The organism is Pseudomonas mandelii, assembly GCF_006438925.1.
In the GTDB taxonomy this organism is placed as follows: domain Bacteria; phylum Pseudomonadota; class Gammaproteobacteria; order Pseudomonadales; family Pseudomonadaceae; genus Aquipseudomonas; species Aquipseudomonas mandelii_C.
Genome location: NZ_RCZA01000008.1, coordinates 284,633 through 342,303, shown reverse-complemented (window position 1 = coordinate 342,303; position 57,671 = coordinate 284,633). Strand labels below are relative to the sequence as shown.

47 protein-coding genes (2 of these 47 running past the window's edge) are annotated in these 57,671 nt (G+C 60.6%); 29 read left to right on the top strand and 18 right to left on the bottom strand.

From position 1 onward, the window contains the following. From EAH74_RS20475 to EAH74_RS20405, 15 genes are all read left to right on the top strand, one after another. Window positions 1-47 carry the final stretch of an acyl-CoA synthetase family protein gene (locus tag EAH74_RS20475; protein WP_140680707.1) on the top strand. 1,636 nt of this gene lie to the left of the window's left edge, so only the last 47 of its 1,683 coding nucleotides appear in the window; the start codon falls outside the window, past its left edge; it ends in the stop codon at window positions 45-47. A gap of 131 nt (window positions 48-178) precedes the next feature. Next, window positions 179-913, top strand: a complete 735-nt coding sequence (locus tag EAH74_RS20470; RefSeq protein ID WP_140680705.1) for a glycosyltransferase family 2 protein — start codon at window positions 179-181, stop codon at window positions 911-913. Continuing rightward, on the top strand, window positions 910-1,857 hold the full coding sequence (locus tag EAH74_RS20465) for a glycosyl transferase (protein ID WP_140680703.1): 948 nt from the start codon (window positions 910-912) through the stop codon (window positions 1,855-1,857). Before EAH74_RS20470 ends, EAH74_RS20465 begins: the two co-directional genes overlap by 4 nt. Beyond that, window positions 1,838-3,382 carry an HAL/PAL/TAL family ammonia-lyase gene (locus tag EAH74_RS20460; protein ID WP_140680701.1) on the top strand — a complete coding sequence of 515 codons (1,545 nt, stop codon included), beginning with the start codon at window positions 1,838-1,840 and terminating at the stop codon, window positions 3,380-3,382. The genes EAH74_RS20465 and EAH74_RS20460 overlap by 20 nt, the downstream gene beginning before the upstream one ends. Further along, window positions 3,375-3,800 carry an acyl-CoA thioesterase gene (locus EAH74_RS20455; RefSeq protein WP_056741216.1) on the top strand — a complete coding sequence of 142 codons (426 nt, stop codon included), beginning with the start codon at window positions 3,375-3,377 and terminating at the stop codon, window positions 3,798-3,800. The genes EAH74_RS20460 and EAH74_RS20455 overlap by 8 nt, the downstream gene beginning before the upstream one ends. Before the next feature lie 173 nt (window positions 3,801-3,973). Beyond that, on the top strand, window positions 3,974-4,549 hold the full coding sequence (locus EAH74_RS20450; protein WP_240050537.1) for an outer membrane lipoprotein carrier protein LolA: 576 nt from the start codon (window positions 3,974-3,976) through the stop codon (window positions 4,547-4,549). After that, entirely contained in the window at window positions 4,533-6,872 is a 2,340-nt protein-coding gene (locus EAH74_RS20445) for an MMPL family transporter (protein WP_140680699.1), read from the top strand. Before EAH74_RS20450 ends, EAH74_RS20445 begins: the two co-directional genes overlap by 17 nt. Further along, window positions 6,869-8,029 (top strand): sodium:proton antiporter, encoded by a 1,161-nt coding sequence (locus EAH74_RS20440; RefSeq protein ID WP_140680697.1) that lies wholly within the window; start codon window positions 6,869-6,871, stop codon window positions 8,027-8,029. Before EAH74_RS20445 ends, EAH74_RS20440 begins: the two co-directional genes overlap by 4 nt. After that, the gene (locus EAH74_RS20435) at window positions 8,016-9,263 is read left to right on the top strand and encodes an NAD(P)/FAD-dependent oxidoreductase (protein WP_140680695.1); all 1,248 of its coding nucleotides are present in this window, start codon (window positions 8,016-8,018) and stop codon (window positions 9,261-9,263) included. Before EAH74_RS20440 ends, EAH74_RS20435 begins: the two co-directional genes overlap by 14 nt. Then, window positions 9,260-9,985, top strand: a complete 726-nt coding sequence (locus EAH74_RS20430; protein WP_140680693.1) for a class I SAM-dependent methyltransferase — start codon at window positions 9,260-9,262, stop codon at window positions 9,983-9,985. Before EAH74_RS20435 ends, EAH74_RS20430 begins: the two co-directional genes overlap by 4 nt. After that, window positions 9,985-10,590, top strand: a complete 606-nt coding sequence (locus EAH74_RS20425; protein WP_170206631.1) for a hypothetical protein — start codon at window positions 9,985-9,987, stop codon at window positions 10,588-10,590. Before EAH74_RS20430 ends, EAH74_RS20425 begins: the two co-directional genes overlap by 1 nt. Then, window positions 10,587-11,783, top strand: coding sequence for a beta-ketoacyl-[acyl-carrier-protein] synthase family protein (locus tag EAH74_RS20420; RefSeq protein WP_140680691.1), 1,197 nt, complete (start codon window positions 10,587-10,589; stop codon window positions 11,781-11,783). Before EAH74_RS20425 ends, EAH74_RS20420 begins: the two co-directional genes overlap by 4 nt. Then, window positions 11,780-12,241, top strand: a complete 462-nt coding sequence (locus EAH74_RS20415; RefSeq protein WP_140680689.1) for a hotdog family protein — start codon at window positions 11,780-11,782, stop codon at window positions 12,239-12,241. The genes EAH74_RS20420 and EAH74_RS20415 overlap by 4 nt, the downstream gene beginning before the upstream one ends. Continuing rightward, the gene (fabG, locus tag EAH74_RS20410; RefSeq protein ID WP_140680687.1) at window positions 12,238-12,966 is read left to right on the top strand and encodes a 3-oxoacyl-ACP reductase FabG; all 729 of its coding nucleotides are present in this window, start codon (window positions 12,238-12,240) and stop codon (window positions 12,964-12,966) included. The genes EAH74_RS20415 and fabG overlap by 4 nt, the downstream gene beginning before the upstream one ends. Next, window positions 12,966-14,192, top strand: a complete 1,227-nt coding sequence (locus EAH74_RS20405; protein ID WP_123366929.1) for a beta-ketoacyl-ACP synthase — start codon at window positions 12,966-12,968, stop codon at window positions 14,190-14,192. The genes fabG and EAH74_RS20405 overlap by 1 nt, the downstream gene beginning before the upstream one ends. A 121-nt stretch (window positions 14,193-14,313) precedes the next feature. Here the strand turns inward: EAH74_RS20405 and EAH74_RS20400 are convergent, their stop codons facing one another. After that, on the bottom strand, window positions 14,314-14,580 hold the full coding sequence (locus EAH74_RS20400) for a DUF6124 family protein (RefSeq protein WP_140680685.1): 267 nt from the start codon (window positions 14,578-14,580) through the stop codon (window positions 14,314-14,316). A 507-nt stretch (window positions 14,581-15,087) separates the two neighbouring features. Continuing rightward, a complete protein-coding gene (locus tag EAH74_RS20395) occupies window positions 15,088-15,990 on the bottom strand; it encodes a LysR family transcriptional regulator (RefSeq protein ID WP_140680683.1) in 903 nt (300 codons plus the stop codon). Between the two features lie 166 nt (window positions 15,991-16,156). On the opposite strand from EAH74_RS20395, the gene EAH74_RS20390 reads away from it, so the two are divergent. After that, complete coding sequence (locus tag EAH74_RS20390; protein ID WP_430539791.1) at window positions 16,157-17,383, top strand: MFS transporter; 1,227 nt, start codon at window positions 16,157-16,159, stop codon at window positions 17,381-17,383. Window positions 17,384-17,533: 150 nt separating this feature from the next. Here EAH74_RS20390 and hemE read toward each other — a convergent pair whose 3' ends face one another. Then, complete coding sequence (gene hemE, locus EAH74_RS20380; RefSeq protein ID WP_140680677.1) at window positions 17,534-18,601, bottom strand: uroporphyrinogen decarboxylase; 1,068 nt, start codon at window positions 18,599-18,601, stop codon at window positions 17,534-17,536. A gap of 258 nt (window positions 18,602-18,859) precedes the next feature. On the opposite strand from hemE, the gene EAH74_RS20375 reads away from it, so the two are divergent. Together EAH74_RS20375 and EAH74_RS20370 are read left to right on the top strand one after the other, a co-directional pair. Further along, window positions 18,860-20,014 carry an efflux RND transporter periplasmic adaptor subunit gene (locus EAH74_RS20375; protein ID WP_140680675.1) on the top strand — a complete coding sequence of 385 codons (1,155 nt, stop codon included), beginning with the start codon at window positions 18,860-18,862 and terminating at the stop codon, window positions 20,012-20,014. Between the two features lie 15 nt (window positions 20,015-20,029). Beyond that, on the top strand, window positions 20,030-23,119 hold the full coding sequence (locus tag EAH74_RS20370) for an efflux RND transporter permease subunit (RefSeq protein ID WP_140680673.1): 3,090 nt from the start codon (window positions 20,030-20,032) through the stop codon (window positions 23,117-23,119). Window positions 23,120-23,201: 82 nt separating this feature from the next. On the opposite strand, the gene EAH74_RS20365 is transcribed toward EAH74_RS20370, so the two are convergent. The 10 genes from EAH74_RS20365 to EAH74_RS20315 form a co-directional block, all read right to left on the bottom strand. Further along, window positions 23,202-24,620: an FAD-dependent oxidoreductase gene (locus EAH74_RS20365; RefSeq protein ID WP_008149580.1), complete on the bottom strand. Its 1,419-nt coding sequence runs from the start codon at window positions 24,618-24,620 to the stop codon at window positions 23,202-23,204. Between the two features lie 33 nt (window positions 24,621-24,653). Beyond that, a complete protein-coding gene (gene gltB / locus EAH74_RS20360; RefSeq protein ID WP_140680671.1) occupies window positions 24,654-29,099 on the bottom strand; it encodes a glutamate synthase large subunit in 4,446 nt (1,481 codons plus the stop codon). A 508-nt stretch (window positions 29,100-29,607) separates the two neighbouring features. Next, window positions 29,608-31,206, bottom strand: a complete 1,599-nt coding sequence (locus tag EAH74_RS20350) for an AAA family ATPase (protein ID WP_140680669.1) — start codon at window positions 31,204-31,206, stop codon at window positions 29,608-29,610. 10 nt (window positions 31,207-31,216) lie between these two features. Next, window positions 31,217-32,317: a 3-dehydroquinate synthase gene (gene aroB / locus EAH74_RS20345; protein ID WP_140680667.1), complete on the bottom strand. Its 1,101-nt coding sequence runs from the start codon at window positions 32,315-32,317 to the stop codon at window positions 31,217-31,219. Between the two features lie 151 nt (window positions 32,318-32,468). Next, on the bottom strand, window positions 32,469-32,987 hold the full coding sequence (gene aroK, locus EAH74_RS20340; protein ID WP_010464421.1) for a shikimate kinase AroK: 519 nt from the start codon (window positions 32,985-32,987) through the stop codon (window positions 32,469-32,471). A 4-nt stretch (window positions 32,988-32,991) separates the two neighbouring features. Continuing rightward, a complete protein-coding gene (pilQ, locus tag EAH74_RS20335; RefSeq protein ID WP_140680665.1) occupies window positions 32,992-35,082 on the bottom strand; it encodes a type IV pilus secretin PilQ in 2,091 nt (696 codons plus the stop codon). 13 nt (window positions 35,083-35,095) lie between these two features. Then, window positions 35,096-35,623, bottom strand: coding sequence for a pilus assembly protein PilP (locus tag EAH74_RS20330; protein WP_134101035.1), 528 nt, complete (start codon window positions 35,621-35,623; stop codon window positions 35,096-35,098). Further along, window positions 35,620-36,243 (bottom strand): type 4a pilus biogenesis protein PilO, encoded by a 624-nt coding sequence (pilO, locus tag EAH74_RS20325; RefSeq protein WP_123366941.1) that lies wholly within the window; start codon window positions 36,241-36,243, stop codon window positions 35,620-35,622. The genes EAH74_RS20330 and pilO overlap by 4 nt, the downstream gene beginning before the upstream one ends. After that, window positions 36,240-36,806, bottom strand: coding sequence for a PilN domain-containing protein (locus tag EAH74_RS20320; RefSeq protein ID WP_140680663.1), 567 nt, complete (start codon window positions 36,804-36,806; stop codon window positions 36,240-36,242). Before EAH74_RS20320 ends, pilO begins: the two co-directional genes overlap by 4 nt. Next, window positions 36,806-37,870: a pilus assembly protein PilM gene (locus EAH74_RS20315; RefSeq protein WP_140680661.1), complete on the bottom strand. Its 1,065-nt coding sequence runs from the start codon at window positions 37,868-37,870 to the stop codon at window positions 36,806-36,808. The genes EAH74_RS20320 and EAH74_RS20315 overlap by 1 nt, the downstream gene beginning before the upstream one ends. Window positions 37,871-38,088: 218 nt before the next feature. Here EAH74_RS20315 and EAH74_RS20310 point away from each other — a divergent pair, with 218 nt between their 5' ends. Further along, entirely contained in the window at window positions 38,089-40,530 is a 2,442-nt protein-coding gene (locus EAH74_RS20310; protein ID WP_430539790.1) for a penicillin-binding protein 1A, read from the top strand. A 267-nt stretch (window positions 40,531-40,797) separates the two neighbouring features. Here EAH74_RS20310 and EAH74_RS20305 read toward each other — a convergent pair whose 3' ends face one another. The 3 genes from EAH74_RS20305 to rpmE form a co-directional block, all read right to left on the bottom strand. Next, window positions 40,798-42,066 (bottom strand): malic enzyme-like NAD(P)-binding protein, encoded by a 1,269-nt coding sequence (locus EAH74_RS20305; protein ID WP_123366945.1) that lies wholly within the window; start codon window positions 42,064-42,066, stop codon window positions 40,798-40,800. 183 nt (window positions 42,067-42,249) lie between these two features. Beyond that, on the bottom strand, window positions 42,250-43,050 hold the full coding sequence (locus EAH74_RS20300) for a thermonuclease family protein (RefSeq protein ID WP_140680657.1): 801 nt from the start codon (window positions 43,048-43,050) through the stop codon (window positions 42,250-42,252). Window positions 43,051-43,064: 14 nt separating this feature from the next. Beyond that, window positions 43,065-43,295 carry a 50S ribosomal protein L31 gene (gene rpmE, locus EAH74_RS20295; RefSeq protein WP_008080648.1) on the bottom strand — a complete coding sequence of 77 codons (231 nt, stop codon included), beginning with the start codon at window positions 43,293-43,295 and terminating at the stop codon, window positions 43,065-43,067. A gap of 286 nt (window positions 43,296-43,581) precedes the next feature. Here rpmE and EAH74_RS20290 point away from each other — a divergent pair, with 286 nt between their 5' ends. From EAH74_RS20290 to EAH74_RS20245, 10 genes are all read left to right on the top strand, one after another. Beyond that, on the top strand, window positions 43,582-45,801 hold the full coding sequence (locus tag EAH74_RS20290; protein ID WP_140680655.1) for a primosomal protein N': 2,220 nt from the start codon (window positions 43,582-43,584) through the stop codon (window positions 45,799-45,801). 235 nt (window positions 45,802-46,036) lie between these two features. Next, window positions 46,037-47,773 (top strand): arginine--tRNA ligase, encoded by a 1,737-nt coding sequence (argS, locus tag EAH74_RS20285; protein WP_140680653.1) that lies wholly within the window; start codon window positions 46,037-46,039, stop codon window positions 47,771-47,773. A gap of 1 nt (window position 47,774) precedes the next feature. Next, on the top strand, window positions 47,775-48,479 hold the full coding sequence (locus EAH74_RS20280) for an SPOR domain-containing protein (protein ID WP_033055354.1): 705 nt from the start codon (window positions 47,775-47,777) through the stop codon (window positions 48,477-48,479). 253 nt (window positions 48,480-48,732) lie between these two features. After that, window positions 48,733-49,263, top strand: coding sequence for an ATP-dependent protease subunit HslV (gene hslV / locus EAH74_RS20275; RefSeq protein WP_007899242.1), 531 nt, complete (start codon window positions 48,733-48,735; stop codon window positions 49,261-49,263). Between the two features lie 55 nt (window positions 49,264-49,318). Then, window positions 49,319-50,665 (top strand): ATP-dependent protease ATPase subunit HslU, encoded by a 1,347-nt coding sequence (gene hslU, locus EAH74_RS20270; protein WP_140680651.1) that lies wholly within the window; start codon window positions 49,319-49,321, stop codon window positions 50,663-50,665. 129 nt (window positions 50,666-50,794) lie between these two features. Then, window positions 50,795-51,172, top strand: a complete 378-nt coding sequence (locus EAH74_RS20265; protein WP_008149540.1) for a gamma-butyrobetaine hydroxylase-like domain-containing protein — start codon at window positions 50,795-50,797, stop codon at window positions 51,170-51,172. Window positions 51,173-51,430: 258 nt separating this feature from the next. Continuing rightward, window positions 51,431-53,110 carry a class II poly(R)-hydroxyalkanoic acid synthase gene (gene phaC / locus EAH74_RS20260; protein WP_140680649.1) on the top strand — a complete coding sequence of 560 codons (1,680 nt, stop codon included), beginning with the start codon at window positions 51,431-51,433 and terminating at the stop codon, window positions 53,108-53,110. A 156-nt stretch (window positions 53,111-53,266) separates the two neighbouring features. Next, window positions 53,267-54,121, top strand: coding sequence for a poly(3-hydroxyalkanoate) depolymerase (phaZ, locus tag EAH74_RS20255; protein WP_140680647.1), 855 nt, complete (start codon window positions 53,267-53,269; stop codon window positions 54,119-54,121). A gap of 128 nt (window positions 54,122-54,249) precedes the next feature. Continuing rightward, a complete protein-coding gene (gene phaC, locus EAH74_RS20250) occupies window positions 54,250-55,932 on the top strand; it encodes a class II poly(R)-hydroxyalkanoic acid synthase (RefSeq protein ID WP_140680645.1) in 1,683 nt (560 codons plus the stop codon). A gap of 59 nt (window positions 55,933-55,991) precedes the next feature. After that, entirely contained in the window at window positions 55,992-56,612 is a 621-nt protein-coding gene (locus EAH74_RS20245) for a TetR/AcrR family transcriptional regulator (protein ID WP_140680643.1), read from the top strand. Between the two features lie 113 nt (window positions 56,613-56,725). Here the strand turns inward: EAH74_RS20245 and EAH74_RS20240 are convergent, their stop codons facing one another. Next, entirely contained in the window at window positions 56,726-57,556 is an 831-nt protein-coding gene (locus EAH74_RS20240) for a phasin family protein (protein WP_140680641.1), read from the bottom strand. Window positions 57,557-57,566: 10 nt separating this feature from the next. After that, window positions 57,567-57,671, bottom strand: the 3' end of a protein-coding gene (locus tag EAH74_RS20235; protein ID WP_140680639.1) for a phasin family protein. 318 nt of this gene lie beyond the right edge of the window; 105 of the gene's 423 nt are visible here — the last part of the coding sequence; the start codon falls outside the window, past its right edge; the stop codon is at window positions 57,567-57,569.

Here is a 57,671-nt window from a genome sequence, read left to right as displayed (position 1 = left end):
CCTGCTCCAGTGGGCGGATCTTGCTGGAGGCCTCAAGCGATGCATAACTATGGTGAGTGCTGCGCACTCAATCGCGAGCAAGCCCGCTCCCACACTGGATCTGCGCCCTACACGAATCCCCTGTGGGAGCGAGCCTGCTCGCGATGCAGGCGCCTCGGTGCTTCAGGCGAAACCCAACATGCATAACCCCTGCGCCGTCATCCCGGTCTACAACCACGAAACCGCCATCACCACGGTGGTTGATGCGGTGCTCGCCAGTGGCCTGCCGTGCATTCTCGTGGACGATGCCAGCAGCCCGCCCTGTGCAAAGGTGCTTGATCAACTGGCCCAGCGCGACAAGGTGTTCCTGATCCGACTCGCCGCCAACCAGGGCAAGGGTGGCGCGGTCATGACCGGTTTTCGCGAAGCCTCGCGCCTGGGTTTCAGCCATGCCTTGCAGGTGGACGCCGACGGTCAGCATGATTTGCAAGACGTCCGGACCTTCATCGAACTATCACGCGCCCATCCTGAAGCGGTAATCTGCGGCTATCCGCGATACGACGCCAGCGTGCCGAAAGGTCGCTTGTACGCCCGTTACCTGACTCACGTCATGGTCTGGATCAACACCCTGTCCTTGCAGATTCGCGACTCCATGTGCGGCTTCCGCGTCTATCCGTTACCACCGACCCTGGCGCTGATCGATTCGGCGAAGATCGGCAAGCGCATGGACTTCGACTCGGACATTCTCGTACGCCTGGCCTGGCGCAATCTGCCCATGCAATGGCTGCAAACCAGAGTCCATTACCCGCTGGATGGCGTCTCGCATTTCCGCCTGTTCCACGACAACGTGCTGATTTCGAGCATGCACACGCGGTTGTTCTTCGGCATGTTGCTGCGTGCTCCGGTCATCCTCTGGCGACGGTGGCGGACATGAGCACTGAAACGGACAAAAAACACTGGGCCGACCGCGAGGAGCGCGGCAGCTTCTGGCTGATGAAATTCACCGCACTCTGCGCCAAATTGCTCGGCCGTCGGCTGCTGAGCCCGCTGCTGTATGGCATCGTTCTGTACTTTTTCCTGTTCGGTCGCAGCGCCCGTCGTAGCGCCTGGCAATACCAGCAGCGGCTCGCCGACTGGAGTGGTCGCAACGAATTGCGCCCGACCCATTGGCGGGTGTTCGGCCAGTTCATGGCCTTCGCCGACTCCATGCTCGACAAACTCGACGTGTGGAACGGCAAGTTGAGCATCGAGCAGATCGAAATCATCGACCCGGCCTTGCTGCGCAATCAACTGCGCGGCACCCGCGGGCAGATGCTGGTAGGCGCGCATTTAGGCAATCTCGAGGTCTGCCGTGCGCTGGCCGAGATTGGCGAAAAAGTCACGATGAACGTGCTGGTGCACACCAAGCATGCTGAGCAATTCAACCGCTTGCTGGGTGAAGCAGGCGCGACCAATCTGCGGCTGATTCAGGTCAGCGAGCTGGACCCGCTGATCATGCTGCAACTCCATGAACGCCTTGAACGCGGCGAGTGGCTGGCGATTGCCGGCGACCGCGTGCCGCTGCATGGCGGGCGCAGCGTGACGGTGGATTTCCTTGGCCATCAAGCCGCATTCCCTCAAGGACCGTGGTTGCTGGCCGGTCTGCTGAAATGCCCGATCAACCTGATGCTGTGCCTGAAGAAGCCGACGGGCGACTATCGACTGACCCTCGAACCGTTCGCCGAGGCCGTGGTGTGGAAGCGCAGCGACCGCGAACAGGTCATTCATCAGTGGGCCTCCCGCTATGCCGAACGCTTGGGTCACTATTGCCTTGAAGCGCCCCAACAATGGTTCAACTTTTACCCTTTCTGGAAGACCGATGACGACGCCAACGCTTGAGCCGGTAACCTTCGGCGAACTCCCTTTGCGCATCGAAGACGTGCTGGCCCTGGCCAACCGTCAGGTGCCGACGCAGTTGCAAAGCGACCCTGCGTACCGCGAGCGGATCGCCAAGGGTGCGCGATTCCTTGACTCCCTGCTGGACAAGGAAGGCGTGATCTACGGCGTGACCACCGGTTACGGCGACTCTTGCGTGGTCGCGGTGCCGCTGCATCACGTCGAGGCATTGCCCCGTCATCTGTACACGTTCCACGGCTGCGGGTTGGGCAAACTGCTTGATGCGCAGGCCACTCGCGCGGTGCTGGCGGCACGTTTGCAGTCGCTGTGTCACGGCGTTTCCGGGGTGCGCGTGGAGTTGTTGGAACGCCTGCAAGCCTTCCTCGAACACGACATTCTGCCGCTGATTCCGGAAGAAGGTTCGGTGGGTGCCAGCGGTGATCTGACGCCGTTGTCCTATGTCGCCGCGACCTTGTCCGGCGAGCGCGAAGTGATGTTCCGGGGTGAACGCTGGCAAGCGGCCGACGTACACCGCGAACTGGGTTGGGAGCCGCTGGTATTACGCCCCAAAGAAGCCCTCGCCTTGATGAACGGCACCGCCGTCATGACCGGCCTCGCGTGCCTGGCCTACGCCCGCGCCGATTACCTGCTGCAACTGGCCACCCGCATCACCGCGTTGAACGTGGTCGCGCTGCAAGGCAACCCCGAGCACTTCGACGAGCGCCTGTTCGCCACCAAACCGCATCCGGGGCAGATGCAAGTCGCCGCGTGGCTGCGCAAGGATTTGGCGATCGACGCGCCGACCGCGCCACTGCATCGCCTGCAAGACCGTTATTCCCTGCGTTGTGCACCCCATGTCCTCGGCGTATTGGCCGACAGCCTGAACTGGCTGCGCTCGTTCATCGAGATCGAGCTCAACAGCGCCAACGACAACCCGATTATCGATGCCGAAGCCGAGCGCGTGCTGCACGGCGGGCACTTCTACGGCGGCCACATCGCGTTCGCCATGGACAGCCTGAAAAACCTGGTGGCCAACGTCGCCGACCTGCTCGATCGTCAACTCGCCCTGCTGGTGGACGAGCGTTACAACCATGGCCTGCCGAGCAACCTGTCCGGCGCCACCGCTGATCGCGCGATGCTCAATCACGGCTTCAAAGCCGTGCAGATCGGCACCAGTGCATGGACCGCCGAAGCGCTGAAAAACACCATGCCGGCCAGCGTCTTCTCGCGCTCCACTGAGTGCCACAACCAGGACAAAGTGAGCATGGGCACCATCGCCGCCCGCGATGCGATTCGTGTGCTGGAGCTGACCGAACAGGTCGCTGCCGCCACTCTGTTGGCCGCCAACCAGGGCGTCTGGCTGCGCAGCAAGGCCGAGGACGCGCGCCCGCTGCCGCCAGCCCTGGCCGCCATGCACGAAGAACTGGCCAAGGACTTCCCGCCGGTCATCGAAGACCGCGCGCTGGAAGGTGAACTGCGCCTGTGTCTGCACCGCATCGCCGAGCAACACTGGAGGCTGCATGCGTAGCAAGGGAGTGCTTCACACCGATACGGAAATCCTCGTGCCGTTCTTTGATGTCGACACCATGAACGTCGTCTGGCACGGCCATTACATCAAATACCTGGAAGTCGCCCGCTGCGCACTGCTGGACAAGATCGGCCACAACTACACGGCCATGGTCGAGTCGGGTTACGCGTGGCCGGTGATCGATCTGCAATTGCGTTATGTGCGCGGCGCCGTGTTCGGCCAAAAGCTCAACGTACGCGCCAATCTGGTGGAATGGGAGAACCGTCTGAAGATCAGCTACCTGATCAGCGATCTGCAAACCGGCGAACGCTTGACCCGCGCCAGTTCCGTGCAGGTCGCCGTCGACATGAGCAGCCGCGAGATGCAGTTGGCCTCACCCAAGGTCTTCACCGACGCTGTTGAAAGGATGCTCGCATGAACCCGCTGAAAACCCTCTGTAGCAGCTGGCGAAGTCTGCGTCGGCCGGTCCGCGCTCGGGCGCAGCAGTCGCCATCCGATTTCCCTGATGCACCGCACGCTCAGGTTTTACGACGGCTTCGCCGCCGGACGCAGCCTCGCGGGCTCGGCAGCTGCTACGGGATCGTGGCGGGCATGATTTTGATGTTTGGTTTCGCATCGCTGGCGCAGGCTTTTGATTTGCAGCAGTTGAGCGATCAACTGGCCAAGCCTGACGTGATCCACGGCAACTTCATCCAGGAAAAACACCTGCGCGCCCTGCCCCAGCCGCTGACCAGCAAGGGCACTTTCATCCTCGCTAAAAACCACGGTCTGCTGTGGCTGCTGAAAACCCCGCTGCAACAGGATTACCGCATCAGCGACAAAGGCATTGCCCGGCGTGACGCCAACGGTTGGCAAATGCTGCCGAGCAAGAGTGCCGGCGCCGAGCAGAACCGTTTGTTCCTCGCCGTGCTGCAAGGCGACAGCAGCGGGCTGCAACGGGATTTCGAGCTTTCACTGAGCGGCGACGCACAGAACTGGAAGCTGACGCTGACCCCGCGCTCCATGCTGCTCAAGCAGGTGTTCACTCAGATCAACATTGACGGCGGCGAACTGGTGCACAGCATCGAACTGCTGGAAACCCAGGGTGACAGCACCCTCTTGCGCATGCAGGACAGCACCAGCGCCCAACCGTTGAGCGACGCGGAGCAACATGACTTTGCCGAGTGAACGGAGTCTTCCACGGCTGTTTCTAATCCTGCTGCTGGCGGTGCTCGCGCTCGCCGGTTGGCAATGGCGTGACGGCGCACCGCTGTCGGCCAACCTGATGGAACTGGTACCGGGCACGGCGCCAGATGCGCTGGAACTGCGCGCCGAACAACGCATGCAAGAACCGCTGAACCGCGAAATGCTGGTGCTGGTCGGCCACACCGATCGCCAGCAAGCGGTTGCCATGGCGCAAAAACTGGGTGAGCAATGGCAAGCCAGCGGCTTGTTCGAGAAGGTCCAGTGGAACCTGCAAGCCGACTTGCCGGCGCTGCGCACGCAACTGCTGCAAGGCCGACTGGCAATGCTCTCAGCGGCTGACCGACAGCAACTGATCGAGCATCCCGACGCCTTTATCCAGCAGCGAGTACAAGCACTGTTCGACCCCTTCACCGGTTTCAGTCTTGTGTCGAGCCAGGATGACTGGCTGGGCCTGACCGGGCGCATCCAGAACAGCCAGCCGCAGCACGGTTCGGTGCAATTGGACATCGGCAGCGGTGCGCTGGTCGCCGATGCCGACGGCAAGAGTTGGGTGCTGCTGCGCTCGCGCACCACGGGCAACGCCTTCGACATGAACCTGCCACTGCAAGTGGCCGACCTGCTCCAGCACAGCCGTGAAGAAGCCGCCCAGGCAAACGTTCAATTGCTTGCCGCCAGCGGCTTGCTCTATGCGGCCAGTGGGCAAAAGCAAGCCACCCGGGAAATGACCTGGGTCGGTGGCGGCGCCACGGCGGGTATTCTGTTGCTGTTGCTGCTGGCCTTCCGGCGCTGGCGGGTTTTGCTGGCCTTCGTCCCGGTGCTGGTGGGCATGCTCTTCGGTGCGGTGGCTTGTGTGGCGCTGTTCGGCCATATGCATGTGATGACGTTGGTGCTCGGCTCCAGCCTGATCGGCGTGGCGGTCGATTACCCGCTGCATTACCTGTCCAAGAGCTGGAGCCTGAAGCCCTGGCACAGTTGGCCGGCCCTGCGCCTGACGTTGCCGGGCCTGACGCTGAGCCTGATCACCAGTTGCATCGGTTACCTGGCCCTGGCCTGGACACCGTTCCCGGCGCTGACCCAGATTGCCGTGTTCTCTGCCGCCGGTCTGCTCGGCGCTTATTTGTCCGCGGTGTGCCTGCTGCCGGCACTGCTCAAGGGTACAGACCTGCGTCCAGCGCAGTGGCCGCTGCGGGTGGCCGAGTATTTGCTGGGGCGCCGTGAAGCGTTGCTCAAACTCGCGAGTACGCCGGTGCTGCTGGCGCTGCTGATTGCCTTTTGTGTGGGCGGCCTGTTGCAGCTCGACACCAAAAACGACATTCGCCAGTGGGTCGGTGCACCGCAGCAACTGACTGACGAAGCACAAACCATTGCGCGCATCACTGGCTATCAGCCGACCAGCCAGTTCTTCCTGGTGCGCGCGGCCAATCAGCAGCAACTGCTGGAACGCCAAACCGCGCTGAGCGAGCGGCTGGATCAGTTGGTCAGCCTGGAAAAACTCCAGGGTTATCTGTCGCTCAATCAATTGGTCAGTCAACCCACCGAACAGCGGAAAGTGCGTGAAGCGCTGAACAAATTGCCGCAGTTCTGGCAACCACTGCTCGATGTCGGCGTGCCGGCCGAGGCGCTGCAAGCAGAGCTCACGAAGTTGCAGGCACTGCCCACCGAAGACATCGACGCTGCGCTGGTCGGTCCGTTGGCCGAGCCCTATCGCACGCTGTGGCTGGGACCGACCGATGACGGCGTAGCAGCGATGGTCAGTCTGCAAGGCCTGAACAATCCCTCTCTGCTGCGAGTCCAGGCGCTGGATTTACCGGGTGTGGAACTGGTGGACCGCCTCGGTGAGTTGAACAAGGTGTTCGCGGACACCCAGATCAGTGCCGCAGAGTTGAAACTCGCTTCCTGTGTGCTGATCGTGCTGGTGCTGATCCTGCCGTTCGGCTTCGGCGGCGCGCTGCGAATCGTCGCCCTGCCGCTGCTGGCCGCGCTGTGCAGCCTGGCCAGTCTCGGCTGGATGGGGCAACCGCTGACGCTGTTCAGCCTGTTCGGCCTGCTGCTGGTGACGGCCATCAGTGTCGATTACGCGATCCTCATGCGTGAACAGGTCGGCGGCGCTGCCGTGAGCCTGCTGGGCACCTTGCTGGCGGCGCTGACCACCTGGCTGTCGTTCGGTTTGCTGGCCGTGTCCAGCACACCGGCGGTGAGCAATTTCGGTCTGTCGGTGAGCCTCGGCCTGGCGTTCAGCTTTATCCTTGCACCTTGGGCCGGACGCCAGGTTCACGCCGCCCCGGTCACGGAGTCGGCAACATGATGATCGCCGTGTTCTGGGTCATGGCCCTGGCGCTGTTCGCCGTGGCCACCCGTGTCGGTCGTCACTTCGGCGTGATCCCGATTGTCAGCCAGTTGCTGCTGGCCACCTTCGGCCTGCCGCTGCTGATGTACTTCTGGATCGAACCCCAATGGCAATTGAGCGGCGCCGCACTGGTCGCGCCGGGCTGGCTGAAAAACGTCTACAGCCTGAGCTTTGCCTTGTTGCTGGGGCACATTCTCAGTGACGTGATTGACCTGCGACTCGACCGTCAGAGCCTGAAAATCGCCCTGCCGAGTTTCTGTATTCCGTTTGCCTGCGGTCTTGCGACAGCGGTGTGGCTGCTACCGCCGCAACCCTGGATCAGTTCATTGGCGGTCGGCCTGCTGTTCGCCATCACGGCGATTCCGGTGTTGTATCTGTACCTGCGGCACATCAAATACCCGCCTGCCGCTACCCGGCGACTGGTGCAGACCGCGATCCTCATCGACCTCACCTGTTGGACCCTGTTCGCCATCGCCCAGGGCAGCCTTCACCTGAGCAGCCTCTTGCTGCCGCTGGCCGGCGCCTGCCTGCCGTTGCTGCTGCGTCTGCTCCGCTTGCGCCAACCGTTGCTGCACAGCGGTTGCTTCTTCGCACTGCTGGTCGTGGCGGAACACTTCAAACTCAATGCGCTGATTTTCGGCATCGGTTACCTGCTGTGGATGGCCGCACTCAAAGTGCCGCTGGTGCTGCCGTTGCCGGTGATCTGGATGAGTCACTTGCAGACGTATATCGCGATCCCGCTGATCCTCACGTTCGGCATCGTGCAAATCAACGTCCACGCGGCCATGGCCAGCCTCGGCTGGGTGCAACTGGCCGCACTGCTGCTGTTCCCGATTGCCAGTAAACTGCTGGGCAACTGGCTGGGCCTCGGCTGGGCCGGCGCCTCGTTTGAAGGCGCCAGTCGCTGGCGGGAAAGCGTCTTGCTGAATATTCGTGGCTTGAGCGAGATCGTCTTTCTCAACCTGCTGCTGCAACAACAACTCATCAGCCCGGCGTTGTACTTCGCGCTGATGGTGATGGGCCTGATCGCGACACTGCTGCCGGCACTCGCCGGCATGCACCGAACCCCTCTGAACATCGCCGTCCCGGCAAGGAGCCCCCGTGCCAACAGTTGAAATGGAACATCGCCAGGTCGTGGTTATCGGTGCAGGTCCATCGGGCGCCATCGCCGCCGCGCTGCTCAAGCGCAAAGGTCACGACGTATTGATGATCGAACGCCAGCATTTCCCAAGGTTTTCCATCGGTGAAAGCCTGCTGTCCCACTGCCTGGATTTCGTCGAAGAAGCCGGCATGCTCGAGGCGGTGAACGCCGCCGGCTTCCAGTTGAAAAACGGCGCGGCATTCGCCTGGGGTGAGCAATACAGCGCCTTTGATTTCGGCGAGACGTTCAGCAACGGCAAGCCGACCACCTTCCAGGTCCAGCGTGCCGATTTCGACAAGCTGCTGGCCGATCAGGCCGCACTGCAAGGCGTCGACGTTCGCTACGGCGAAGCCATCGTCAGCGCCGATTTCACCCTGCCGAAACCGCAGCTCGACGTGCTTCGCGAAGACGGCAGTCAGTACCGCGTCGAAGCTGATTTCGTGCTGGATGCCAGCGGCTACGGCCGTGTGCTGCCGCGCTTGCTCGACCTTGAAGCGCCGTCGGATTTCCCGGTGCGCCAGGCCGTATTCACCCACGTCGAAGACCACATCGACAACCCGGCTTTCGAGCGGGAAAAAATCCTCATCACCACCCATCCGATCCACCGCGATATCTGGTTCTGGACCATCCCGTTCAGCAACGGCCGTTGTTCGGTGGGCGTGGTCGCGGCAGCCGAACACTTCGACGGTCGCATGGAAAATCTGGACGAGTGCCTGCGAGGGTTTATCGCTGAAACCCCAAGCCTGGCCGGTGTGCTGAACAACGCCGTGTGGGATACGCCTGCTCGAACCATCGGCGGCTATTCGGCCAACGTCAAAACCCTCCACGGGCCAGGCTTTGCCCTGCTCGGCAACGCAGCGGAATTCCTCGACCCGGTGTTCTCCTCCGGCGTGACCATCGCCATGCGCTCGGCGAGCATGGCCGCCGGGGTTCTGCATCGCCAACTGCAAGGCGAACATGTCGACTGGCAGACTGAGTTCGCCATCCCGCTCAAGCGCGGCGTCGACACGTTCCGGTGCTACGTCGAAGGCTGGTACGCCGGGACGTTCCAGGATGTGATTTATCACGAGGGCGGCTCGCCCGATATTCGCCGCATGATCAGTTCGATTCTGGCCGGGTATGCCTGGGACGAGCGTAATCCGTTCGTCGCCGAACCCAAGCGCCGGCTGCGGATGCTCTCGGAGCTCTGTGCAAGGGACGTCACATGAGCTACTTGAGCGACACCTACGTCGAAGAAACCCGCTTTGGTTTCTGGTTCCTGCGCAGCCACACCTGGCAGCACCATGTACTGCGAGTGGCAATCACCGATTTGCGCAGCCTGTTCAGCGAAACACTGCCGAACAACCCGGTGCTGCTGGATGCCGGTTGCGGTCAGGGCAAGTCGTTTCAGTACTTGCGCCAGACCTTTGCCCCCCAGCGCCTGATCGGTCTGGACGCCGACCCTCACAGCTTGAACCTGGCCAGCGAAGAGGCCGTTCGTCAGGGCATGGAGGTGGAGTTGATCGGCAGCGACTGCGCGAGCATCAACGTCCCGGACGCCAGCGTCGATTTGCTGTTCTGTCACCAGACCTTCCACCATCTGGTGCAGCAGGAACAGGCACTGGCCGAGTTCTACCGCGTGCTCAAGCCCGGTGGCTATCTGCTGTTCGCCGAATCCACCGAGGCTTACATTGATACCTGGGTGATCCGCTGGTTGTTCCGCCATCCGATGCACGTGCAGAAGAGCGCCGCCGGGTATCTGGACATGATTCGCCAGCAGGGTTTCGAACTCGGCCCGCAAAACGTGTCTTATCCATACTTGTGGTGGAGCCGCGCCAAGGATTTCGGCCTGTTTGAACGCTTGGGTCTGCGCCGGCCAAAGCCCTTCGGCCAACGGGAAGAAACCCTGGTCAATGTGGTCGCGCGCAAACCCCTTGAAGGTGCCGTGTGATGTTCAGTGCAACTCAACCTTGTGGGAGCGAGCCTGCTCGCGAAAGCGGTGTGTCAGTCAACAATAGTGTTGGATCTGCTGACGCATTCGCGAGCAGGCTCGCTCCCACAGGGATAGCGGACATTCTGCGATTTCTGCTACTTGGCGCTGTCCTGTTGCTGAGCGCCTGTGCCAGCCGGGCGCCGCTGCCCGAGCAAACCCCGAACCTGTCGTTGCCGCTGCAATTGCACATCCAGCGCCTGGTGGCCGACCAACGGCAGGACTGGGTGCTGGTGATCCAGCGTGAAGGCCCAGGCATTCGCTGGTCGATGATGGACTTGCTGGGCATTCCCCAGGCACGCCAGAAACTGGTCAATGGCGAGTGGCAGGCTGACGGTCTGCTGCCGCCCAATCCGGAAGCGCGAGAACTGTTCGCCGCGCTGCTGTTTGCGCTGACCCCCAAAGATGAACTGTCGGGCAACTATCCCGCCGCGTGGCAGCATGGCTCGCAACGGTCCTTGCCAGCGCACTGGGAAGTCCGCTACTCACAACCCATGAGCTTTGAATTGAACCTGCCCAAAGGCCCGAAATATCAAGTCACGCCGCTCAGCGGGGACGCGCCATGACGGCCTACCTGAATGCCCTCGGGGTGATTTGCGCCCTGGGCCGTGACAAGTCCGAAGTCGCTCGCAACCTGTTTGCCGGTGACTGCTCGGGCATGCGCAATGAGGCCGGCTGGGTGGCGGAACGGTCATTGCCCGTGGCCGCCGTTCGCGGCGAACTGGCGCCGATCCCGACTGAGCTTGCGCCGCAAGACACTCGTAATAATCAATTGCTGCTGGAAGCCGCGCTGCAAATTCGCGAAGACATCAACCAGGCGATCCAGACCTACGGCCGCGACCGCATCGGTATCGTTCTGGGCACCAGCACCTCGGGCATCGACGAGGCCAGTCGCGGCCTGGCCCATTACATCCGCGAGCATCAGTTCCCGGCCAATTACGACTATCAGCAACAGGAACTCGGCGCTCCGGCAAACTTCCTCGCCGACTGGCTGCAATTGAGCGGCCCGGCCTATGTGATTTCCACGGCCTGCACCTCCAGCGCCCGGGCGCTGATGAGTGCTCAGCGACTGTTGGATCTGGGCATTTGCGATGCGGTGCTGTGCGGCGGCGTCGACAGCCTGTGCAAGCTGACCCTCAATGGGTTTTCGGCGCTGGAAGCGGTGTCCGGGCAACGCTGCAACCCGTTTTCGGTGAACCGTAACGGCATCAACATTGGCGAAGCGGCGGTGCTGTTTTTGATGAGCAAAAGTGTCGGCGACAGCCAGCCGATTGCCCTGCTCGGCAGTGGCGCCAGCTCCGATGCACATCACATTTCCGCACCGGAACCCAGCGGCCAAGGCGCCCTGCAAGCGATGCGCAAAGCCTTGAGCCGAGCAAATCTGCAACCGCAACAGATCGATTACCTGAACCTGCACGGCACCGCCACCCAACACAACGACGCCATGGAAAGCCTGGCGGTGGCGACGTTGTTCCCGGCGGGGGTGCCGTGTTCGTCGACCAAACCCATGACCGGCCACACCCTCGGCGCGGCTGGCGCTCTGGAAGCGGCGTTCTGCTGGTTGAGCCTGAGTGCAGACAACCGCGAGCACGCCCTGCCGCCCCACGTCTGGGACAGCCAGCCCGACCCCGAATTGCCAGCCCTGAAATGGGTGACCCCGGCCGATCGCCTGACGTCCATTGCACCTCGCTATCTGATGAGCAATTCCTTTGCCTTCGGTGGTAACAACGTCAGCCTGATTATCGGAGACGCCCCATGATTGACTGGCCGATCGCCGAGCTGCTGCCGCACGCTGGCGACATGATCTTCATCGAACAGATCCTGTCGTTCGACGACGAGCAGATTTACACCCGCCTCACGGTCAAACCCGACGGCCTGTTCAACCGCCCGGACGGCAGCCTGCCGGCCTGGGTCGGCATCGAACTGATGGCCCAGAGCGTCGCCGCCTACGCCGGTTGCCATGCGCGCCAACGTGGCGATGCGGTGGAGCTGGGGTTTCTGCTCGGCACCCGCAAATTCGAATGCGACGTCGAGCACTTTCCCGCCGGTACCGAGCTGACCATCCACGGCATCCGCTCGCTGGAGGACGACAACGGCATGGGCGTGTTCGAATGCCACATCACCGCCCCCGGCATTCACGCCACCGCTCGTCTGAACGTGTTCCGTCCGCCTCAGGCCGCTCAATACCTTCATGAAACCCAAGGAACCCAACCATGACTGAATCCGTACTGATCACCGGTTCCAGCCGTGGCATCGGCCGCGCCATCGCTTTGCGTCTCGCTCAGGCCGGGCATGACATCGTGTTGCATTGCCGCAACGGCCTGGCGGACGCTGAAGCCGTGAAGGCCGACATCGAAGCCTTGGGGCGCAACGTGCGCATTGTGCAATTCGACGTGTCCGATCGCGCCAACTGCAAAGCCATTCTCGACGCCGACGTGGAAACCCACGGCGCCTATTACGGCGTGGTGCTGAACGCCGGCCTGACGCGCGACGGTGCTTTTCCAGCCCTGAGCGAGGATGATTGGGACGTGGTGATGCGCACCAATCTCGACGGTTTTTACAACGTGCTGCACCCGGTGATGATGCCGATGATTCGTCGTCGCGCCGCCGGACGGATTGTTTGCATCACCTCGGTGTCCGGGTTGATCGGCAACCGTGGCCAGGTCAACTACAGCGCCTCCAAGGCCGGGTTGATCGGCGCGGCGAAGGCGTTGGCGATTGAATTGGGCAAGCGCAAAATTACCGTTAACTGTGTCGCACCCGGCTTGATCGACACCGCGATGCTCGATGAAAACGTGCCGGTGGAAGAAATGATGAAAATGATCCCCGCACAACGCATGGGCACCCCGGAAGAGGTGGCCAGCGCGGTGAATTTCCTGATGTCGGCGGAAGCGTCGTACATCACCCGGCAGGTTCTGGCCGTTAACGGAGGCCTGTGTTGATGAAGCGCGTCGTCGTCACCGGCATGGCCGGCATCACCTCACTGGGCAGCGATTGGGACACCATCGCCGCCAACTTCGCGGCCAACCGCAGCGGTATCCGCCGGATGGACGAGTGGGATCGCTTCACCGAACTCAACACGCGCCTGGCGGGGCCGATCGACGACTTCAAAGTACCGAGCCACTGGACCCGCAAGCAATTGCGCAGCATGGGCCGGGTCTCGCGCCTGGCGGTCGGCGCGGCGGAACAGGCATTGGCCGATGCCGGTCTGCTGGGTGACGAATCGATCAAGGACGGGCGCATGGGCGTTTCCTGCGGCTCATCCACCGGCAGCACCGACGAGATCAAGGCGTTCGGCAACATGCTGCTCAACTCGGTGGCCGAGGGCCTGAACGCCAACTCCTATGTGCGCATGATGCCGCACACCACGGCGGCGAATATCAGCATCTTCTTCGGCCTCACCGGCCGGCTGATCCCGACCTCCAGCGCTTGCACCAGCGGCAGTCAGGGCATCGGTTACGCCTACGAGTCGGTCAAGTTTGGTCGCCTGCCATTGATGCTCGCCGGCGGTGCCGAAGAACTGTGCCCCACCGAAGCGATGGTCTTCGATGCGCTCTACGCCACCAGCCTGAAAAACGATGCGCCGCAGACTTCCCCACGCCCCTACGACAGCGGCCGCGATGGCCTGGTGATCGGTGAAGGCAGCGGCATGCTGGTGCTCGAAGAACTCGAACACGCCTTGGCTCGCGGTGCGCACATCCACGCCGAACTCGTCGGTTTCGGCAGCAACGCCGACGGCCAGCACGCCACCCGCCCAGAGCAGGTCACCATGCGCCGTGCCATGGAACTGGCCCTGGAAGATGCCGGGCTGCAACCTTCAGACATCGGCTACGTGAATGGTCACGGCACAGCCACTGAACAGGGCGACATTGCCGAAACACTGGCAACGAGCGCGTTGTTCGGCGAGCACATGCCGATCAGCTCGCAAAAGAGCTTCCTCGGTCACACCCTCGGAGCCTGCGGTGCGCTGGAATCCTGGTTCAGCATCGAAATGATGAACCGCGACCTGTACGTCCACACCCTCAACCTCGACGACGTCGACCCGCACTGCGGCAAACTCGATTACCTGCGCGGCGAGTTCCGGCAGATGAGCAATCAGTACGTGATGAACAATAACTTTGCTTTTGGTGGGGTTAATACTTCGCTGATCTTTCGGCGCTGGTCGTAAAACACATCAAGATCAAAAGATCGTCCGAACGCGGCCCGAACCTTCGGCAGCTCCTACAGGAGAGCGTGTACACCTGTAGGAGCTGCCGAAGGCTGCGATCTTTTGATTTTCAAGGTATTCACTAAGCCAGGTCGAGGTTATCCAGCACCCGGTTCACCGCCAGCTCCCCCAGCATTATCGACTGTTGAATACCCAGGAGTGTGTTGCTTTGCGATCCTTGCAGATACCTCGCGAAATCGCTCGCCATGACGTTGGCTGATGCCAGGGATTCACAGGCGTATTCCAGCAGGGTGTGGTTGTCGATATCGGGGGCGATGAGGAAGATTTTGCTTGGTTGGCGTGGGGCATCCGGATCGGTGTCCGGTAGGTTTGTTGTTGTATTCGTCATGTTTCGGCTACCTACAAAGTGGAGCCACCGAGTCGCTACTAATCAAAAGGGTGGCAGCCGTACGCAGGTTAGTAGACCGGGAAACACGAACCGGCGCGCCCGAGAGCGCCCTACGCACAGCTACCATCAACGTGCAGGCATGAAATTACCTGACTGTCCGGCATGCAAATACGCATCGTGTAAACACGGGCTACTAAACCCGATCACTGGGAATCAGTGATGCGAACGAAGTTACCGATGGCCCCCAAGACGCACAAGCCGGCGGATTCTGGAGTAGTTGTAGGCAATGCCGCAAGGCGCTGTGGCCTGTTCAAGGTAGTTCGGAAATGTCTTACACCCTTCAGCGAAGCGTCCGCCAAGGCATAGGCAACTGCACCTTTTTTGGTGGACTTGCGGACGCTTTCGCGAGCAGGCTCGCTCCCACAGGGATTTGCGGTGTGAACCGATTTTTGTTCCACCACCCATCCACTGTGGGAGCGAGCCTGCTCGCGAATGACTGCGAAGCAGTCACGTCTTCAGCGGCTCAACCTTACGCGTCAACAACTCCACAAACGCCTTGGCCATCGGCGACTTCTGGTCCTTGCGCTGCACCAGCCACACCGCCGACACCGCCTCTGGATCGAGCAGAGGCCGATAGACCACCCCTTCGATGCGCATCCGCTGATAAGACGCCGGCAGCACCGAAACACCCAACCCCGCCGCCACCAGACCAATGATCGTCATCGCCTCGCCCGCCTCCTGGGCAAAGTGCGGACTGAAACCGGCATCCCGGGCCAGGCTGAGCAATTGTGCGTACAGACCACTGCCATAGCTGCGTGGGAAAAACACGAAGGGTTCGAGGGCCAGGGCTGACAGAAACAAGCCTTCCTCACTATCGTTCACCAATGGATGCTTGGAGCTGAGCACCGCCACCAGCGGCTCACGCATCAGCTCCACCACGCTGAGCGAGTCTGGCAACCCAAGCGGCCGCATGATCCCGACTTCAATCGACTCATCCACCAACGCTTCGGCGACCTGGGTGCTGCTCATCTCCCGCAGGTTCAGGTGCACCGCCGGAAATCGCTGGCGAAACGAAAAAATCGCCTGAGGGATCGTTGAGTTGAACGGCGCCGACGAGGTGAAGCCAATCTTCAGTTCGCCCAGCTCACCCAACTGCGCCCGCCGTGCCACGTCTGCCGCTTTGTCGACCTGCGCCAGCACCAACCGCGCCTCTTCCAGAAACAGACGGCCGGCTTCACTCAGTTCGACCCGACGATTGGTCCGCTCGAACAACCGCGCACCTACCTCTTGCTCCAGCGCCTGAATCTGCTGGCTCAGCGGTGGTTGCGAGATGCCCAGCACCTGGGCGGCGCGGCCGAAATGCAGTTCTTCGGCGACGGCGATGAAGTAGCGCAGGTGACGCAATTCCATGAAAACTCCATTAGGTCGTCAAACCTATCAAACAGGTCGAACAATATATTGGATTGAATCATTAGGCAGCTATATGCTTTTTTCATTGCCTGACCGGCTGCGTCCTCCGAGGTCCGAAGTGAAAACTGCTGTCGCTCCACTTGCCCATGAAGTTCCGCCCGCAGCGGTGGACGATGTTGTCGCCGAACTGAAGGAGATCTACATCGAAAAAGGCACGCCGATGTTCATGCGCACGGTGCTGGCGCTGTTCTCCGGCGGTTTTGCGACCTTCGCTCTGCTTTATTGCGTGCAACCGATGATGCCGCTGCTGTCCCATGAGTACTCCATCAACGCCGCCCAGAGCAGCCTGATCCTGTCGGTAGCCACTGGTATGCTCGCCATTGGCCTGCTGATCACCGGACCGATCTCTGATCGCGTCGGGCGTAAACCGGTGATGGTCGCCGCGTTGTTCGCCGCCGCGCTCTGCACAATCGCCAGTTCCATGATGCCGAGCTGGGAAGGCGTATTGATCATGCGCGCGCTGATCGGGTTGTCTTTAAGCGGCTTGGCAGCGGTCGCCATGACTTACCTGAGCGAAGAGATCCACCCGCAGCACATTGGTCTCGCGATGGGCTTGTATATCGGCGGCAACGCGATTGGCGGGATGTGCGGACGCTTGATCACTGGTGTGTTGATCGACTTCGTCAGCTGGCACACGGCAATGCTGGTGATTGGCGGCCTGGCGCTAATTGCCGCGACGGTGTTCTGGAAAATCCTCCCCGAGTCGCGCAACTTCCGCGCCCGCTCGTTACACCCGCGCAGCTTGATTGACGGCTTTACCATGCAGTTTCGCGACGCCGGCCTGCCGCTGCTGTTCCTCGAAGCTTTTGTGCTGATGGGCGCGTTCGTCACGCTGTTCAATTACATCGGCTATCGCCTGCTGGCCGAACCGTACCACATGGATCAGGCCTTCGTCGGGCTGCTCTCGGTGGTGTATCTGTCGGGTATTTACAGCTCAGCGAAAATCGGCTCGTTGGCCGACAAACTAGGCCGGCGCAAAGTGTTGTGGGCAACCATCGTGCTGATGATCGCCGGCCTCGCCCTGACCATGCTCACGCCGCTGCCGGTGGTGATCATTGGTATGTTGATCTTCACTTTCGGTTTCTTCGGCGCCCATTCGGTGGCGAGTAGCTGGATTGGGCGTCGGGCGGTCAAGGCCAAGGGGCAGGCGTCGTCGCTGTACTTGTTCAGCTACTACGCAGGGTCGAGCATCGCCGGGACGGCGGGCGGGGTGTTCTGGCACATGGGCGGGTGGAACGGAATCGGGTTGTTCATTGGCGGGTTGCTGGTGATTGCGTTGCTGGTGGCGTTGAAACTGGCGAAGTTGCCACCGCTCGGCGGTGTAAAGGCTTAAACACAAATATCCAGGCAACCATAAACAACTGTGGGAGCGAGCCTGCTCGCGATGGCGGCATAACAGCCAACTTAGATGTTGAATGTTATGGCCTCATCGCGAGCAGGCTCGCTCCCACATTAAAGCCGGGTGTCTGTTAACCCGTCACGATCACTCGTGATACTGCGCCGACAGTTCATGCACCGCGCGCAGGAAGGCGCCAGCGTGTTCCGGGTCGACTTCAGGCGTGATGCCATGGCCGAGGTTGAACACGTGGCCGCTGCCCTTGCCGTAGCTGGCGAGGATGCGGCCGACTTCGGTGCGAATGGCTTCTGGCTTGGCGTACAGCACGGTCGGGTCCATGTTGCCTTGCAGGGCGACTTTGTTGCCGACACGCTGGCGGGCTTCGCCAATGTCGCAGGTCCAGTCCAGGCCCAATGCATCAGCGCCCGCGTCGGCGATGCTTTCCAGCCACAGGCCGCCGTTCTTGGTGAACAGAATGACTGGCACCTTGCGGCCTTCATGTTCGCGGATCAGGCCGCTGACGATTTTGCGCATGTAGGCCAGGGAGAACTCCTGGTACGCCGCCGCCGAAAGGCTGCCGCCCCAACTATCGAAGATCTGCACCGCTTGCGCCCCGGCCATGATCTGGCCGTTGAGGTAGCTGGTGACCGTCTGCGCGAGCTTGTCCAGCAGCAGGTGCAAGGCTTGCGGGTTGTCGTAGAGCATGGTTTTGGTCTTGCGGTAGTCTTTCGACGAGCCGCCTTCGACCATGTAGGTGGCCAGGGTCCATGGGCTGCCGGCGAAGCCGATCAGCGGCACGCGGCCGTTCAGTTCGCGGCGGATGGTGCTGACCGCGTCCATGACGTAGCCGAGGTCTTTGTGCGGATCAGGAATCGGCAGCGCTTCGATGTCAGCCATCGTGCTGATGACTTTCTTGAAGCGCGGACCTTCACCGGTTTCGAAGTACAGGCCTTGGCCCATGGCATCGGGAATGGTCAGGATGTCGGAGAACAGGATCGCCGCGTCCAGTTGCGGATAGCGGTCGAGCGGCTGCATCGTGACTTCGCAAGCGAACTCCGGGTTCATGCACAAGCTCATGAAGTCACCGGCCTTGGCACGACTGGCGCGGTATTCCGGCAGGTAGCGGCCGGCCTGACGCATCATCCAGACAGGCGTGACGTCTACGGGTTGCTTGAGCAGGGCGCGAAGGAAACGGTCGTTCTTCAGGGCAGTCATGTCGGCATCCGGAAAAAAAGTGCGGGCATTTTCTCAGAGCGCGACGCAAAAGGCACGGTTGCAGGTCAGCCTTTTGTCTATCGGGTCAATTTGTCGCGCCAGTCAAACGCGACGCCACGCCTCCTGAACCCTTGCCGGAGGCGCAAACAGACGTGTTATTGAGGGCTCGTCACATCTGCTCGCACTCTTCCAAGCCCCGCTTAACAGCGAATTAACCGTCCCTTCCTAGCATCCGCGCCTCTTTAAGGAGGGGTGTCGATGTATAGAAAACTGCATTTCGCGTCAGGTTCACTGGTACTGACCATTATTGTCAGCGGTTGTACTCAGGCATCCGACACGCCGGAATCCGCCCCTGTAAAGCTCAACATCGAAACCCTGGAAGCCAGGCCCCTTTCCGTCAGCAGCGAATTGAGTGGGCGGGTTGCGGCACCGCGAATCGCCGAAGTACGCGCCCGCGTGGCTGGGGTAGTGCTCAAAAGTGTGTTCGAGCAAGGCAGTGAAGTGAAACAGGGTGACGTTCTGTTTTACATCGACCCTGCGCCCCTTCAGGCCAATCTGGACAGTGCCGTGGCCGGGCTGAAAAGAGCGCAGGCCGATGCGACGCGCGCGCGCCTGCAAGAACAGCGCTACCGCCGATTGATCCCGGGCAATGCGATCAGCGCCCAGGAGTATGACAACACGCGCGCGGCGGCTCAGCAGGCCGAGGCTGACGTCGCGGCCAATCAGGCGATGGTGCAACGCGCGCGCCTTAGCTTGAGTTATTCCACCGTGACCGCGCCCATCTCCGGGCGCATCGGGCGAGCCCTCGTCACCGAAGGCGCCCTGGTCGGACAGAACGAATCGACACCGCTTGCGCTGATTCAGCAACTGGACCCGATCCACGTCGACCTGACTCAATCAACCCGTGAGCTCAACGAACTACGCCGTTCGTTCCGCTCCGGCCAAGTACAACAACTTGGTCAGGACCAAGCCAAAGCCACGCTGATTCAGGACGATGGCAGCCTCTATCCGTTGCCCGGCAAGCTGCTTTTCAGCGACATCACCGTCGACCCCGGCACTGGCCAGATCATCCTGCGCAGCGAGTTTCCCAACCCCGACCTCGACTTGCTGCCCGGCAGTTTCGTGCGGGTGCGGCTGGAGCAGGCTATCGATCAACGCGGCATCAGCGTCCCGCAGCGCGCCATCGTGCGCAACAGCGCGGGATTACCCCAAGTAATGCTGGTCGATGACGAGCTGCGCGTGAGCCTGAAAACGGTGCAACTGGGTGCGGTGAATCATCACCGATGGGTCGTCACTGATGGCCTCAAATCAGGCGATCGCATAATCGTCGAAGGTCTGCAACATGCTCGTCCCGGCGAAAAAGTCGAGATCGACAACTCCCCTCTTCCACTTGCCCAGGCGACTGGTCAGTAAGCAGGACGCTTTTTTATGCCGCAGTTCTTTATCGACCGTCCGGTGTTCGCCTGGGTGATTGCGCTGTTCATCTTGCTCGCCGGAGCACTGGCGATACCGCAGTTGCCAGTGGCGCAATACCCCAACATTGCCCCGCCGAAAATCGAAGTTGTCGCCACCTATCCTGGGGCTTCGGCGCAGGCGATGGATCAAAGTGTCGTCAGCCTGATCGAGGAAGAGCTCAGCGGCGCTGATCATCTTCTGTATTTTGAATCGCGCAGCAGCCAGGGCTCCGCCACGATCACCTCGACCTTCAAACCCGGCACCAATCCCGAGCTTGCGCAGGTCGACGTACTCAATCGCCTCAAAGTCATCGAGTCGCGCCTTCCCCAAGCGGTGATAGAACAAGGGTTGCGCGTGGAGAAAGTCTCCACCGGTTTCCTGTTGTTCATCTCTCTGATCGGCACCAGCGCGGATGTCGACAACGTCGCCCTCAGCGATTACCTGGCGCGCAATGTGGTCAACGAAATCAAGCGGCTGGACGGTGTCGGCAAGGTCCAGATGTTCGGCTCCGAGCGAGCCATGCGCATTTGGGTCGACCCGCAGAAACTCATCGCTTTCAACCTGACACCGGCTGACGTCAACGCTGCGATCGTCGCGCAAAACGCGCTGATAGCGGCCGGCAGCCTCGGGGAATTACCGGTGAGCAGCAGCCAGGAAATCACCGCGACGGTCCTCGTTGAAGGCCAATTGTCCAGCCCCGAAGCGTTCGCCGACATCGTGCTGCGCGCCGAGACCAATGGCGCCGTCGTGCGTCTGGGCGATGTCGCCCGGGTCGAAATCGGCAGCCAGGAATACCAGTTCGGCACGCGCCTGAATGGCCAGCCGTCCAGCGAACTGGGCGTGCAACTGACGCCCGGCGGCAACGCCTTGAGCACGGCTACACTGGTGCGCGCGAAGATGGATGAATTAACGCGTTATTTCCCGGCGGACATGAAGTACCAGATTGCGTATGACACCTCGCCCTTCGTCAAAGTCTCGATCACCAAAGTGGTTTACACATTGCTCGAGGCGATGGTGCTGGTGTTTGCGGTGATGTACCTTTTCCTGCAAAACATCCGCTATACGTTGATTCCGACGTTGGTGGTGCCGGTGGCGTTGATGGGCACTTTTGCGATCATGCAGGTGCTGGGATTCTCCATCAATGTGCTGACCATGTTTGGCATGGTGTTGTCGATCGGCATCCTGGTGGATGACGCCATCGTGGTGGTGGAGAACGTCGAACGAATCATGCTCCAGGAGCGGCTCTCGCCCAAGGAGGCAACGCGCAAGGCAATGAAGCAAATCAGCGGCGCCATCGTCGGTATTACCGTGGTGCTGGTTGCCGTGTTTATCCCGATGGCGTTCATGCAAGGCTCGGTTGGCGTCATTTACCAGCAGTTCTCCCTGACCATGGCCACCTCGATTCTGTTTTCGGCATTCCTTGCCCTGACCTTGACCCCGGCGCTGTGCGCCACGCTGCTGAAGCCCTTTGAACCGGGTGACCACGCTTCCCGCGGGTTCTTCGGATGGTTCAACCGCCGATTCGAACAACTGACCGACCGCTATCAGGACGGGGTCGCTTATGCGTTGAAACGCAGCGGGCGTTATCTGTTCATCTATGGCGGGCTGCTGATTGTGCTGGTGGTGACGTTCAGTCGCCTGCCCTCCTCATTTCTTCCGGTCGAAGACATGGGCTACACGATCACCGACATTCAATTGCCCCCCGGGGCGAGCCAAAATCGTACGGTCGAGGTCATCAAGCAGATCGAAGCGCATAACGCCACCGAGCCGGGTGTGGATAACAGCACGTTCGTTCTCGGTTTCAGTTTTTCCGGCAGCGGACAGAACGCCGGGTTGGGTTACACCGTGCTCAGGGATTGGTCGCAGCGGGGCAGCAATGACACGGCGTTAGCCATCGCCGATCGCGCGAATGCGGTTGTGAGCCAGATCAAAGGGGCAGAAGTGTTCGTTGTTCTGCCGCCGCCGATTGACGGTCTCGGCACGTCCAGCGGTTTCGAATTCCGCTTGCAGGACCGTGGCGGGCTTGGCTATGCCACGCTGATGAAGGCGCGCAGCGATTTGCTGGAAGCCGCACAAGCCAGCCCGATCCTGATCAACGTCCGCGAAAGCGCCTTGGCCGAAGCGCCGCAGGTAAAACTGGATATCGACCGCCGGCACGCCAATGCGCTGGGCGTGTCTTTCGCCGATATTGGCAACGTGGTGTCCACGGGCATCGGTTCGGCCTACATCAATGACTTCCCCAATCAGGGGCGGATGCAACGGGTGGTGGTCCAGGCTGAGGGCGAGCAGCGCGAGCAGGTCGATGATCTGCTGAAAATGCACGTGCGCAACAACGAGGGAAAAATGGTGCCGCTTTCAGCCTTCGTCCAGGCCAAATGGATTCAAGGACCGGCGCAATTGAACCGTTACAACGGCTACCCGTCGATCAGCATTTCCGGCGAACCGGCCCCCGGCTACAGCACGGGTGAAGCCATGGCGGAAATCGAACGTCTGGTGGCGCAAGGGCCGGCGGGATTGGGGCAGGAATGGACTGGGCTATCGTTGCAAGAGCGCTTGTCCGGCAACCAGGCGCCGATTCTGCTCGGCTTGTCGCTGCTGGTGGTGTTCCTGTGTCTGGCGGCGTTGTACGAGAGTTGGTCGATTCCAACCTCGGTGCTGTTGGTCGTGCCTCTTGGCGTGCTCGGCGCGGTCCTGGCGGTCACCTTGCGCGAGATGCCCAACGACGTATTCTTCAAGGTCGGATTGATCACCATCATTGGCCTGTCGGCGAAGAATGCGATTCTGATCATCGAATTTGCCAAGAGTCTCTATGACGAAGGTCACGATTTGATCGACGCCACGCTGCAAGCCGCGCGGTTGCGGTTGCGGCCGATTGTGATGACGTCGCTGGCGTTCATTCTTGGTGTGGTGCCGCTGGCAATTGCCACGGGCGCCAGTTCCGCGAGCCAACAGGCCATCGGCACGGGCGTGATCGGCGGGATGATCACCGCGACGCTGGCGGTGGTGTTTGTACCGGTGTTTTTTGTGGTGGTGATGCAACGGGTGAAAACCCGCCGTCGCTGATGATCAATTGCAGGAGGGGGCTTGTTCGTACAGAACAAGCCCGCTGCCACATGTTGACCGTACCGCAGATCAGGACCGAACGTTAAACGCCCAGGTAATCCAGGATCCCTTCGGCGGCGTTGCGGCCTTCGAAGATCGCCGTTACCACCAGGTCGGAACCGCGAACCATGTCGCCACCGGCGAAGATTTTCGGGTTGCTGGTCTGGTGCTTGTACTGACCTTGTTCCGGGGCCACAACGCGGCCCTGGCTGTCGGTCTGGATGCTGTGCTGTTCGAACCACGACGCAGGGCTTGGACGGAAACCGAACGCGATGACCACGGCATCAGCCGGGATGATCTCTTCGGAACCCGGGATCGGCTCGGGGCTGCGACGGCCACGGGCGTCCGGTTCGCCGAGACGGGTCTCGACCACCTTCACGCCTTCGACGCGGTCTTCACCGACGATCGCGATTGGCTGGCGGTTGTAGAGGAATTTCACCCCTTCTTCCTTGGCGTTCTTCACCTCTTTGCGCGAGCCCGGCATGTTCGCTTCGTCACGACGATAAGCACAGGTCACCGACTTGGCGCCCTGGCGAATCGACGTACGGTTGCAGTCCATCGCCGTGTCGCCGCCGCCCAGTACAACCACCTTCTTGCCTTTCATGTCGACGAAATCTTCCGGCGACTTTTCAAAGCCCAGGTTGCGATTGACGTTAGCGATCAGGAAGTCGAGCGCGTCGTGCACGCCCGGCAAATCCTCACCGGCAAAGCCGCCCTTCATGTAGGTGTAGGTGCCCATGCCCATGAACACGGCATCGTACTCTTCGAGCAGTTGCTCGACGGTCACGTCCTTGCCCACTTCAGTGTTCAGACGGAACTCGATGCCCATGCCGGTGAAGACTTCGCGACGATTGCTCAGCACGGTCTTTTCCAGCTTGAACTCGGGGATGCCGAAGGTCAGCAGCCCCCCGATTTCCGGGTTCTTGTCGAACACCACCGGGGTCACGCCGCCGCGTACCAGCACGTCGGCACAGCCCAAACCTGCCGGGCCTGCGCCGATCACCGCAACACGCTTGCCGGTCGGTATGACCTTGGACATGTCCGGGCGCCAGCCCATGGCGAACGCGGTGTCGGTAATGTACTTCTCGACCGAACCGATGGTCACCGCGCCGAAACCGTCGTTGAGGGTGCAGGCACCCTCGCACAGACGATCCTGCGGGCACACCCGGCCGCACACTTCCGGCAGGGTGTTGGTCTGGTGCGACAGCTCGGCGGCCTGAAGGATGTTGCCCTCGGCCACCAGCTTCAGCCAGTTGGGAATGAAGTTGTGCACCGGGCACTTCCATTCGCAATACGGGTTACCGCAACCCAGGCAGCGGTGGGCCTGATCGGCCGAATGCTGGGGTTTGAAGGGTTCGTAGATCTCCACGAACTCTTTCTTGCGTTGACGCAACAGTTTCTTCTTCGGATCTTTGCGCCCGACATCGATGAACTGGAAGTCGTTATTCAGACGTTCAGCCATTGTTAAAACCTCATCAAACTCTTCAGGCGCATATCACTGCGGGTTGGCACGGGTGCTGGAAAGCAACGATTTCAGGTTGGCAGCCTTGGGCTTGACCAGCCAGAAACGACGCAGATAGTCATCGAGGTTTTCAGCGAGGTTACGACCCCACTCGCTGTCGGTTTCCTCGACGTATTCGTTCAGCACGCGTTGCAGGTGGCTGCGATAGGCTTCCATCGCCTCACCGCTGATCCGCTGGATTTCCACCAGTTCGTGGTTGACCCGGTCAACGAAGGAGTTGTCCTGGTCGAGCACGTAGGCGAAACCGCCGGTCATGCCTGAGCCGAAGTTGTAACCGGTCTTGCCCAATACACAGACGAAACCACCGGTCATGTACTCGCAGCAGTGATCGCCCGTGCCTTCCACCACGGTGTGAGCACCGGAGTTACGTACCGCGAAACGCTCGCCCGCGGTACCGGCGGCGAACAGCTTGCCACCGGTGGCGCCGTACAGGCAGGTGTTGCCGATGATGGCACTGTCCTGAGTCTTGTAGACGCTGCCCTTGGGCGGAACGATGACCAGTTTGCCGCCGGTCATGCCTTTGCCGACGTAGTCGTTGGCATCGCCTTCCAGGTACATGTTCAGGCCGCCGGCGTTCCACACACCGAAGCTCTGACCGGCCGTCCCTTTGAAGCGGAAGGTGATCGGCGCATTCGCCATACCTTGGTTGCCGTGTTTGCGAGCAATTTCACCGGAGATCCGCGCGCCGATCGAACGGTCGCAGTTGCAGATATCCAGAGCGAAATCGGCGCCGCTCATGTCGTTGATGGCCGAGGTGGCCATGTTGACCATTTTCTCGGCCAGCAGGCCTTTGTCGAACGGTGGGTTGCGGTCGACCTGGCAGAACTGAGGTTTGTCTGCCGGGATGTGATCGCTGCCCAGCAACGGGGTCAGGTCCAGGTGTTGCTGCTTGGCGGTCTGGCCTTCGAGGATGTCCAGCAGATCGGTACGACCGATCAGCTCTTCGAGGGAACGCACGCCCAGCTTGGCCAGCCACTCACGGGTTTCTTCGGCGACGTAGGTGAAGAAATTCACCACCATGTCGACGGTGCCGATGTAGTGATCCTTGCGCAGCTTCTCGTTCTGAGTCGCGACGCCGGTGGCGCAGTTGTTCAGGTGACAAATACGCAGGTATTTGCAGCCCAGGGCGATCATTGGCGCGGTGCCGAAGCCGAAGCTTTCAGCGCCGAGGATGGCAGCCTTGATCACGTCGAGGCCGGTTTTCAGACCGCCGTCGGTCTGCACCCGGACTTTGCCGCGCAGGTCGTTGCCGCGCAGGGTCTGGTGGGTTTCGGCCAGGCCGAGCTCCCAAGGAGCGCCCGCGTATTTGATCGAGGTCAGCGGCGATGCACCGGTGCCACCGTCGTAGCCGGAGATGGTGATCAAGTCCGCGTAGGCCTTGGCCACACCGGCAGCGATGGTGCCGACGCCTGCTTCCGCAACCAGCTTCACCGAGACCAGCGCCTTCGGGTTGACTTGTTTCAGGTCGAAAATCAGCTGCGACAAGTCTTCGATCGAATAGATGTCGTGGTGCGGTGGAGGCGAGATCAGGGTCACGCCCGGCACTGCGTAACGCAGCTTGGCGATCAGACCGTTGACCTTGCCGCCTGGCAGTTGACCACCTTCGCCGGGCTTGGCGCCCTGAGCGACTTTGATCTGCAGCACTTCAGCGTTGACCAGGTACTCCGGGGTCACACCGAAACGGCCAGTCGCGACTTGTTTGATTTTCGAGCTCTTGATGGTGCCGTAACGCGCCGGGTCTTCGCCGCCTTCGCCGGAGTTGGAACGCGCACCGAGGCGGTTCATCGCTTCGGCGAGGGCTTCGTGAGCTTCCGGCGACAAGGCGCCGAGGGAGATGCCCGCGGAGTCAAAGCGCTTGAGCACCGATTCCAGCGGTTCGATCTCGCTCATGTCCAGCGGCGTGTCCAGGGTTTTGACCTTGAACATATCGCGAATCATCGACACCGGACGGTTGTCCACCAGCGCCGTGTATTCCTTGAACTTGCTGTAGTCGCCCTGCTGCACAGCGGCTTGCAGGGTGTTGACTACGTCCGGGTTGTACGCGTGATATTCGCCACCGTGGACGAACTTCAGCAAACCGCCCTGCTGGATTGGCTTGCGAGGGCTCCAGGCTTCAGCAGCCAGGGCTTTCTGCTCGGCTTCGATGTCGACGAAACGCGCACCTTTGATGCGGCTTGGCACGCCACGGAAGCTCAGGTCGCAGACTTCTTCAGCCAGGCCAATGGCTTCAAACAGCTGCGCACCGCGGTACGACGTGATGGTCGAGATACCCATCTTCGACAGGATCTTCAGCAGACCTTTGGTGATGCCTTTGCGGTAGTTCTTGAACACCTCGTAGAGGTCGCCCAGGACTTCACCGGTACGGATCAGGTCGCCCAGCACTTCGTAGGCCAGGAACGGATAGACCGCCGAGGCGCCGAAACCGATCAACACTGCAAAGTGGTGCGGATCGCGAGCCGTCGCGGTTTCCACGAGGATGTTGGAGTCGCAACGCAGGCCTTTTTCGGTCAAACGGTGGTGCACCGCGCCGGTGGCCAGGGAAGCGTGGATCGGCAACTTGCCCGGGGCAATGTGACGGTCACTCAGCACGACCTGGGTACGACCGGAGCGCACAGCTTCTTCAGCCTGATCGGCAACGTTGCGGATCGCCGCTTCGAGGCCGACGCTTTCGTCGTAGTTGAGGTCGATGATCGCGCGCTCGAAGCCCGGACGATCGAGGTTCATCAGTGAGCGCCACTTGGCCGGGGAAATGACCGGCGAGCTGAGGATCACACGCGAGGCGTGTTCCGGCGACTCCTGGAAGATGTTGCGCTCGGCACCGAGGCAGATCTCCAGCGACATGACGATGGCTTCGCGCAGCGGGTCGATCGGCGGGTTGGTAACCTGCGCGAACTGCTGGCGGAAATAGTCGTACGGCGTGCGCACGCGCTGGGACAGCACGGCCATCGGCGTATCGTCGCCCATCGAGCCGACGGCTTCGTAGCCTTGCTCGCCGAGCGGACGCAGCACCTGATCACGTTCTTCAAACGTGACCTGGTACATCTTCATGTACTGCTTGAGCTGGTCGACGTCGTAGAACGCCGAACCGTGGTCGTTGTCTTCCATGGTCGCCTGGATGCGCAGGGCATTCTTGCGCAGCCATTGCTTGTACGGATGACGGGACTTCAAGCGGTTGTCGATGGCGTCGGTGTCGAGGATCTGGCCGGTTTCAGTGTCCACGGCGAAGATCTGACCCGGGCCAACACGGCCCTTGGCGATCACGTCTTCAGGCTGGTAGTTCCAGACACCGATTTCCGAGGCCAGGGTGATGAAACCGTTCTTGGTGGTGACCCAACGCGCCGGACGCAGACCATTACGATCGAGCAGGCACACCGCGTAGCGACCGTCGGTCATTACCACACCGGCCGGGCCGTCCCACGGTTCCATGTGCATCGAGTTGTACTCGTAGAATGCACGCAGGTCCGGGTCCATGGTTTCGACGTTCTGCCACGCAGGCGGAATGATCATCCGCACGCCACGGAACAGGTCGATGCCACCGGTGACCATCAACTCGAGCATGTTGTCCATGCTGGAGGAGTCGGAACCGACGCGGTTGACCAGCGGGCCGAGCTCTTCCAGGTCCATCAAATCGTTGGTGAACTTGGTGCGACGGGCCACGGCCCAGTTGCGGTTACCGGTGATGGTGTTGATCTCGCCGTTGTGGGCGAGGAAGCGGAACGGCTGAGCCAGTGGCCATTTCGGCAGGGTGTTGGTGGAGAAGCGCTGGTGGAACACGCAAATCGAGGTTTGCAGGCGCTGGTCGCTGAGGTCTGGATAGAAGGCGGTCAAATCCGCCGGCATCATCAGGCCTTTATAAATGATGGTCTTGTGCGAAAAGCTGCAGACGTAGTGATCGGCGTCGGCGGCGTTGGCCACGGACGAGCGACGACGGGAGGTGAACAGCTTGACGGCCATGTCCTGATCGCTCAGGCCATCACCGGCGATGAACACTTGTTCGATCTGCGGCAGGCGCTCAAGGGCCAGGCGACCGAGGACGCTGGTGTCGATCGGCACTTTGCGCCAGCCGACGAGGGTCAGGCCAGCAGCGAGGATCTCGCGGTTCATGTTCTCGCGAGCGGCTTCGGCTTTGAGCGGGTCCTGGTTGAAGAAGACCATGCCCACCGCATATTGCTTGGGCAGTTCGACGCCGAAGGTTTCCTGGGCGATGGCTCGCAGGAACACATCCGGCTTCTGAATCAGCAGACCGCAACCGTCACCGGTCTTGCCGTCGGCGTTGATCCCACCGCGGTGGGTCATGCAGGTCAGGGCCTCGATGGCCGTTTGCAAAAGGGTATGACTGGGCTCGCCCTGCATATGGGCTATCAGGCCGAAACCGCAGTTATCCTTGAATTCATCTGGTTGGTACAGACCTGCTTTCATAGACACTTTCTCACCAGGCTGCCTCTTGTCGAGGCAAATTTCTTTTCAATTCAACCACTTACCATCCGCGCCGAACGTACGCCAGCTTTGCGGGGGCAAAAGGGAGGTCATTGTACACACCGACACGGAGGCTCACAAATTTGACGACGAAATGTCGCAAATCTATGTCGCATTTGTGAAAGGTTTAAAGCGATATGCTGTGCTAGTCAAAACTTTTTTAATTTTGACCGCAACGACTCAAAGACTACTGTGACGCAGACACCACAAGGCACGCGGCCCAAGGGTCTGTTGGTGCTTGCTGACGAACCGCGTTGTGATGCCAACGTGCGTGAGGCAAGGCGCGGGATGCCGCCAATGGCTCTTCCCTTGGCAAGTCCCGCAACGCAGCCTCGCGCGCGTTGGCGCGCAACGCGGTCGTCAGCAAGCGCCAACAGACCCTAAGGGCGGCATGCGCTTGTAGAAATTTTGAGGTGCCGGGAGAGGCGGCCTGGGTAAGGCCGCCGAATCTTCAGCGAGTTGTTGCCAGTTCCTGTTGGACGCTGGCGACAGTGCGAGGCCAAGGTTTACCAGCCTGAACCTTCGCTGGCAAGGCCTTGATGGCGCTAAGGGCTGCATCACGGTTGGCGAAGCTACCGTAAGTGATGACGTAAAGCGGCTTGCCGTTGAGGTCTTTCTTGAAATAACGGTACTCGCCGCCCTGCTCCTTGACGAAGGATTGCGCGGCCGCTTCAGAGCTGGTGCCGAGGATCTGCACCACGTAGTTGCTCGTCGGTTGTCCGGCGTACCAGGTGCCACCGGCGCCTTTCGCGGGAGCGGCGGCTGGTTTCTCGGCAGGCTTGGCGGTGGCCACGGCGGCTGGCTTGGCTGGCGCTGGAGCCGGCTTCACGGCAGGCGCAGTCGGGACTGGCTTGGCGGTCGCGACCTGGGTCGGCGCTGGGGCCGGCTTAGCGGCAGGCGTTGGCGCAGGGCCAGGCTGAATGCCCGCCGGCGGCGCAGTCGTGGTCACGGTCGGCGGTGTAGCGCTCGAACCTTCGACCGGCACACCGTCATCGCCTTCGGTGATGCCACCGGCGGCTTCAGCCAGCGGACCGCGCATGACCGGTTGCGAGTTGCCGACCAGCGGCAACGGCATCGGCTGCGAGTTACCGGCGAATTCGACGGCAGGCGCGCCGCCGCTGTTTGGTTGTGGCGTGCCCTGGCCAAGCGGCAGTTGCGCCTGTTCGTTGACAGGTGCACCCGTGGTCGGTGCTTTGCTGCGACCCGGCATCAACCAGGCGGCGGCTACCGCGACCACGACAACGGCAGAAATCGCCAATACGTGTTTCTTCGGCATGTTGAACCCCATACTTGGACGCTTCACCGCTGAGCGGCTGGCAATCATGGCTTCGATCATTGCATCGCGGGCAACCTGGTTGATGGTGCCAGGCCAACCGTCGGAGCTTTCGTGAATATCAGAGATCTGATCTGCGGTGAAAAGTTCGATACCCCGGCCGGCGCCTTCGAGCCGCTGGTCCAGATATTCGCGGGTTTCTTCTTCGGTGTAAGGCTGCAATTCGATGACGTGGAAACGCTCTTCCTCGAGGCTCAGCGCCTCCAGTTGAGCAATCAACGACGACTCGCCGAACAGGAACACATGCGGGCGACCTTCCGGTGCACCGGCAGCCAGGGCCAGCAAGGCTTCCAGCGCGGACTCGTCAAGTTGCTCGGCGTCATCCACCAGCAAATAGACTTCCTGCCCCGTCAACGCAAGTTGCACCACTTGAGCCAGAATCGCGCCGACCTCGGGCTGGGCGACGTTCAGCGCCTGAGCGACCTGACGCAGCACGCCGGCCGCATCACCGGCGCCACGGGCGGAAACCACCACGCTCTGCACCGACTGTTTGTTGGTGCTGGCCACCAGGGCCTGACGCAACAGCGTCTTGCCACTGCCTTGCGGGCCGGTGACGACCAGCAACAACTGACTGTAGCGTGCCAGGTGATGCAGTTGCCCCAGCACCGGTTTGCGCTGGGCCGGGAAGAATTTGAAGCCAGGCACCCGTGGAGAAAAAGGGTCATGACTCAACTGGTAATGGCCGAGGAAAGCCTCGTCGGCGTGCAAACTAGTCATCGGGATCTTATTAACCTTTAAGCTGAGCCAGAGCGCGGTAATCCGCTCCCAGCGTGGCCTGTAAAACCTCTTTCGGATAATCGTCGGTCACCACCGCTTCGCCCATGTGGCGCAGCAGCACCAGGCGCAAACGACCGTCGATCACTTTCTTGTCAATTGCCATGTGTTCGAGAAAATCGGCTTCAGTCATCTCTTCAGGCGGGATAACCGGCAGGCCGGCACGCTGGAACAGACGAATGCCGCGATCGCGCTCTTGCTCGCTGATCCAGCCCAGGCGCGCGGACATTTCCAAGGCCATTACGGTGCCAGTAGCGACCGCCTCACCATGTAGCCAGACACCATAGCCCATGTGGGTTTCGATGGCGTGACCGAAGGTGTGACCCAGGTTGAGCGTGGCGCGAACACCGGTCTCCCGTTCGTCGGCACCCACCACCGCAGCCTTGGCCGCGCAAGAGCGCTCGATGGCGTAAGTCAGGGCGACCTGGTCCAGGGCGCGCAGGCGATCGACATTGTCTTCAAGCCAGGTCAGGAACGGTTCGTCGCAGATCAGCCCGTATTTGATGACTTCAGCAAGCCCAGCGGACAGTTCGCGGGCCGGCAGGGTATTGAGGGTAGCGGTATCAATCAGCACCACATTCGGCTGATAGAAAGCGCCGACCATGTTTTTGCCCAGCGGATGGTTGATCCCGGTCTTGCCGCCCACCGAAGAATCGACTTGCGACAGCAGCGTGGTCGGGACCTGGATGAAATCGACACCACGCTGATAGCAGGCGGCAGCAAAACCGGCCATGTCACCAATCACGCCGCCACCGAGGGCGATGACCGTGGTACGGCGGTCGTGCCGCGCGGTCAGCAGACCGTCGAAAATCAGTTGCAGGGTTTCCCAGGTCTTGAACGCTTCGCCGTCCGGCAGCACCACGGAAACCACCGAGAACTGTGCGAGGCTGCGGGTCAGACGCTCGAGATAGAGCGGTGCAACGGTCTCGTTGGAGATGATCGCCACTTGCCGTCCGCGGATATGCGGGGCCAGCAGCTCGGGCTGATCCAACAAACCTTCGCCAATATGAATCGGGTAGCTGCGCTCGCCTAGATCGACCTTGAGTGTCTGCATGTGTCCCCACAGTGAAGATGGAATCAGGCGTCCTGCCTTGAGTTAACGAATGTCCACGGCGTCTGCTGGTGTGACGCCGTTCGGTAGCCATCTGCCACAACCTTGAGCGACCATGACAGGACGCCGAGGATAGCGCATTTCGCGCCGCGCTTTAACGGGGAGGTAGCTGCTGCAAGCGTTCGAGAATATCGAGCACCACCATTCGCGGCGGCCGCTCATCGGTTTCGACCACCAGATCGGCGATTTCCCGATAAAGCGGATCGCGGATCGCCAGCAGATCCCGGAGGGTCTTGGCCGGATCGGCAGTACGCAATAGAGGTCGATTGCGATCACGGGAAGTGCGGCCCACCTGCTGCTCGACAGACGCATGCAGATAGACCACCCGCCCCCCGGCATGAAGCGCCCGGCGATTGGCCTCGCGCATCACCGCGCCGCCACCGGTCGCCAGCACCACGCCGTCGCACCCGCACAGTTCGGCAATCATCGCCTGCTCGCGGTCACGAAAGCCCGGTTCGCCTTCCTTATCGAAAATCCACGGGATATTGGCGCCCGTGCGCAATTCAATTTCCTTATCGGAATCTTTGAACGGCAGGCGCAGCTCTTTGGCCAGCAACCGGCCGATGGTGCTTTTTCCAGCCCCCATCGGTCCAACAAGAATCAAATTTCGCACAGAATCAATGACTCACAGCAATCGCCTGGTTATTCATGATACGCGGAGTGAGAAATACCAGCAGCTCGGATTTTTTCTCCGAAACCACGTCACGCCGGAAAAGGCGGCCAAGATACGGCACATCACCGAGAAATGGCACCTTATCTACAACCTTGCTCTGAGTATTTGAGAAAACCCCGCCAATCACGATGGTCTCGCCGTCGTTGACCAGGACCTTGGCATTGACCTCGTTTTTCTTGATCGGCGGCACATCCTGCACCTTGTTCAGGTAGTCCGGTTCGTCCTTGGTGACCTTGACCTCCATGATGATCCGGTTGTCCGGAGTGATCTGCGGCGTCACCTCCAGCGACAGCGAGGCCTCCTTGAACGACACTGAGGTCGCGCCGCTGGAGCTGGCTTCCTGATAGGGAATCTCCGTGCCCTTGAGGATTTTCGCGGTTTCCTTGTCGGAGGTGACCACCTTGGGCTGCGAAACAATTTCGCCGTTGCCGGTCTTCTCCATGGCCGTGAGCTCGAGATCCAGCAGCACATTGTCGGTGATGAAGGCGATACCGAGCCCCGAGGTGTTGGCGGCGGTACCCAGGTCGACGAACGGCGAGTTGGTGCTGGTGCTGCCAGGTGTACCGATGGTCGAAGAAGCATTAGCCCCATTATTGCTGACGCCCGAGGTGTTCCAGTTGCCCTTGTTCTGCAACGAACCGCCCCAGCGCACGCCGAGGCTTTTGTCATAGTCGACGTTGGCTTCGACGATGCGCGCCTCGATCATCACCTGACGCACCGGGATATCCAGTTGCGCGACGATACGGCGCAGTTCGTCGAGGCGATCCTGAGTCTGGTAGGCAATGATGTTGTTGGTCCGCTCATCCACCGTGATCGATCCCCGCTCGTCGGCTTTCGCCTCGGCACTGGTCACCGACTGGAACAGCTTGGCGATATCGGCAGCTTTGGCGTAGTTGACCTGCAACAACTCGCGACGCAGGGGTGCCAGGTCGGCGATTTGCTTCTGCGACTCCAGTTCCTGGCGCTCGCGGGCGGAGATTTCATCGGCCGGCGCCACCAGCAAAACGTTGCCGATCTTGCGTTTATCCAGGCCCTTGGTTTTCAACACCAGATCCAGCGCCTGATCCCACGGTACGTTCTGCAAACGCAGCGTGATGCCGCCCTGCACCGTGTCGCTGGCCACCAGATTGAGATTGGTAAAATCGGCGATCAGTTGCAGCACCGAACGCACATCAATGTCCTGGAAATTCAGCGAGAGCTTTTCACCGGTGTAGGCGAAGCGTTCGGTGTTGCGTTTCTGCAAGTCATCGACGGTCATCGGCCGGATGCTGACGGTCAGCTTGTTGTCGGTCTGGTAAGTCGAATAATCGAAGGCACCGCCGGGTTCAATGCTGATCGTGGCCCGATCACCCGTGGCACTGGCGTTGACGAACTGCACCGGCGTGGCGAAATCCTTGACGTCCAGACGTACACGCAACGGTTCAGGCAACTGGGTCTTGGCGAAACCGAGGATGATCTTGCCGTCGCGCTCCTGAATGTCCGGGGCGATGGAAGGATCCGACAGATCGATGACCACATTGCCTTCGCCCTGAGTGCCGCGCTGAAAATCCACACCCCGAATGGCCTTGCCTACCGGCGCATAGGCTTTCGCCGGGGCTGGCGTTGCAGTCGCTGCGCGCGGCGTTTTGGACGCCGGGCTGGAGGCCGTTTTGTTGGCGCCTTGCCCGACCACCACGAACAGAGTATTGCCTTCGACCCGTGCGTTGTACGGCGTCAACTGGGTCAGATTGATGATCAGTCGCGTACGGTCCTTGGCTTCCACCACCGTGGCGCTGCGGGCATTTCCGCCGCCCAGGTCACGATTTTTGCTTTTTAGCTGACTGACGACGCCGGGAAGATCCAGCGCAATTCGTGCAGGCGATTCCGTGGTGTAACCGTGGGGCGGCGGCGGCGGCCCATCGAATGACAACTTCAACTCGACGCGGTCCCCCGGCAGCGCGGCGACATCCAGCGCTTTGAGGTTGGCCGCTAGTACCATCGGCGACAGCAACGCTATCCATAGCGAAATACCGAAGGTTGAGAAAATCCTGTTCATTATTCGAGTTCCACTATGAGTGCTCTTTCAAAGGGATGGTCCGCGGCCGCTCCAGCCAGGCGCCTTCGCCGTCAGGAACGATTTCGACCACATCGACCTGCGAGCCACTGATGGCGACGATCCGCCCATCGTTACGCCCCAGGTAATCGCCGACTTTCAACCGATGCACCCCGCCCGCCCCGCGCAACAGCGCAAAGGAGCCGGTCGCATTGGCGATCGTTCCGACCATTTCAAACTGCTCGATGTTGAAACCTTCGAGGTACTGCTTGACCCGATTCGGGTCAGGTTTGACGTTGCGCGAGCCGTGTTTCTGGCCGGCCAGATCGACTCTGATCTGTCGGGAAAACGGGCTTCGCAGGTTGGCGGCACTGTAGGTGAATGTTGGGTAAGACCGAAATGTCGGCGTTGGTTCAATCTTGCCGGGCGCACGCAAACGCATTTCGTTCATGTATGCATCCAGGTCGCTGAAGTCATTGTCGCTGCCGCAACCAGCCAGGCTGGCGACCAACACAACCATCGAAAAGCAACGGATCGGGCTCATTTTTGCAGCCCCTTGTCGTTGTAGCGGTAGGTCTTGGCAAGGATGCTCATGCGCAACTTCGGGCCACCTTCCGGGTTGGCCGGCGCAAGGTCGAAGTCATGCAGGGTGACAATCCGGGGCAGTCCGGCCACGCCGCTGACGAAGGCGGCCAGGTCATGATAGGCACCGGTGACGGTGATCTGGATCGGCAGCTCGATGTAGAACTGCTGCGTGTTCTCCGGCAGCAGTTTGATCTCTTCGAACTCCAGGCCACTGCCCAGGCCGGTGCGAGTGATGTCCTCCAGCAGACCGGGCACTTCGGTGTCACTGGGCAATTGCCGCAGCAGCACGCCAAAGGAGTTCTCCATTTCCTTCATCTGCTGCGTATACAGCTCCAGATTCGCCGCCATGCGGGCTTTGTCGGCGAATTGCTCCTTGAGGGTCGACTCTTCCTCGCGCTTGAGTTCGAGATGGCTCTGAAGGTCGCTGAGGGAAAAACTGTAGCCCAGTGAAAGCACCAGAATCATGAGCAGGATACCCGCCAGCGCCTTGATGGCTGGCGGCCAGGAGCCCATGTTATTGGTGTCCAGGTCATTGATGTCGATCTTGCGCAGGCCTTCGAACCAGTCAGACAGCCTCATTTGCCGCCCTCCGCAGCGGCGGGCTGAGTCTGACGAACGGTCAGCTGAAAGACGTTGGTCTGATCCAGCTGACCGGCGGTCGTCGCTTTGACTTCCGTGAGGCTGGGCGCATCAAACCAGTCGGACGCATCCAGATTGCGCATCAGGTCTGACACACGATTGTTGGACTCCGCCGCTCCAGTGATGGACAAGGACTTGCCGGCCATTTTCACCTCAGTGAAATACACGCCGTCAGGCAGCGTCCGCGCCAGTTGATCGAAAATACGCCCGCTGATCGGCCGGTTGCCTTGCAGGTCCTGAATGATGCGCATGCGCTCGACCAGTTGCTGGCGACGAGCCTTCAAATCGCTGATCTGTTTGATCCGCTCGTCGACCACGGCAATCTGTTTGCCGATGTAATCGTTACGAGCCACTTGCCGATCGATAGCGCCACTGATGACCTGGTTCGCGATCAGCACCGCGCCCACGGTCCCCACCATCACAGCGACCAGCGCCAGCAAAAAGCGTTTGCGGCGCGCTTCACGCCGCTCTTCGCGCCAGGGTAAAAGATTGATCCGTGCCATCAGTCGAAACTCCTGAGGGCCAGCCCGCAGGCGATCATCAGTGCCGGCGCATCGCTGGCCAGGGCACCGGCGTTGACCTTGCTGCTCAGGGCCATGTCGGAGAATGGGTTGGCCACCTGCGTCGGCGTACCCAATCGTTGCTCGATCAACCGGTCCAGCCCCGGGACCGATGCGGTACCGCCGGCCAACAGAATGTGATCAACCGAGTTGTACTGACCGGAGGCGAAGAAAAACTGCAACGAACGCGACACCTGCTGCACCAGGGCATCGCGAAACGGCTGCAACACCTCACTGACGTAATCGTCCGGCAAACCACCCTGTTTCTTCGCCAGCCCCGCCTGCTCAACGGTCAGGCCATAACGTCGCTGGATTTCCTCCGTCAGTTGACGACCGCCGAACAATTGCTCGCGGGTGTAGATGATCCGCCCCTGGTGAAGCACGCTCAGAGTGGTCATGGTGGCGCCGATATCGACCACCGCTACCGTCAGACGCTCCTGAGAAGCAGCCAGTTGGCTCGCCAGCAATCCGTAGGAACGCTCCAGCGCATAGGCCTCGACGTCGACCACGCGTGCTGTCAGGCCGGCCAGGGCCAGGGCCGCTTCCCGGACCTCGACGTTTTCCTTGCGACAAGCCGCCAGCAGCACATTGACTCGCTCGGGGTTGCGCGCAGAAACGCCCTGGACCTCAAAATCGATGGCCACTTCGTCCAATGGATAAGGGATGTATTGATCGGCTTCAATCTTCAGCTGGTTTTCCATTTCATCGTCGGAAAGACCGGCGTCCATCTCGATGGTCTTGGTAATCACCGCCGAACCGGCCACGGCCACGGCGACGTTCTTGAGGTTGGTCCTGGCCTTGAGGAGCACGCGCGCGAGTGCCTGCCCTACGCCTTCGAGCTCGGCGATATTTTTCTCGACCACCGCGTTGGTGGGCAAAGGTTCCACCGCATAGGCCTCGACCCGATAACGGTCGCCCTGGCGGCTTAGCTCCAGAAGCTTGACCGACGTGGAGCTGATGTCGATCCCCAGAAGCGTATTGGCCTTTTTATTGAAGAGTCCTAGCACTACCAATTCCCTATGACTATCCGTGTCTTACGGACTCTGTAATAGCCGTTGCGTTCAAACCACCCGTCTTGACAGCAGCGCAAATGACGCCCTCGCCGGAAAAATGCTTATAATGCCCAGCGTTTTTTTCCGGTTTTTACTTCAAGCGCGGGTCGTTCCCTGTTTATCTGAACCCTGATGCCAAATTCATTCTTTGCCCTGGATGTCCAAAAGCCTTGATTCGTCTGCTGAAATTTTTCGGTTGGTCCATCGTCGCCGTTTTCTGCGGACTGCTCCTCGGTCTTAGCGGCGCCTTTCTCTACCTTAGTCCGGGTTTGCCATCCGTGGAGGCTCTGAGAAGCATCCAGTTGCAGATTCCTTTGCGGGTCTATAGCAGCGACAACAAGCTGATCGCAGAATTTGGCGAAATGCGCCGCACACCGATCCGGTTCGCCGATATTCCGCCCAATTTCATTAATGCGTTACTAAGTGCTGAAGACGACAACTTCGCCAATCACTACGGTGTCGACCCCAGCAGCCTGATGCGCGCGGCCACCCAGTTGGTGAAAAGCGGACACATTCAGTCCGGCGGCAGCACCATCACCATGCAGGTAGCCAAGAACTTCTTCCTGACCAGCGAACGTAGCTTCTCGCGCAAAACCACCGAAATCCTCCTGGCCCTGCAGATTGAACGGCAGCTGACCAAGGACGAGATTCTTGAGTTATACGTCAACAAGATCTATCTGGGTAACCGCGCCTACGGCATCGAGGCCGCCGCGCAGGTTTACTACGGCAAGTCGATTCGTGATGTCAGCCTGGCGCAGATGGCGATGATCGCCGGTCTGCCAAAAGCCCCTTCGCGCTTCAACCCGCTGGCCAACCCGGCCCGCAGCAAGGAACGCCGCGACTGGATCCTTGGGCGCATGTACAAGCTCGGCAAAATCACCGAAGCCGACTACACCACCGCGATCAACGAGCCGCTGAACGCCAGCTATCACGTGCCGACCCCGGAAGTGAATGCACCGTACATCGCTGAAATGGCCCGCGCCGAAATGGTCGGCCGTTATGGCAGCGACGCTTATACCGAAGGTTTCCGCGTCACCACCACGGTGCCGAGCAACCTGCAGGAAATGGCCAACACCGCGGTCCACGAAGGCTTGATGACCTACGACCAGCGTCATGGTTATCGCGGCCCGGAGTCGCGCCTGCCGGGCAAGACTCGCGAGGCCTGGACAACCGAGCTGACCAAGCAGCGCACCATCAGCAGCCTTGAACCCGCCATCGTCACCCAGGTCGACAAAACGGGCCTGCAAGTGATGACCCGTACCGGTGACGAACACGTCGGCTGGGATAGCATGAAATGGGCGCGCCCATTCCTCAACACCAACAGCATGGGCGCCAATCCGAAGCAGCCTTCGGACGTCGCCCAGGTCGGCGACCTGATTCGTGTGCAACGCCAGCCGGACAACTCGCTGAAATTCAGCCAGATCCCCCAGGCTCAAGGCGCACTGGTTTCCCTCGATCCGCAGAACGGCGCCATTCGCTCCCTGGTCGGCGGCTTCGCCTTTGAACAGAGCAACTACAACCGCGCCATGCAGGCCAAGCGCCAGCCGGGTTCGAGCTTCAAGCCGTTCGTCTACAGTGCCGCGCTGGATAACGGCTACACCGCCGCCAGCCTGGTGAACGACGCACCGATCGTGTTCGTCGATGAGTATCTGGACAAGGTCTGGCGTCCAAAGAACGACACCAACACGTTCCTCGGCCCGATCCGTATGCGTGAGGCGCTCTACAAGTCGCGCAACCTGGTGTCGATCCGCTTGCTGCAAGCGCTGGGCGTCGACCGCACCATCGACTACATCAGCAAGTTCGGCTTCAACAAGCAGGACCTGCCACGCAACCTGTCCCTGGCCCTGGGTACCGCGACGCTGACACCAATGGAAATCGCCACCGGCTGGAGCACCTTCGCCAACGGAGGCTACAAGATCAGCCCCTACATCATCGACAAGATCGAAAGCCGCAATGGCGACACGCTGTTCGTCGCCAACCCGCCGAGCGTCCCGAAAGGCAACGTCGCCACCGACGGCATCGCCGCCCCTGCCGCGGCCAACGCCTTCACCGTCAACGCAACCCCGGGCGAAGCGCTGACTGCCCAGCCAGCGCCACAAACGCCGGCCGTGGCCGAGCGCATCGTCGATGGTCGCACCACTTTCATCCTCAACAGCATGCTCGAGGACGTGATCAAACTCGGCACCGGCCGCCGCGCCCTGGCCTTGGGCCGCAGCGACATTGCGGGCAAGACCGGTACCACCAACGAGTCCAAGGACGCCTGGTTCTCTGGGTACAACGCCGATTATGTGACCACTGTCTGGACCGGTTTCGACCAGCCTGAAAGCCTGGGTCGCAAGGAGTTCGGCGGTACCGTCGCCCTGCCGATATGGATGAACTACATGGGCGCCGCACTCAAAGGCCTGCCGCCCCATACGCAGCCAGAGCCAGAAGGCATCCTCAGCCTGCGAGTCGACCCGGTCAGCGGCCGTGCAGCCACCCCAGGCACGCCAGGCGCTTACTTCGAGCTGTTCAAGGCCGAAGACACGCCACCGTCGGCGAACGAGCTGGGCAACGGCACTGCGCCGGGTAGCCCACTGCCTGCGGATGAAGCGGCGCCGATCGATTTGTTCTGATCGCCTGAAGCTGCAAAAAGCCCCGCCTTCGAAAGAAGAGCGGGGCTTTTTTGTATCTGCAATTTCTACACCGCCTGTGACGGCCTCTTCGCGAGCAGGCTCGCTCCCACAGTGAATTTGGGTGTACTCGGGATTCATGTACACATCGGTCAAATGTGGGAGCGAGCCTGCTCGCGAAGAGGCCATCACAGTCACCCACAAACCTGCAGGCAAAAAAAAACCCCGACTCGCAAGAGCCAGGGCTTTGTGTTGAAGCGCTACAACGACTTAGCCGTTGAACACGTCATCCACGCTTTTCAGCGGGTAGTTCTTCGGATACGGCAGGGTCGCTACGCCGGTCTCGATCGCAGCCTTGGCCACGGCATCGGAGATCACGGTGATCAGACGGGCATCCATTGGCTTCGGAATGATGTACTCACGACCGAATTCCAGTTTGATGCCGCCGTAGGCGTCGCACACTTCCTGAGGAACCGGCAGCTTGGCCAGTTCACGCAGGGCGTTGGCCGCAGCCACTTTCATTTCTTCGTTGATGCGCTTGGCGCGAACGTCCAGGGCACCGCGGAAGATGAACGGGAAGCCCAGCACGTTGTTGACCTGGTTCGGGTAGTCCGAACGGCCGGTGGCCATGATCACGTCGTCACGGGTGGCGTGAGCCAGCTCCGGGGCGATTTCCGGATCAGGGTTGGAGCACGCGAACACGATCGGGGTGGCCGCCATGGATTTCAGGCCTTCAGCGCTCAGCAGGTTCGGGCCGGACAGGCCAACGAACACGTCCGCGCCTTTCAGGGCGTCGGCCAGCGTGCGTTTTTCAGTCGCGTGAGCGAAAACAGCCTTGTACTGGTTCAGGTCGTCACGGCCGGAGTGGATCACGCCGGTACGGTCAACCATGAAGATGTTTTCGATGTTGGCACCCATGCTCACCAGCAATTTCATGCAGGAGATGGCGGCAGCACCGGCGCCCAGGCAGACGATCTTGGCGTCGGCGAGGGTTTTGCCAGCGATTTCCAGGGCGTTGATCATGCCGGCCGCAGTAACGATCGCGGTGCCGTGCTGGTCATCGTGGAATACCGGAATGTCGCACTGCTCGATCAGAGCGCGTTCGATCTCAAAGCACTCAGGTGCCTTGATGTCTTCCAGGTTGATGCCACCAAAGGTGATGGAGATGCGCTTGACGGTGTCGATGAAGGCTTGCGGGCTTTCGGAGTCGACTTCGATGTCGAAAACGTCGATGCCGGCGAAGCGCTTGAACAGCACGCCTTTACCTTCCATCACTGGCTTGGAAGCCAACGGGCCGAGATTACCCAGGCCAAGAATTGCGGTGCCATCAGAAATGACTGCAACCAGGTTGCCTTTGCCGGTGTATTTGTAGGCCAGTTCAGGATCGCGGGCGATTTCGCGTACTGGTTCGGCTACGCCGGGGCTGTAGGCCAGCGACAGATCGCGGGCGGTAGCGGTGGCCTTGGTGAGCTCGACACTCAGCTTCCCTGGACGGGGATGGGCGTGATATTCGAGAGCGGCAGTTTTCAGATCAGACATAGGGGCATTCCGCTTTTTACTGTTGGACAGACGGACCGCCGAGGATACTCGCCTCGCAAAGTCCTCACAAGACTGACCAGTCACCCCTGTCAAGCGCCCGGCCCTACGACTTTGGACCAAGAGCCGCGGAACACAAGGGATAGACTGTTCACAATCAGCATAAAAAATGTCTACAGTTTTTTATCACGGAGCCATCTGAAGCATCGCCGGGTCGGTCAATGGCAAAAGCCAGCGTGCCTGTCCTTCTTTCAGGCCGCCGCGCCGCGAACGGTCCAGCACCCAGCCACGGGCTTCGATCTGCCTGCCCTTCAGCCGCTCGAGATTCGCCACATCGAACTGCCCCAGCAAATTGGGTGCAACGCGCAGTACAACCGAATCCTGCAACTCGATCCAAACCCCGCCGCGATTGCGCTGAACCTTGCTCACACGACCGCTGAGCACAGCGAAACCGGACGTGTTGATCTGCTCCGCTTTCAGTACAGGGGATTGACGCCACAACCCGAGTCCGGCCTGACGGGCGCTGTGTTCCGCCGCTTGCTGGCAGTCGACCAGATCGACATTCGGCGCGACCGCTACCTGGAAACCGAGTCCTTCAGCGAGCATCTGCGCTTCAAGGTTGGCGCCATCGGCGCTGTAGACATGAGCCAAGGTGCGACCGTAATGGTCTTTGCTTTCTTTACCAGGCAATAAACCGACCCGTCCGTCGCTTGCAGCCACCAGCGCTTTCAGGCGCTGGCGTGCCGCCACCGCGAACGGCTCGTCGGAGCGACCTTTCTTGCCCAGCTCCGGCGTATTCAAACCGATCATGCGCACGCTACGGCCATCGCTCAGGCGCAGCGTGTCACCATCCACCACCCGTTGCACCACAACGGGTGTCAGCCCGCTCGGCGCCGGGCAGAAGGCCTGGGCACCGGAAAGCCAAATCGCAGACACAAAAAAGGCGCCCACGAGGGACGCCTTTTTCATCAGCAAGGTAAAGCCCATGGGGCTTTGCAACCTTACTCTGCAGCAGCAGGAGCTTTCTTGCCGAAAGCACCGAAACGGTCTGCGAAGCGCTGTACACGGCCGCCAGTATCCAGAGTCTTCTGCTTACCGGTGTAGAACGGGTGGCACTCGTTGCATACGTCAGTACCCAGTGGCTTGCACAGGTTCGAACGAGTTTCGAACTTGTTGCCGCAGCTGCAAGTTACTTCGATGGTTTCGTACGCTGGATGGATATCGGCTTTCATGGTGTATTCCTCAGGCTAGTGTGCCGCCACTCAACACTATTGTTGAATACCGCACATAATTAGGCCGCGGATTCTACCAGACCTTTGCAATCACGCAAGCTGTCGCTTACACCAGTCGTCTGCTAGGCTCCCGGCCCAAAGCATACTCCCTGTGGGAGCGAGCCTGCTCGCGAAAGCGGTGTATCAGATGACGTGAGTGCTGACTGATATGCCCTCTTCGCGAGCAGGCTCGCTCCCACAGGTGGCATCCCCGCTGTTTATTTCCTGTTTATCGAGATCCCCCCGCGTGCCCGACGCCATTTTGCGCCTCGCCCTGCCTTCGCCTCTGCGCCGCCTGTTCGATTACCGTGCTCCGGCCGGGATCCTGCGTGCCCAGTTGCAGCCGGGCATGCGCCTGCGGGTACCGTTCGGCCGACGGGAGATGATCGGGATTCTGGTGGAGGTGACCGATCACAGCGAAGTGCCGGTAGAAAAGCTCAAGCCGGCCCTGGCCCTGCTCGATGCCACGCCGCCCCTGCCACCAGCGCTATTCAAACTGTGCCTGTGGACGTCTCAGTATTACCAGCACAGCCTCGGCGACACTTTGAGCTGGGCGCTACCGGTACTGTTGCGACAAGGCGAACTGGCCGAAGCACGGCAGGAGCGCTTCTGGTCCGCCGCGCCCGGCGCCAGCCTTGATGACCCGCGCATCGCTCGCGCCCCGCGTCAACGGGAGGCCCTCGCGACCCTGGCCCAACATCCCCATGGCGTCGCCCATCAGTTGTTGAGCAAACTGATGCTGAGCAAGGACAGCCTGGATTTGCTGCTGGCCAAGGATCTGGTGCAAGTCGAAATCCGCAAGCACGCCCCCGACGCCCGCCACGAACACTGGCTGGCGCAGCCGGAATTGCCGCTCAACCCGGAGCAGCGTGCGGCCTATGAGGCGATTCGCGCAGGGTTCGACAGTTATCACGCGTTCCTGCTGGCTGGCGTCACCGGCAGCGGCAAGACCGAAGTCTATTTGCAGCTGATCCGCGAAACGCTCGAGGCTGGCAAGCAAGCGCTGGTACTGATCCCGGAGATCAACCTCGGCCCGCAGACCCTGGCGCGCTTCGAGCAGCGCTTCAATGCACGCATCGCGCTGATCCACTCGGCGGTCAACGATCGCGAGCGCCTCGAAGCCTGGCTCGCCGCCCGGGACGGTGACGCCGACATTATTATCGGCACCCGTTCCGCGCTGTTCACGCCGATGAAGAACCCCGGCCTGATCATCATCGATGAAGAGCACGACGGTTCCTATAAACAGCAGGAAGGCCTGCGCTATCACGCCCGCGACCTGGCATTGGTGCGCGCACGCCAGGAAAACATCCCGATTGTCCTCGGCTCCGCCACGCCTTCGCTGGAAAGCCTGCACAACGCCTACACCGGTCGATACGGACTCTTACGCTTGAACGAGCGTGCCGGTGGCGCCAAACAACCGCGGTTCCTGCGCCTGGACGTGAAAAGCCGTCCACTGGACAGCGGCATTTCCGGGCCGATGCAGCAGGCCATCGGCCAGACGCTGGCCGCTGGGCAACAAGTGTTGGTGTTCCTCAACCGTCGCGGTTTTGCGCCGACCTTGCTGTGTCACGACTGCGGCTGGATGTCCGAGTGTCAGCGCTGCGATGCGCGCATGACCGTGCACCAGCGCTCCGGCGAACTGCGCTGCCACCATTGCGGCTACGTCGAACGCGTCCCTCGACATTGCCCGAAGTGCGGCAAGGTCGATTTGCGACCAGTCGGTGCCGGCACCGAGCGCGCCGAAGAACGATTGGGGATTTTGTTTCCAGACGTCCCGGTGCTGCGGGTCGACCGCGATAGCACTTCGCGTAAAGACGCCATGAATCAGCTGTTCGCGACCATTCAGAAGGGCCAGCCCTGCATTCTGGTCGGCACGCAAATGCTTGCCAAAGGGCACCACTTTCCACGGGTGACGCTGGTGTCGATTCTCGATGCCGACGGCGGGCTGTTTTCCGGCGACTTCCGCGCCAGCGAGCGCATGGCGCAGCTGATCGTCCAGGTTGCCGGGCGCGCGGGCCGGGCTGAAGAGCCGGGCAAAGTGATCATCCAGACGCACCTGGCCGACCATCCGCTGCTGGTGCAATTGACTGAACAGGGCTATTTCGCCTTTGCCGAACAGGCGTTGAGCGAACGTCGCTCGGCGGGCCTACCGCCGTTTGCGCACTTGGCGCTGCTGCGGGCCGAAGCGCACAAACCGGGGCAAGCTGAAGGCTTTCTTGATGAGGCGTGCAGCGAGGCCGAGCGTTTGCTGGCCGAACAGAACCTGACCGGGATTGAACTGCTAGGGCCGGTGCCGGCGCCGATGGAGCGCCGGGCCGGGCGTTATCGTGCGCAGTTGTTGCTGCAAGCGACGGCCCGGGCGCCGCTGCATCGACTATTAAGCAGCTGGCTGCTGGTGTTGGAGCAGATGCCGAGTGGGCGGGCGGTGCGCTGGTCGCTGGATGTGGACCCGGTCGATTTGTATTGATTGGAAGATCGCTTTCGTCGGAACGCCGCCCGGAGCCGGCTCGCTCCCACAGGGGATCTGCGGCGCTCACCAGGTCAATGTGGGAGCGAGCCTGCTCGCGAAGGTGGTTGATTAGTCACCACATATCCATAACCTGCCCGCTATAGTTGGCAAGCCCGTCTTCGCAACGGATAATGCCCAGTTTTTCCACTAGCGCATCCAGGCGCCGCCGCGCTTGCGGTCGAAAGAGAACACCATGAAAGACACCATTCGCCAGCTGATCCAACAAGCCATCACCCAACTCGTCAACGAAGGTGTGTTGCCTGAAGGCCTGTCGCCGGCGATCCAGGTGGAAAACTCCCGTGACAAGACTCACGGCGACTTCGCCAGCAACATCGCCATGATGCTGGCCAAACCGGCCGGCATGAAGCCGCGCGACCTGGCAGAGAAAATCATCGCCGCGCTGCCGGCTGACGAAAACGTCACCAAGACCGAAATCGCCGGCCCCGGCTTCCTGAACTTCTTCCAGAACACCCAGGCCCTGGCCACTCGCCTGGACGCCGCCCTGGCCGATGCCCACATCGGCGTGCGCAAGGCGGGTCCGGTGCAGCGCACTGTCGTCGACCTGTCGGCACCGAACCTGGCCAAAGAGATGCACGTCGGCCACTTGCGCTCGACCATCATCGGCGACGGCGTGGCGCGCGTACTGGAATTCCTCGGCGACGAAGTGATCCGTCAGAACCACGTCGGCGACTGGGGCACCCAGTTCGGCATGCTGATGGCGTATCTGCAGGAAAACCCGATCACCAGCGACGAGTTGTCGGACCTGGAAAACTTCTACCGTGCAGCCAAACAGCGCTTCGACGAATCCGAAGAGTTCGCAGATCGCGCCCGTGGCCTGGTGGTCAAGCTGCAAGCCGGCGACCCGGACTGCCTGGCGCTGTGGACCAAGTTCAAGGACATCTCGCTGTCGCACTGCCAGAAAATCTACGAACTGCTGAACGTCAAACTGACCATGGCCGACGTGATGGGCGAAAGCGCCTACAACGACGACCTGATCAACGTAGTCAACGACCTCAAGGCCGCTGGCCTGCTGGTCGAGAGCAACGGCGCCCAGTGCGTGTTCCTCGACGAGTTCAAGAACGCCGACGGCGACCCGCTGCCGGTGATCATCGTCAAGGCTGACGGCGGTTACCTCTACGCCACCACCGACCTGGCGGCCGTGCGTTATCGTAGCGGCAAGCTGAAGGCTGATCGCGCGCTGTACTTCGTCGACCAGCGTCAGGCCCTGCACTTCCAGCAAGTGTTCCAGGTCGCGCGCCTGGCCGGTTTCGTGACGCACCCGATGGAAATGGAACACATGGGCTTCGGCACCATGAACGGCGCCGATGGCCGTCCGTTCAAGACCCGTGACGGCGGCACCGTGAAGCTGATCGACCTGCTGACCGAAGCTCAGGAACGCGCCTACACCCTGGTGAAGGACAAGAACCCTACACTTGCCGAAGACGAACTGCGCAACATCGCCAAGGTCGTGGGCATTGGCGCGGTGAAATACGCCGACCTGTCCAAGCACCGCACCAGCGACTACAGCTTCAACTTTGACCTGATGCTGAATTTCGAAGGCAACACTGCGCCGTACCTGCTGTACGCCTACACCCGCGTGGCCGGCGTGTTCCGCAAACTCGGCAAGGACTTCAGCGAAGTCGAAGGCCAGATCGTCCTCGAAGCCACGCACGAACACGAATTGGCGGCGAAGCTCGCGCAGTTCGGCGAAGTGCTGAACAACGTTTCCGACAAAGGCACGCCGCACATCCTGTGCACCTACCTGTACGATGTCGCCGGCCTGTTCTCCAGCTTCTACGAGAACTGCCCGATCCTCGGTGCCGACACCCCGGCGCAAATGCAGAGCCGTCTGCGCCTCGCCGCGCTGACCGGTCGCACTCTCAAGCAAGGCCTGGAACTCTTGGGTCTGGAAACTCTGGAGCGTATGTAAGTTGGCTGCCAAGAAAAAACCAGCACCCAAGCGTGGCGCCAGCCGTTACCAAGCTCCTGCAAAGCAACCGATCCCGGGCTGGCTGTGGATGGCCATCGGCCTGACGGTCGGCGCGTTTATTGTGTTCCTGATGAAGCTGGAACCGGGCAAGGGCAGCGAGAGCGTCAAGCGCGAGAAGATCGAGCAGCAGAAAGCCAAGATCGTCGAGGCCAACAAGACCCCGCCGAGCCCGACGCAACCGGTGAAGCCGAAGTACGACTTCTACACGTTGCTGCCGGAATCGGAAGTGATCGTGCCGCCGGATGCCGTGCCGGAGAAAACCCTGCCGACGCCACAAGTGCCGGCCATTCCGACAACGCCGGTCACACCAGAGCAAGCGGCGAAGATCGATACCGCGCGGGCTCAGGCCGCACTGGCCGGGATTACCCCGCCGCCAGCCCCACCGGTGTCCAAAGCGGCGCCAGTGACCAAGTTCTTCCTGCAGGCCGGCTCGTTCCGCAAGGAGGCTGATGCAGACAAGGTTCGGGCCCAGATCATCCTGCTCGGTCAGGCTGTGGCAGTTGAATCCGGCACCGTGAAGGACGAAACCTGGTATCGGGTATTGGTCGGACCGTTCAGCAACCGCGAGCAACTGACCACCGCCCAGAAACAACTGGCCGGCAGCGGGTTCAGCAATTTGTTGTTACAACAACGCCAAAGCCGCTAACCCTCTGCCACCGCAGCTCCCGCAGGAGACACGAATCCTGTAGGAGCTGCCGCAGGCTGCGATCTTTTCAAGGTTTGCAGGGTGTTCCGTCTTACCCATCATCAAGAGCAAGATCAAAAGATCGCAGCCTTCGGCAGCTCCTTCTCGCCTCGCACCGCTCGTCCCCTCTCCCTTCCTACAGTTGAAATACGCTCCACCACCCCCATATGAGTTGGCATAAGGCATTTTCGCCCCGCTGCGTGGAGACTCTCCCTTGACCACCATCGTTTCAGTTCGCCGCCACGGCAAAGTCGTCATGGGCGGCGACGGCCAGGTTTCTCTCGGCAATACCGTGATGAAAGGCAACGCGAAGAAAGTTCGCCGCCTGTACCACGGCCAGGTGATCGCCGGTTTTGCCGGGGCCACCGCTGACGCCTTCACCCTCTTCGAGCGTTTCGAAGGCCAGCTTGAGAAACATCAGGGCCACCTGGTTCGCGCCGCTGTCGAACTCGCCAAAGAATGGCGCACTGACCGCTCCCTCAGCCGCCTCGAGGCCATGCTCGCGGTCGCCAACAAAGACGCCTCTCTGATCATCACCGGCAACGGCGACGTGGTCGAACCTGAAGAAGGTCTGATCGCCATGGGTTCCGGCGGCGGTTACGCCCAGGCCGCCGCCAGCGCGCTGCTGAAGAAAACCGACCTGTCGGCCCGGGAAATCGTCGAAACCGCCCTCGGCATCGCCGGCGACATCTGTGTATTCACCAACCACACCTTCACCATTGAGGAGCAGGACCTCGCTGAGTAAGCCTGTTTTGGCCACTACGCCACGGCTCACTTTTACCTGAGGACCGCCAATTACTATGTCCATGACTCCCCGTGAAATCGTCCACGAACTCAATCGCCATATCATCGGCCAGGACGATGCCAAGCGCGCCGTCGCCATCGCGCTGCGTAACCGCTGGCGCCGGATGCAGCTGCCTGAAGAGCTGCGCGTTGAAGTGACCCCAAAGAACATCCTGATGATCGGTCCGACCGGTGTCGGTAAAACCGAGATTGCTCGTCGTCTGGCCAAACTGGCCAACGCGCCGTTCATCAAGGTCGAAGCGACCAAGTTCACCGAAGTCGGCTATGTCGGCCGCGATGTTGAATCGATCATTCGTGACCTGGCCGACGCAGCGATCAAGCTGCTGCGCGAACAGGAAATGACCAAGGTTCGCCACCGCGCCGAAGACGCCGCCGAAGAACGCATCCTCGACGCCCTGCTGCCACCGGCACGCATGGGCTTCAGCAACGACGACGCCGCACCGTCGGCCGACTCCAACACCCGTCAGCTGTTCCGCAAGCGCCTGCGCGAAGGTCAGCTGGATGACAAAGAGATCGAAATCGAAGTCGCCGAAGTGACCGGTGTCGATATCTCCGCGCCGCCGGGCATGGAAGAGATGACCAACCAGTTGCAGAGCCTGTTCGCCAACATGGGCAAGGGCAAACGCAAGAGCCGCAAGATCAAGGTCAAGGTCAAGGAAGCGCTGAAACTGGTGCGCGACGAAGAAGCCGGTCGCCTGGTCAACGAAGAAGAGTTGAAGGCCAAGGCGCTGGAAGCGGTCGAGCAGCACGGCATCGTGTTCATCGACGAAATCGACAAGGTCGCCAAGCGCGGCAACACCGGTGGCGTCGACGTGTCCCGCGAAGGCGTACAGCGCGACCTGCTGCCGCTGATCGAAGGCTGCACCGTCAACACCAAACTGGGCATGGTCAAGACTGACCACATCCTGTTCATCGCGTCCGGCGCGTTCCACCTGAGCAAACCGAGCGATCTGGTGCCTGAGCTGCAAGGTCGCCTGCCGATTCGTGTCGAACTCAAGGCGCTGACGCCTGAAGATTTCGAACGCATTCTCAGCGAGCCGCACGCGTCGCTCACCGAGCAGTATTGCGCCCTGCTGAAGACCGAAGGCCTGGTGATCGAATTCCTGCCGGACGGCATCAAGCGTATTGCCGAGATCGCCTGGCAGGTCAACGAGAAGACCGAGAACATCGGTGCCCGTCGCCTGCACACGCTCCTTGAGCGTCTGCTTGAAGAGGTGTCGTTCAGCGCCGGTGACCTGGCCAGCGCCCACGACGAAAAGGCGATCCTGATCGACGCCGATTACGTCAACAGCCACTTGGGCGAATTGGCGCAGAACGAAGACCTGTCCCGTTATATCCTGTAGGTCACCTGTTCCCCTGTAGGAGCTGCCGCAGGCTGCGATCTTTTGATTTTTCCTTGAAAAAAACAAGATCAAAAGATCGCAGCCTTCGGCAGCTCCTACAGGGTGCTCCACCAAGACGGATGACCTGTCATGACCCAACTCCCCACCGACATCAAACTGCACAAAGCCTCGAAAACCCTGTCGCTGAAATATGCGTCCGGCGAGGAACATCACCTGCCCGCCGAGTTCCTGCGCGTGCACTCTCCTTCCGCCGAGGTCCAGGGCCACGGCAAACCTATCCTGCAATTTGGCAAGATCGGCGTAGGCCTGACCAAGGTCGAACCGGCCGGTCAGTACGCACTGAAGTTGACCTTCGACGACGGCCACGACAGCGGCCTGTTCACCTGGGAATATCTGTACCAGCTGGGCGTGCGACAAGAGGATCTCTGGAACGATTATCTTGCCGAACTCAAAGCCGCCGGAAAGACCCGCGATCCGAACGAATCCATCGTCAAGCTGATGCTCTAGCTCGGGCCTTTCGCTCATTAGAAGGCATTTTCTAATTCCATCTGTTTGAATGCTCCGCTTCCGGGCCGAGGATTGGCATGCTTGCGAAAAAAATTAAACTCGGGTAACCAATGGAGCTGGCAAGGTACCTGCAGTGCTCTCTGAACTAAAAAGCAGCGATGCAGAATTAACGGTCACCCGAGCAGTAGTACCTGGCATTTGCTGTGGGAATGCACAGCTGGGCTCAGGTACTCGTCTCAGGACAATGGAGCGTCGTAGATGAGTAACAAGAATAACGATGACTTGAAGTATCAGGCCTCGGAAAACACCTTGGGGCTGAATCCTGTCGTTGGGCTGCGTGGAAAAGATCTACTGGCTTCTGCTCGAATGGTGCTTAGGCAGGCCATCAGACAACCGATTCACAGCGCCAGGCATGTCGCTCATTTTGGTCTTGAACTGAAGAACGTGTTGTTCGGTAAATCCGAGCTCCAACCGACAAGCGATGACCGTCGCTTCGCCGATCCGGCCTGGAGCCAGAACCCGCTGTACAGACGTTATTTGCAAACTTACCTGGCGTGGCGCAAGGAACTCCACGACTGGATCGGCGACAGCAACCTCTCGCCCAAGGATGTCGCACGCGGGCATTTCGTGATCAACCTCATGACCGAAGCCATGGCCCCCACCAACAGTGCGGCCAACCCGGCGGCGGTCAAACGCTTCTTCGAAACCGGCGGCAAAAGCCTGCTCGACGGCCTCTCCCATCTGGCCAAGGATCTGGTGAACAACGGCGGCATGCCGAGCCAGGTCAACATGGGCGCGTTCGAGGTTGGCAAGAGCCTGGGCGTCACCGAAGGCGCGGTGGTGTTTCGCAATGACGTGCTGGAGCTGATCCACTACCGGCCGACCACTGAGCAGGTGCACGAGCGCCCACTGTTGGTGGTGCCACCGCAGATCAACAAGTTCTATGTTTTCGACCTGAGCCCGGACAAGAGCCTGGCGCGCTTCTGCCTGCGCAACAACATGCAGACGTTCATCGTCAGCTGGCGCAACCCGACCAAGGAGCAGCGCGAGTGGGGTCTGTCGACCTACATCGAAGCGCTCAAGGAAGCGGTCGACGTGGTCACCGCGATCACCGGCAGCAAAGACATCAACATGCTCGGCGCCTGCTCCGGAGGCATCACCTGCACCGCCTTGCTGGGCCACTACGCCGCGATCGGCGAGAACAAGGTCAACGCCCTGACGCTATTGGTCAGCGTGCTGGACACCACCCTGGAGAGCGACGTGGCACTGTTCGTCGACGAGCAGACGCTCGAATCCGCCAAGCGCCACTCCTATCAGGCCGGCGTATTGGAAGGCCGCGACATGGCGAAAATTTTCGCCTGGATGCGCCCCAACGACCTGATCTGGAATTACTGGGTCAACAACTACCTGCTGGGCAACGAGCCGCCGGTTTTCGACATCCTGTTCTGGAACAACGACACCACACGGTTGCCCGCAGCGTTCCACGGCGACCTGATCGAGATGTTCAAAACCAACCCACTGATCCGACCTGATGCACTGGAAGTGTGCGGCACACCGATCGATCTGAAGCAGGTCACTGCCGACATCTACTCCCTGGCCGGCACCAACGACCACATCACCCCTTGGAAGTCCTGCTACAAGTCGGCGCAACTGTTCGGTGGCAACGTTGAATTCGTGCTGTCCAGCAGCGGGCATATCCAGAGCATTCTGAACCCGCCGGGCAATCCGAAATCGCGCTACATGACCAGCACCGAGATGCCGGTCAAAGCTGAGGAGTGGCAAGAAAACTCCACCAAGCACACCGATTCCTGGTGGCTGCACTGGCAGGCATGGCAAGCAGAGCGTTCCGGCAAACTGAAAAAGTCTCCAAGCAGTTTGGGCAACAAGGCTTATCCGGCGGGTGAAGCTGCACCAGGCACTTATGTGCATGAGCGATAACTGACACACCTCGCGCCCCTGTGTGGGAGCGAGCCTGCTCGCGATGGCGGCGGCAGCTTTGGCAAATGTGCTGGCTGACACACCGCTATCGCGAGCAAGCTCTCTCCCACAAGGGATTGGGATGAATTAAAGACAGTGACCCACAGGGCCTGAAGCATGCCGCAACCGTTCATATTTCGTACCGTCGACCTGGATGGCCAGACCCTCCGTACGGCGGTACGCCCCGGCAAGCCTCACTTGACGCCCTTGCTGATTTTCAACGGCATCGGCGCCAACCTGGAGCTGGTGTTTCCGTTCGTCGCGGCGCTGGACCCGGACCTGGAAGTCATCGCCTTCGACGTCCCTGGTGTCGGCGGTTCGTCGACGCCACGGCGACCGTATCGCTTTCCGGGCCTGGCGAAACTCACGGCGCGGATGCTCGACTATCTCGACTACGGGCAAGTCAACGTAATCGGCGTTTCCTGGGGGGGCGCCCTCGCCCAGCAGTTCGCTTACGACTACCCCGAGCGCTGCAAGAAACTCGTTCTGGCGGCCACGGCGGCTGGCACGGTGATGGTGCCGGGCAAGCCGAGAGTCCTGTGGATGATGGCCAGCCCACGACGCTACATCCAGCCGTCTCACGTGATTCGCATTGCGCCGATGATCTATGGCGGTGCGTTCCGTCGCGATCCGACCCTGGCCGCCAGCCATGCCGCCAAGGTCCGCTCGGCCGGCAAACTCGGTTATTACTGGCAGCTGTTCGCCGGCCTCGGCTGGACCAGCATTCACTGGCTGCACAAGATCAACCAGCCAACCCTGGTACTGGCCGGTGACGACGATCCACTGATTCCGTTGGTCAACATGCGGTTACTGGCCTGGCGGATTCCCAACGCCCAGTTGCACATCATCGACGACGGGCATCTGTTTTTGATTACCCGGGCCGAAGCAGTGGCACCGATCATCATGAAGTTTCTCGAGGAAGAACGTCAGCGTGCCGTGATGCATCCGCATCCGTCGCCATTGGGCGGCTAATCGGCCCTGGCTTTTGTTACAAAAAGGGGTCGGGAAGACGCAGCGCCGCGCAACATTCCGCAACAGCGTCTATGGTGTTCTGGTTCGGTGTATCTGTATTTGGCCTGAAGACGAAGGAGTGTTGATTCATGCGCGAAAAACCAGCGAGGGAATTTTTGCCCACTCCCGCCGCGTTCATCAACGCACAGAGTGCGATTACCGGCCTGCGTGGTCGGGATCTGTTTTCTACCCTGCGCAGCGTTGCCGCCCATGGTTTGCGCAACCCGGTGCACACCGCCCGACACGCCTTGAAGCTGGGCGGTCAACTGGGCCGTGTACTGCTGGGCGAAACCCTGCACCCGACCAATCCACAGGACAAGCGCTTTGCCGATCCGGCGTGGAGCCTCAACCCTTTTTATCGCCGCAGTTTGCAGGCCTACCTGAGCTGGCAGAAGCAGGTCAAACACTGGATCGACGACAGCAACATGACTCCAGACGATCGCGCCCGTGCCCACTTCGCGTTCGCCTTGCTCAACGACGCCATGGCACCGTCCAACAGCCTGCTTAATCCGCTGGCGATCAAGGAAATCTTCAACTCCGGCGGCAACAGCCTGGTGCGAGGGATCAGCCACCTGGTCGACGACTTCCTGCACAACGACGGCCTGCCCAGACAAGTCACCAAGCAAGCTTTCGAGGTCGGCAAAACGGTCGCCACCACTACGGGCTCCGTGGTGTTTCGCAATGAGCTGCTGGAGTTGATCCAGTACAAGCCCATGAGCGAAAAGCAGTATTCCAAACCGCTGCTGGTGGTGCCGCCACAGATCAACAAGTACTACATTTTCGACCTGAGTCCGCACAACAGCTTCGTCCAGTTCGCCCTGAAGAATGGTTTGCAGACCTTCATGATCAGTTGGCGCAATCCGGATGTACGTCATCGCGAATGGGGGCTGTCGACGTACGTCGAAGCCGTGGAAGAAGCGATGAATGTGTGCCGGGCGATCACCGGTGCTCGTGAGGTCAACCTGATGGGCGCCTGCGCGGGCGGGCTGACCATTGCCGCGCTGCAAGGCCATTTGCAGGCCAAGCGACAACTTCGGCGGGTGTCCAGTGCGACCTATCTCGTGAGCCTGCTCGACAGTCAGATGGACTCGCCTGCGACCCTCTTCGCCGACGAACAGACGCTTGAGGCGGCCAAGCGTCGCTCCTATCAGAAAGGCGTGATGGATGGCCGCGACATGGCCAAGATCTTCGCGTGGATGCGCCCCAACGATTTGATCTGGAGCTATTTCGTTAACAACTACCTGTTGGGCAAAGAGCCTCCGGCGTTCGACATCCTCTACTGGAACAACGACAACACACGTTTGCCGGCAGCCTTGCATGGCGACTTGCTGGACTTCTTCAAACACAACCCGCTGAGTCATCCGGGAGGTCTGGAGGTGTGCGGCACGCCGATCGACTTGCAGAAAGTCAACGTCGACAGCTTCAGCGTCGCGGGCATCAATGACCACATCACCCCGTGGGATGCGGTGTATCGCTCGGCCCTGCTGCTGGGTGGCGAGCGACGCTTCGTGTTGTCCAACAGCGGGCATGTGCAGAGTATTCTCAACCCACCCTCAAACCCGAAAGCCAACTTCGTCGAGAGCACGAAGCTGAGCACTGACCCACGGGCCTGGTATTACGACGCCAAGCAAGTCAACGGCAGTTGGTGGACTCAGTGGCTGGGCTGGATTCAAGAACGTTCAGGCGCGCTAAAAGAAACCCACATGGCGCTTGGCAACCAGAACTATCCACCGATGGAAGCGGCACCCGGCACTTATGTGCGCGTGCGCTGACTGACAACGAACCACGGCCGGCGCCGGCCGTGGCATGACTCGACCATTAAGAAGACTGGATGAAAACCCGCGACCGGATTCTCGAATGTGCTTTGCAGTTGTTCAATCAGAAGGGCGAGCCGAACGTCTCCACCATGGAAGTTGCCAACGAAATGGGCATCAGCCCAGGCAACCTCTACTACCACTTCCACGGCAAGGAACCGTTGATTCTCGGACTGTTCGAGCGCTTCCAGGCCGAACTGGCGCCCCTGCTCGATCCACCGGCCGATGTGGAACTGGCACCGGAAGATTACTGGCTGTTTCTGCACCTGATCGTCGAGCGCCTGGCCCATTACCGGTTTCTGTTCCAGGACCTGTCGAACCTCGCCGGGCGCTTGCCGAAACTGGCCAAGGGCATACGCAACCTGCTCAATGCGTTGAAGCGTACGCTGGCTTCGTTGCTCGCACGATTAAAGGCTCAGGGGCAATTGGTCAGCGATACCCAGGCGTTGGGGCAGTTGGTGGAACAGATCACCATGACGCTGCTGTTCTCGCTGGACTATCAGCGGATACTGGATCGCGAGGGTGAGGTGAGATTGGTGGTGTACCAGATCATGATGCTGGTGGCGCCGCATTTGTTGCCGCCGATCAAGGTCGCGACGGAGCAACTGGCCCTTCAATACCTCGAAGAACACGACTAACCCCTGTGGGAGCGAGCCTGCTCGCTCCCACAGTGGATCTGCGGTGTTCATTAATTCGTGCATAAAAAAACGCCCGACCTTTGCAGGCCGGGCGTTTTCTTGAGCCCTGAAAATCAGGACTGACTGGTTGGCGTCGAAGGAGCTGGCGCGACAGTCGGGGTTGCAGCAGGGGTCGGCGCAGTAGCGGAGTTCGATGCACTGACCGGGGCCGGGGTTGCCGGTTTGGCGGCAGCCACTGCTGGTTTTGGTGCCGCCGCTTTCGGAGCTGCCGGCTTTTTCACCGCTGGCTTCTTCGCTGCGGCAGGTTTGGCCGCTGGCTTGGTAGCGGGTTTGGCTGCTGCAGTTTTGGCAGCCGGTTTAGCGGCTGGTTTAGCGGCTGGTTTTGCTGCTGCTTTGGCCGCTGCAGGTTTCGCTGCGGCAGTTTTGGCCGCTGGTTTGGCAGCCGGTTTAGCGGCAGCTTTAGCCAGTGGTTTGGCAACGGACTTCGCTACCGGTTTGGCCGCCGCGGTTTTCGCCGCAACAGGCGCCACCTTGGCACCAGTGAGTCTTTCGATTTGCTTGGTCAGGGTATCGACCTTGCTGTGCAGTGCTTTGACTTCGTTGCGGCTTGGTACACCCAGGCGCGAAATGGCGCTGTTCAGGCGCTTGTCGAAAGCCCCTTCCAACTCATCCCACTTGCCCAGCGCACGATCTTTCACGCCGCTGATGCGCGACTTTGCCGACGTGGCAGAGTCCTTGGCAGCATCGACTTTTTTGCCGACAGCGCTCTTGGTGAGCTTCTCGGCTTTCTCGCCGTCTTTGACCAATGTATCGAAGAGCTTGCTGCCGTCAGTGTCGATCTTCGAGTACACGCCTAAACCAGCCAGCCAGATTTTGCGGGAGTAGTCTTCGACTTTCCCGATCCACGAGCTGCCTTCTTTCTCGGTGTTCTTTTTACCAGCCATCCCGTTCTCCTTAAGATTTACGCGCGACGCGTTCGAGCAATGCCGTCAGCTCATCGAGCTTGGCAGAGAGTGTCTCAACGTCATGTTTAGACGGAATGCCGATACGATTCAAGGT

What these genes read in the sequence shown, in the direction of transcription:
- EAH74_RS20470 (WP_140680705.1), top strand. Translation starts at nt 179, where the DNA reads ATGCATAACCCCTGCGCCGTCATCCCGGTCTACAACCACGAAACCGCC.
- EAH74_RS20465 (WP_140680703.1), top strand. Translation starts at nt 910, where the DNA reads ATGAGCACTGAAACGGACAAAAAACACTGGGCCGACCGCGAGGAGCGC.
- EAH74_RS20460 (WP_140680701.1), top strand. Translation starts at nt 1,838, where the DNA reads ATGACGACGCCAACGCTTGAGCCGGTAACCTTCGGCGAACTCCCTTTG.
- EAH74_RS20455 (WP_056741216.1), top strand. Translation starts at nt 3,375, where the DNA reads ATGCGTAGCAAGGGAGTGCTTCACACCGATACGGAAATCCTCGTGCCG.
- EAH74_RS20450 (WP_240050537.1), top strand. Translation starts at nt 3,974, where the DNA reads ATGATTTTGATGTTTGGTTTCGCATCGCTGGCGCAGGCTTTTGATTTG.
- EAH74_RS20445 (WP_140680699.1), top strand. Translation starts at nt 4,533, where the DNA reads ATGACTTTGCCGAGTGAACGGAGTCTTCCACGGCTGTTTCTAATCCTG.
- EAH74_RS20440 (WP_140680697.1), top strand. Translation starts at nt 6,869, where the DNA reads ATGATGATCGCCGTGTTCTGGGTCATGGCCCTGGCGCTGTTCGCCGTG.
- EAH74_RS20430 (WP_140680693.1), top strand. Translation starts at nt 9,260, where the DNA reads ATGAGCTACTTGAGCGACACCTACGTCGAAGAAACCCGCTTTGGTTTC.
- EAH74_RS20425 (WP_170206631.1), top strand. Translation starts at nt 9,985, where the DNA reads ATGTTCAGTGCAACTCAACCTTGTGGGAGCGAGCCTGCTCGCGAAAGC.
- EAH74_RS20420 (WP_140680691.1), top strand. Translation starts at nt 10,587, where the DNA reads ATGACGGCCTACCTGAATGCCCTCGGGGTGATTTGCGCCCTGGGCCGT.
- EAH74_RS20415 (WP_140680689.1), top strand. Translation starts at nt 11,780, where the DNA reads ATGATTGACTGGCCGATCGCCGAGCTGCTGCCGCACGCTGGCGACATG.
- fabG (WP_140680687.1), top strand. Translation starts at nt 12,238, where the DNA reads ATGACTGAATCCGTACTGATCACCGGTTCCAGCCGTGGCATCGGCCGC.
- EAH74_RS20405 (WP_123366929.1), top strand. Translation starts at nt 12,966, where the DNA reads ATGAAGCGCGTCGTCGTCACCGGCATGGCCGGCATCACCTCACTGGGC.
- EAH74_RS20400 (WP_140680685.1), bottom strand. Translation starts at nt 14,580, where the DNA reads ATGACGAATACAACAACAAACCTACCGGACACCGATCCGGATGCCCCA.
- EAH74_RS20395 (WP_140680683.1), bottom strand. Translation starts at nt 15,990, where the DNA reads ATGGAATTGCGTCACCTGCGCTACTTCATCGCCGTCGCCGAAGAACTG.
- hemE (WP_140680677.1), bottom strand. Translation starts at nt 18,601, where the DNA reads ATGACTGCCCTGAAGAACGACCGTTTCCTTCGCGCCCTGCTCAAGCAA.
- EAH74_RS20375 (WP_140680675.1), top strand. Translation starts at nt 18,860, where the DNA reads ATGTATAGAAAACTGCATTTCGCGTCAGGTTCACTGGTACTGACCATT.
- EAH74_RS20370 (WP_140680673.1), top strand. Translation starts at nt 20,030, where the DNA reads ATGCCGCAGTTCTTTATCGACCGTCCGGTGTTCGCCTGGGTGATTGCG.
- EAH74_RS20365 (WP_008149580.1), bottom strand. Translation starts at nt 24,620, where the DNA reads ATGGCTGAACGTCTGAATAACGACTTCCAGTTCATCGATGTCGGGCGC.
- gltB (WP_140680671.1), bottom strand. Translation starts at nt 29,099, where the DNA reads ATGAAAGCAGGTCTGTACCAACCAGATGAATTCAAGGATAACTGCGGT.
- EAH74_RS20350 (WP_140680669.1), bottom strand. Translation starts at nt 31,206, where the DNA reads ATGACTAGTTTGCACGCCGACGAGGCTTTCCTCGGCCATTACCAGTTG.
- aroB (WP_140680667.1), bottom strand. Translation starts at nt 32,317, where the DNA reads ATGCAGACACTCAAGGTCGATCTAGGCGAGCGCAGCTACCCGATTCAT.
- pilQ (WP_140680665.1), bottom strand. Translation starts at nt 35,082, where the DNA reads ATGAACAGGATTTTCTCAACCTTCGGTATTTCGCTATGGATAGCGTTG.
- EAH74_RS20330 (WP_134101035.1), bottom strand. Translation starts at nt 35,623, where the DNA reads ATGAGCCCGATCCGTTGCTTTTCGATGGTTGTGTTGGTCGCCAGCCTG.
- pilO (WP_123366941.1), bottom strand. Translation starts at nt 36,243, where the DNA reads ATGAGGCTGTCTGACTGGTTCGAAGGCCTGCGCAAGATCGACATCAAT.
- EAH74_RS20320 (WP_140680663.1), bottom strand. Translation starts at nt 36,806, where the DNA reads ATGGCACGGATCAATCTTTTACCCTGGCGCGAAGAGCGGCGTGAAGCG.
- EAH74_RS20305 (WP_123366945.1), bottom strand. Translation starts at nt 42,066, where the DNA reads ATGTCTGATCTGAAAACTGCCGCTCTCGAATATCACGCCCATCCCCGT.
- EAH74_RS20300 (WP_140680657.1), bottom strand. Translation starts at nt 43,050, where the DNA reads ATGGGCTTTACCTTGCTGATGAAAAAGGCGTCCCTCGTGGGCGCCTTT.
- rpmE (WP_008080648.1), bottom strand. Translation starts at nt 43,295, where the DNA reads ATGAAAGCCGATATCCATCCAGCGTACGAAACCATCGAAGTAACTTGC.
- argS (WP_140680653.1), top strand. Translation starts at nt 46,037, where the DNA reads ATGAAAGACACCATTCGCCAGCTGATCCAACAAGCCATCACCCAACTC.
- hslU (WP_140680651.1), top strand. Translation starts at nt 49,319, where the DNA reads ATGTCCATGACTCCCCGTGAAATCGTCCACGAACTCAATCGCCATATC.
- EAH74_RS20265 (WP_008149540.1), top strand. Translation starts at nt 50,795, where the DNA reads ATGACCCAACTCCCCACCGACATCAAACTGCACAAAGCCTCGAAAACC.
- phaC (WP_140680649.1), top strand. Translation starts at nt 51,431, where the DNA reads ATGAGTAACAAGAATAACGATGACTTGAAGTATCAGGCCTCGGAAAAC.
- phaZ (WP_140680647.1), top strand. Translation starts at nt 53,267, where the DNA reads ATGCCGCAACCGTTCATATTTCGTACCGTCGACCTGGATGGCCAGACC.
- phaC (WP_140680645.1), top strand. Translation starts at nt 54,250, where the DNA reads ATGCGCGAAAAACCAGCGAGGGAATTTTTGCCCACTCCCGCCGCGTTC.
- EAH74_RS20245 (WP_140680643.1), top strand. Translation starts at nt 55,992, where the DNA reads ATGAAAACCCGCGACCGGATTCTCGAATGTGCTTTGCAGTTGTTCAAT.
- EAH74_RS20240 (WP_140680641.1), bottom strand. Translation starts at nt 57,556, where the DNA reads ATGGCTGGTAAAAAGAACACCGAGAAAGAAGGCAGCTCGTGGATCGGG.